This window comes from uncultured Shimia sp., from assembly GCF_913054185.1.
Taxonomy (GTDB): Bacteria; Pseudomonadota; Alphaproteobacteria; order Rhodobacterales; family Rhodobacteraceae; genus Shimia.
The window spans coordinates 1-45,234 of the sequence record NZ_CAJXIV010000021.1; the positions used below are offsets into that span (position 1 = coordinate 1).

General features: G+C 56.8%; 35 protein-coding genes. 15 read left to right on the forward strand and 20 right to left on the reverse strand.

Going from position 1 to position 45,234, the window contains the following annotated elements:
- Positions 1–82 precede the first annotated feature (82 nt).
- The 4 genes from flgK to QZ517_RS06645 all read right to left on the reverse strand — a co-directional run bounded on the left by flgK (position 83) and on the right by QZ517_RS06645 (position 4,583).
- Positions 83–1,537, reverse strand: coding sequence for a flagellar hook-associated protein FlgK (flgK, locus tag QZ517_RS06630; protein ID WP_294224026.1), 1,455 nt, complete (start codon positions 1,535–1,537; stop codon positions 83–85).
- Between the two features lie 41 nt (positions 1,538–1,578).
- Positions 1,579–2,886: a flagellar hook protein FlgE gene (locus tag QZ517_RS06635; RefSeq protein ID WP_283424677.1), complete on the reverse strand. Its 1,308-nt coding sequence runs from the start codon at positions 2,884–2,886 to the stop codon at positions 1,579–1,581.
- Positions 2,887–2,984: 98 nt separating this feature from the next.
- Entirely contained in the window at positions 2,985–3,815 is an 831-nt protein-coding gene (locus tag QZ517_RS06640) for a flagellar motor protein MotB (RefSeq protein WP_294224033.1), read from the reverse strand.
- Positions 3,816–3,899: 84 nt separating this feature from the next.
- Complete coding sequence (locus tag QZ517_RS06645; protein ID WP_294224035.1) at positions 3,900–4,583, reverse strand: lysophospholipid acyltransferase family protein; 684 nt, start codon at positions 4,581–4,583, stop codon at positions 3,900–3,902.
- 234 nt (positions 4,584–4,817) lie between these two features.
- Between QZ517_RS06645 and QZ517_RS06650 the strand changes: the two genes are divergently transcribed.
- Together QZ517_RS06650 and QZ517_RS06655 are read left to right on the forward strand one after the other, a co-directional pair.
- Complete coding sequence (locus QZ517_RS06650) at positions 4,818–6,641, forward strand: BamA/TamA family outer membrane protein (protein ID WP_294224038.1); 1,824 nt, start codon at positions 4,818–4,820, stop codon at positions 6,639–6,641.
- Positions 6,641–10,069, forward strand: a complete 3,429-nt coding sequence (locus tag QZ517_RS06655; protein WP_294224041.1) for a translocation/assembly module TamB domain-containing protein — start codon at positions 6,641–6,643, stop codon at positions 10,067–10,069. Before QZ517_RS06650 ends, QZ517_RS06655 begins: the two co-directional genes overlap by 1 nt.
- A gap of 6 nt (positions 10,070–10,075) precedes the next feature.
- Here QZ517_RS06655 and QZ517_RS06660 read toward each other — a convergent pair whose 3' ends face one another.
- The 3 genes from QZ517_RS06660 to QZ517_RS06670 form a co-directional block, all read right to left on the reverse strand.
- Positions 10,076–10,633, reverse strand: coding sequence for a TetR/AcrR family transcriptional regulator (locus QZ517_RS06660; protein ID WP_294224044.1), 558 nt, complete (start codon positions 10,631–10,633; stop codon positions 10,076–10,078).
- A gap of 168 nt (positions 10,634–10,801) precedes the next feature.
- The gene (locus tag QZ517_RS06665; RefSeq protein ID WP_294224049.1) at positions 10,802–11,419 is read right to left on the reverse strand and encodes a GNAT family N-acetyltransferase; all 618 of its coding nucleotides are present in this window, start codon (positions 11,417–11,419) and stop codon (positions 10,802–10,804) included.
- A 60-nt stretch (positions 11,420–11,479) separates the two neighbouring features.
- Positions 11,480–11,755: a hypothetical protein gene (locus QZ517_RS06670; protein WP_294224052.1), complete on the reverse strand. Its 276-nt coding sequence runs from the start codon at positions 11,753–11,755 to the stop codon at positions 11,480–11,482.
- 223 nt (positions 11,756–11,978) lie between these two features.
- On the opposite strand from QZ517_RS06670, the gene QZ517_RS06675 reads away from it, so the two are divergent.
- Both QZ517_RS06675 and QZ517_RS06680 read left to right on the forward strand, forming a co-directional pair.
- Positions 11,979–13,127 (forward strand): twin-arginine translocation pathway signal protein, encoded by a 1,149-nt coding sequence (locus tag QZ517_RS06675; protein ID WP_294224055.1) that lies wholly within the window; start codon positions 11,979–11,981, stop codon positions 13,125–13,127.
- Positions 13,114–13,569 carry a MarR family winged helix-turn-helix transcriptional regulator gene (locus QZ517_RS06680; protein WP_294224058.1) on the forward strand — a complete coding sequence of 152 codons (456 nt, stop codon included), beginning with the start codon at positions 13,114–13,116 and terminating at the stop codon, positions 13,567–13,569. Before QZ517_RS06675 ends, QZ517_RS06680 begins: the two co-directional genes overlap by 14 nt.
- An 88-nt stretch (positions 13,570–13,657) precedes the next feature.
- Here the strand turns inward: QZ517_RS06680 and tdh are convergent, their stop codons facing one another.
- From tdh to QZ517_RS06695, 3 genes are all read right to left on the reverse strand, one after another.
- Positions 13,658–14,689 (reverse strand): L-threonine 3-dehydrogenase, encoded by a 1,032-nt coding sequence (gene tdh, locus QZ517_RS06685; protein ID WP_294224121.1) that lies wholly within the window; start codon positions 14,687–14,689, stop codon positions 13,658–13,660.
- A gap of 14 nt (positions 14,690–14,703) precedes the next feature.
- On the reverse strand, positions 14,704–15,891 hold the full coding sequence (locus QZ517_RS06690) for a glycine C-acetyltransferase (protein ID WP_294224060.1): 1,188 nt from the start codon (positions 15,889–15,891) through the stop codon (positions 14,704–14,706).
- A gap of 300 nt (positions 15,892–16,191) precedes the next feature.
- Complete coding sequence (locus QZ517_RS06695; RefSeq protein ID WP_294224063.1) at positions 16,192–16,749, reverse strand: XRE family transcriptional regulator; 558 nt, start codon at positions 16,747–16,749, stop codon at positions 16,192–16,194.
- 158 nt (positions 16,750–16,907) lie between these two features.
- Here QZ517_RS06695 and QZ517_RS06700 point away from each other — a divergent pair, with 158 nt between their 5' ends.
- On the forward strand, positions 16,908–18,083 hold the full coding sequence (locus QZ517_RS06700) for an acetyl-CoA C-acyltransferase family protein (protein ID WP_294224066.1): 1,176 nt from the start codon (positions 16,908–16,910) through the stop codon (positions 18,081–18,083).
- Between the two features lie 126 nt (positions 18,084–18,209).
- Here the strand turns inward: QZ517_RS06700 and pbpC are convergent, their stop codons facing one another.
- Entirely contained in the window at positions 18,210–20,249 is a 2,040-nt protein-coding gene (gene pbpC, locus QZ517_RS06705; RefSeq protein WP_294224069.1) for a penicillin-binding protein 1C, read from the reverse strand.
- Position 20,250: 1 nt separating this feature from the next.
- The gene (locus QZ517_RS06710) at positions 20,251–25,689 is read right to left on the reverse strand and encodes an alpha-2-macroglobulin family protein (RefSeq protein ID WP_294224071.1); all 5,439 of its coding nucleotides are present in this window, start codon (positions 25,687–25,689) and stop codon (positions 20,251–20,253) included.
- A gap of 157 nt (positions 25,690–25,846) precedes the next feature.
- Between QZ517_RS06710 and QZ517_RS06715 the strand changes: the two genes are divergently transcribed.
- Positions 25,847–28,036, forward strand: coding sequence for a response regulator (locus QZ517_RS06715; protein WP_294224073.1), 2,190 nt, complete (start codon positions 25,847–25,849; stop codon positions 28,034–28,036).
- Here QZ517_RS06715 and yaaA read toward each other — a convergent pair.
- From yaaA to QZ517_RS06730, 3 genes are all read right to left on the reverse strand, one after another.
- Positions 28,021–28,794, reverse strand: a complete 774-nt coding sequence (yaaA, locus tag QZ517_RS06720) for a peroxide stress protein YaaA (RefSeq protein ID WP_294224077.1) — start codon at positions 28,792–28,794, stop codon at positions 28,021–28,023. The two genes, QZ517_RS06715 and yaaA, sit on opposite strands and share 16 nt — an antisense overlap.
- Before the next feature lie 27 nt (positions 28,795–28,821).
- A complete protein-coding gene (recQ, locus tag QZ517_RS06725; protein ID WP_294224080.1) occupies positions 28,822–30,861 on the reverse strand; it encodes a DNA helicase RecQ in 2,040 nt (679 codons plus the stop codon).
- Between the two features lie 83 nt (positions 30,862–30,944).
- Complete coding sequence (locus QZ517_RS06730; protein WP_294224083.1) at positions 30,945–31,229, reverse strand: YggT family protein; 285 nt, start codon at positions 31,227–31,229, stop codon at positions 30,945–30,947.
- A gap of 125 nt (positions 31,230–31,354) precedes the next feature.
- Here QZ517_RS06730 and QZ517_RS06735 point away from each other — a divergent pair, with 125 nt between their 5' ends.
- From QZ517_RS06735 to QZ517_RS06770, 8 genes are all read left to right on the forward strand, one after another.
- The gene (locus QZ517_RS06735; protein ID WP_294224086.1) at positions 31,355–31,891 is read left to right on the forward strand and encodes an acyl-CoA thioesterase; all 537 of its coding nucleotides are present in this window, start codon (positions 31,355–31,357) and stop codon (positions 31,889–31,891) included.
- Positions 31,892–31,946: 55 nt separating this feature from the next.
- Positions 31,947–33,332 (forward strand): MFS transporter, encoded by a 1,386-nt coding sequence (locus QZ517_RS06740; RefSeq protein WP_294224089.1) that lies wholly within the window; start codon positions 31,947–31,949, stop codon positions 33,330–33,332.
- Complete coding sequence (gene mepA / locus QZ517_RS06745; RefSeq protein ID WP_294224091.1) at positions 33,314–34,231, forward strand: penicillin-insensitive murein endopeptidase; 918 nt, start codon at positions 33,314–33,316, stop codon at positions 34,229–34,231. Before QZ517_RS06740 ends, mepA begins: the two co-directional genes overlap by 19 nt.
- Positions 34,232–34,257: 26 nt before the next feature.
- Complete coding sequence (locus tag QZ517_RS06750; RefSeq protein ID WP_294224093.1) at positions 34,258–35,106, forward strand: esterase-like activity of phytase family protein; 849 nt, start codon at positions 34,258–34,260, stop codon at positions 35,104–35,106.
- A gap of 99 nt (positions 35,107–35,205) precedes the next feature.
- The gene (locus QZ517_RS06755; RefSeq protein WP_294224096.1) at positions 35,206–35,841 is read left to right on the forward strand and encodes a queuosine precursor transporter; all 636 of its coding nucleotides are present in this window, start codon (positions 35,206–35,208) and stop codon (positions 35,839–35,841) included.
- A gap of 369 nt (positions 35,842–36,210) precedes the next feature.
- Positions 36,211–36,633, forward strand: coding sequence for an alternative ribosome rescue aminoacyl-tRNA hydrolase ArfB (gene arfB / locus QZ517_RS06760; RefSeq protein ID WP_294224098.1), 423 nt, complete (start codon positions 36,211–36,213; stop codon positions 36,631–36,633).
- Positions 36,634–36,700: 67 nt separating this feature from the next.
- Positions 36,701–37,966, forward strand: coding sequence for an aminotransferase class III-fold pyridoxal phosphate-dependent enzyme (locus QZ517_RS06765; protein ID WP_294224100.1), 1,266 nt, complete (start codon positions 36,701–36,703; stop codon positions 37,964–37,966).
- The gene (locus QZ517_RS06770) at positions 37,963–38,922 is read left to right on the forward strand and encodes a phosphotransferase (protein WP_294224102.1); all 960 of its coding nucleotides are present in this window, start codon (positions 37,963–37,965) and stop codon (positions 38,920–38,922) included. The genes QZ517_RS06765 and QZ517_RS06770 overlap by 4 nt, the downstream gene beginning before the upstream one ends.
- Here the strand turns inward: QZ517_RS06770 and QZ517_RS06775 are convergent.
- Positions 38,919–39,365 (reverse strand): helix-turn-helix domain-containing protein, encoded by a 447-nt coding sequence (locus tag QZ517_RS06775; RefSeq protein WP_294224104.1) that lies wholly within the window; start codon positions 39,363–39,365, stop codon positions 38,919–38,921. The two genes, QZ517_RS06770 and QZ517_RS06775, sit on opposite strands and share 4 nt — an antisense overlap.
- A gap of 134 nt (positions 39,366–39,499) precedes the next feature.
- Between QZ517_RS06775 and QZ517_RS06780 the strand changes: the two genes are divergently transcribed.
- A complete protein-coding gene (locus tag QZ517_RS06780; protein ID WP_294224107.1) occupies positions 39,500–40,408 on the forward strand; it encodes an alpha/beta fold hydrolase in 909 nt (302 codons plus the stop codon).
- Here QZ517_RS06780 and pncB read toward each other — a convergent pair.
- From pncB to QZ517_RS06800, 4 genes are all read right to left on the reverse strand, one after another.
- A complete protein-coding gene (gene pncB / locus QZ517_RS06785; protein WP_294224109.1) occupies positions 40,405–41,697 on the reverse strand; it encodes a nicotinate phosphoribosyltransferase in 1,293 nt (430 codons plus the stop codon). The genes QZ517_RS06780 and pncB overlap by 4 nt on opposite strands.
- A gap of 74 nt (positions 41,698–41,771) precedes the next feature.
- Positions 41,772–44,015 carry a PAS domain-containing hybrid sensor histidine kinase/response regulator gene (locus QZ517_RS06790; RefSeq protein ID WP_294224112.1) on the reverse strand — a complete coding sequence of 748 codons (2,244 nt, stop codon included), beginning with the start codon at positions 44,013–44,015 and terminating at the stop codon, positions 41,772–41,774.
- Between the two features lie 73 nt (positions 44,016–44,088).
- Positions 44,089–44,685, reverse strand: coding sequence for a bifunctional nicotinamidase/pyrazinamidase (pncA, locus tag QZ517_RS06795; RefSeq protein ID WP_294224115.1), 597 nt, complete (start codon positions 44,683–44,685; stop codon positions 44,089–44,091).
- A gap of 63 nt (positions 44,686–44,748) precedes the next feature.
- Positions 44,749–45,234, reverse strand: a 486-nt coding sequence (locus QZ517_RS06800; RefSeq protein WP_294224118.1) for an N-formylglutamate amidohydrolase, incomplete at its 5' end; no start/stop codon positions are given.

The following is a 45,234-nucleotide window of genomic DNA, read 5'->3' on the forward strand; positions in this document are numbered from 1 at the left end:
TTGAGATCTTGTTTCACCGCTGTGGTGCGGCGCGTGTTCATCATATGGGACGCCATGTCCCCAATCGAAGTAATTGCCATTTTTACAACCTCAGCAGTTCCTGCATCATTTCATCAACGGCCTGAATGAGCTTTGCATTGGCCGCGTAAGACTGTTCGACAAGCATCAGCATTTGCAGCTCCTGATCAGTGTCGACACCGTCAATCAGCTCCATTTCCTCAAGCGAGGTGAGACGGGCATTAGCAAACGCCACATCCTGATCGCTCTGCACGCGCGCGCCGGAGATTCTGGACAAAAACTTGCCGCTCATCTCACTCATGGAGACCGCTTTGCTGCCATAACCGCCAGACACCGGAACAATTTGGTCCTGCATCGCATCGAGCATCCGGTTCAGGTGGGTCGCGTCACCCGCGTCCCCTGGCGCCGCGGCCCCAAGACCATCGCGCAGGCGCCAGGTCTCCCCGGCCCCGTCAATATCCACCAGATTGTTCAGCTCCAGACGGCCCGCCAGACCAACCTCATTGGCCACATTGAACGCCAATCCCGCATCAGTGAACAAACCTGCGTCGCCCGGTGCCAAAGTTGGGTCCATGGCCGGGTCTTGATACCGCTCCACAAGGTTGCGGGCTGCTGCATCCAAGTCGGCCTGCGCCTGGGTGCCAAATTCATCGCGAATGGCAAATTGTGCGCCAATCGCGCCACCGGACAGCGCGCCTTTGTCGCTATCGATTCGCATCGGGTAACCGTTGATTGAGATGCCGTTCAACAGGCCATTGGCCTCGGTCATATGAGGCTCAACCGTGCCCACTTCGGTAAATTCGATAGTGGCCGCTTTGCCGTCCAAAAGCACGGCGCCATTGGTGGTATAAAGTGCCATGCCACCACGATCTCGCGGGGTCATGCGCACCGGCACCAGCTCACCAATTTGGTCGACCAGCACCTGTCGTTGATCTTCCAACGACGCGGTTTCCTGGCCTTGGTTGATGGCGAGAGAAATCTTCCGGTTCACCTCTTCGGTCTGTTGAAGCAGCCCGTTGAGGTTTTCAATCATGTTGCCAATGTTGGAGTCTGCCTCCGTGCGCATTTTCTGAATGCCATCAGAGGCGTCGTTAAACGCATCTGCAATACGTTCCGCGTCTTGCGAGACATTGGCCAGGCGAATGTCGCTGTCCGGCGCACCGGTGGCCATCGCCAACGAGCTTTCAAAGCCCGCCATCACACCAGACAGGCTGGTTGGATCTTCCGGTGTGCCAACCACTTTTTCCAGGCGGTTGTAGAACATATTGGTCCCGGCGGCCAAAGCTGTGCCCGCATCTGCCAAACGACGTTCCGCGATGGTCACCGGGTTTACGTTGCGCGATGTGCCCTCGAGCTTAACCCCGCCCGAGTAGCCGTAAAGGGCGGCTGACTGATTCAGCGATCGCCGCCCATAACCTTCGGTCATGGCATTGGAGATGTTGGAAGACACCACCTCTGCCCGGCGCGCTGAGGCCGACAATCCAGTTAGTGCATTGGACAGAGCGCTTGAAATGCTCATGGCTTATCCTTTCCGGCCGACAACGGCCTCGGCGCGATTATTTATCGTTTAATATTGGTGGTTTCTTGCAGCATCTCATCCACGGTCTGAATGACCTTGGCGTTGGTGCTGTAAGCCCGCTGAGTCTGGATCATGTCGGTCAGCTCACCCGCTACATCGGTGGCTGATTCTTCACGAACATAGGACAGAAGTTCACCAGACGGACCGGTGCCAGCATCCCACATAAAGTAAGGACCACTTTCGTTGGACGGCACATAGGTTTGGAAATCCAGCGAGATGCCCATGCCATTGGGGTTGGGCACATCTACCAACGGAATTTGCGCGATAGTCCGGGTGATCCCGGTATCAAAATAGGCATGCACGTAGCCGTTGTTGTCCACCTCAACAGAGGTCATGGACCCCACCGGAGCGCCGTCTTTGTCGATGTTGAGTGGGGCGTAATCATCGCCGAGCTGACTCATGCCACCCTCGGTGCCTATCATGCCGATACTGAACTCCAACGGACCGCCAGCCACGTTCAGAATCGCGCTACCGGTCAGCGGGTCATAAGCGCCACCTGGAGGGTTGGACACCACGGCCTGAAGCAGACCACCGGTGGTGCGGCCGTCGTCAAAGGTCATGGTGTAGTCACCAATGATGGCACCGCCGGAAGCGGAATCACGGATGACCATCTGCCATTCGTTGGAGGCACCGGCAGCTGGAACAGTTGGGGTGAATTCGATGCTCAGAGTCTCTGCCTGGCCAAGGTTACCGTGATACTCAATGCTCAAGGTTTCCATGGTGCCCGCCGCACCGGCAACAGTGGAGGTCGCGGGCAGGTTCACACCCAGATCAACAGACGTGGTTGGAGACCCAACCAGCTGTGACGTCAAAAGCCGCACAGGGCTGAGACCTGTGTCGGTGTCACGCGGATAATTCGGAATGCTGCCGTCGGCAGAAGCAGGCCAACCCATCAAGGCCAATCCGCCTTCTGTCACCAAATACCCATCCGCATCCGGGCGGAACGAGCCGGTTGTGGCCAACATCATCGGCGGGCTTGTATCGCCAGCTTTGATGGCCGTTGCGGCGGTCACAGGAATAAAGCCCCGGCCACGCACCGCCAAATCGGTTGGGTTTGTGGTTGGCGTCAGAGAACCGCCTTCATCAATCAAACGGTAAGAGTTCGCCTGCACGCCCCCTGCGGAGTATTTACCACCCTTGGCACCGGTCACCATCGACTGGAAATCAGTCTCAACCCGACGGTAACCGTAGGTCGCAGAGTTCGCGATGTTGTCAGAGATGGTCGCCAAACGGGTGGCATTGGCATTGAGCCCGGCCACTCCGGCATTAAGCGAAGAGGAAATCGACATGGTACGCCTTTCTGCTGTATCAATTCGGTCGTCGTCTGTTTGGTTACGACAATCGGAATTAACAGCGGCCTAACGGCGTACCATATTTCCTTTTTTGCTCAGCGATCCGATCTTAGCAGAATGATCTCGATCCGGTTGTTTCGCAGGTCGCGCGGCACATTTGACACCCGTTCACGATCCGCGTGCCCGGTCACTCGCGCCACCCGTTCTGTCTCCAGACCATAGGTTTCCATCAGCTTGCGCAGCTCATCTGCGCGAATCGATGACAGTTGCCAACTGGTATTTTCCCGCACTGTAATCAAGTTACTGCGCACATGCCCTTCGACCGCCACTCGGTTGGTCACCATATTGGACACCTCCGCCAGAACCTTGGCCAGATCCACAAGGATCGGCATCGGCACCGCGCTCTTTGGCTTAAACAGACGTTCCGCTTCGGAATCAAAGATTTCGATCACCAGCCCTTCGTCGGTCAATCGTGTGACCACGTGTTTCAAGACGTTGTCAGCCAGCAGACTCTCGCCTCCGCCGCCAATCAACATGTCTTCAACCTTTGCGAAGTCGGCATCATCGCTGCCGCTGCCAGGTTGTTGAAACTCAACCGGATCCGGATTGTCCTTAAGCGCGGTTGGCAATCCGCCAACGCCTGCGTGTGACAGGATATTGTGCTCCTGCACACTATCGCCACCAAACATAGCGTTGCCACCACCGGACACTTTGTTCAGTGGCACCGTTGGGCTGAAGAATTCTGCAATCCCCAGCCGTTGTTGTTCTGTTGTCGCGTTGATCAGCCACATCAGCAAAAAGAATGCCATCATGGCGGTCACAAAATCCGCGTATGCAATTTTCCACGCCCCACCGTGGTGTCCGCCGCCTGCGATGACCTTCTTACGTTTTATGATCACCGGAGCGACGTTGGAATTACTAGCCATCGCCATCACCTTTTTCTCACCCTGACACGACACCTAATCGGCAGCTCTTACTCCCGCCTTAACATATGGAATACATGAGAAATTTTAGGGATTTTTCGAGTCTCCCGGAACGGGATCACCTACCAAAGATGCGCTCAAAATTTGCATAAAATCGCGCCGGTCCAAGCCGGCCTCAATCACCGGCCCAATCTGCACCTCTACTGTGCCCGGGAACTTCAACCAACTGCCATGCGGCCATACCGCGCCGGAGTTCAACCGGACCGGCACTGCTGGCACACCGGCCAGCTGATACAGCACCCCAACCCCGGCCTGCGGTGCATCCGCGTCCTGACGACGTGTGCCGCTGGGAAAAATCACCAAACTCCGGCCATCTTTCACCGCTGTCGCCCCCGCACGAAACCCCGCGCGCATAGCATCCGCGCTTGTCCCAGCCGTCACCGGAATATGACCAAACTTGCGCACCACCGGGCCAAACACCGGATAGGAAAAAATTGGCGCTTTGGCGTACATCACCGGATGATCAAACAGCACTTGGAAAAACAACGTCTCCCAGGTGCTTTCATGTTGGGACGCGATCAACACCGCCCCCTTTGGCAGCTGATCCTGTCCCACAACCCGATACCTGATGCCGCACACACTGCGCAGCAGCCACAACAGCACCCACAGATAGCGATCGACAATGGCGTAGACAGTCCGGCGCGGTCCACGCAACGCAGGCCAACACAACAGAAACGGCACCGCCGCAAGGCCAGCCAGAACATAAAACAAAACGCTTCGCACAAAGACGACGGGGAGAGACTGTTGCAGCCTATGCATAAGAATTCTCAAGACAATGTGTCTCTGTCATACGCTGAGACTGTTTTTTTTCAAAGCGCGGTCTCACCAATCCTGTGCGAAGTATGTGATTGCCGTATGGCCACGGAGTCACGCTTGGTCTAGTCTGCCGCTAAGGGGCAACATTCTGCCTGTTGCCCAAGCATTTTGAAGAGTTTTTTGTCGCGCATGGGGGATGCTTTGCAAACAGGCGCACGGTGGGTCCAGTTTTCGGGCAAAACGACGATTTTGGCGACAGCTCTGAGCCTGGCTTTGGCCATGCCGGTAGCCGCTTTTGACATCCAGCTGACAACACCCAACGGCGATGAAGATCTACAAGCCAGGTTGTTGGCCGCCACCCTGACCCACTCCGCCAAAGAAGAGGGCAGCTCTGATCCGCAGGACATCATTGCTGCCGCGCAATCCGACTATCGCCGAATGGTCAGCACACTGTACTCCCTTGGGTATTTCAGCCCCAAAGTGTCCATCCGCGTGGACGGCCAAGAAGCCCACAACATCTCTCCCTTTGCGAGCAAATCCTCGATCGGTCAGGTTGTTTATCAAATCGATCCCGGCCCGAGTTTCACGTTTGGCAAAACAGACATTGCCCCCATTGTGCCCGCCACAGAGCTGCCAGAAAGCTTCGCTCCACGACAGCCCGCGAGCCTGCCCGCAATCTCAGACGCGGCCCGCGCTGGCGTAGATGGCTGGCGCGACGAAGGCCACGCCAAGGCCAAAGTTGGGGATCAAAGCATCACCGCTGATCACAAAAAGGCCACGCTGGACGTCGATCTGACCATGGCCCCAGGGCCAAAATTGACTTTCGGCAAGCTGATCTACCAAGACCAATCCAAAGTGCGCCCAGAGCGCGTACATGAAATTGCCGACCTGCCGGAAGGAGAAACCTTCAGCCCTCAAACCGTGGCACAAGTCTCTGCCCGCCTGCGGCGCACCGAGACCTTTCGCACTGTGGATTTGCGCGAGGCAGAAGACCCCAACCCGGATGGCACCCTGGATATGGAACTGGCATTGGTGGACAACCCACCCCGCCGGTTTGGCTTTGGCGCCGAGTTGGAAAGCCGCGACGGCTTAAGCCTGTCGGCTTATTGGTTGCACCGAAACCTACGCGGCGGCGCAGAAAACCTGCGCTTTGATTTCGCGATTGAAAACCTCGGTGCGCAAAACAGCGGCGTGAACTACCGGCTTGGCACGCTTTACACCCGCCCCGCCACGTTTGGCTCCAACACCGCACTGACACTGGGGGCGGAACTCAAACAAGAAGACGAAGACCTTTATTGGCTGCGTCAGCTGTCTGTGGTCGCAGGTGTCAAAACCATCCACTCCGAGCGCTTTGAAACATCCGCAGGCCTGGGTCTCTTTTTCTCAGACGTGGACGACAATTACGGCAAACGTAAGCTGCATCTCTTCGGTGTGCCGGTGACCACCAAAATGGATCGTCGCGACAACATTGCCAACCCCACCCGCGGCTACTACGTCGAAGGAAACGCCTTTCCCTATTACGGTTTTGGGGAGGCCGACAGCGCCCTTTACCTGAAGGGCGACCTGCGCGGATATCGCGGATTTGGCGCGGATAACGGATTCATCGCCGCCGGGCGTTTGCAATTTGGCACCATCTTGGGGCCGGAAATCCGTAACACGCCCCCGGATCTTCTGTTTTACTCCGGCGGCGGCGGCACCGTGCGTGGTCAGCCGTATCAGTCCAACTTTGTGACGGTAAACGGCGTGGACAGCGGCGGCCTGTCCTTTTTGGGCCTCTCCGGCGAAATGCGTGTGAAGATCAGCAGCCATTTCTCTGCCGTGGCCTTTTATGATGCCGGCTTCGTCGGTGAAAAATCTGACTTCAGCGGTGACGGCAATTGGCACTCCGGTGCCGGTTTGGGTGTACGTTATAACACCGGTTTTGGCCCGCTGCGGCTTGACCTCGCCACGCCAGTCAACGGCGACACCGGCGATGGCCTGCAACTCTACATCGGGATTGGACACGCGTACTGATGCGGTATCTCGCCCTCCTTCTCTGCCTGATCTGGCCTCTGACACTTGCGGCACAAGAGGCCGAGCAGCCTGAGGCCAGCGACGAAGACAAAGGCATGCTGACCAATTTTCTGGAGGATGCGCTGTCAGGCGATGGCCGCACGGTTGAGGTCATTGGCCTCAAAGGCGCAATCAGCTCCAACGCCACCGTCGAAGAAATCCGCATGTCCGATGCCGATGGCCCCTGGCTGACCATGCGTGGCATGACGCTCAATTGGAACCGCCTCGCCGTTCTGCGCGGCAACATCAACATCAACGAGTTGAGCGCCAACGAGATCATCCTCGCCCGTGCCCCCGCGCCCAATCCCAATGCGCCACCCACGGCTGAGGCCACCCCGTTCTCGCTGCCCGAGCTGCCGGTCAGCATCAACATTCAGTCGCTAAAAGCAGATCGCATCACGCTGGGGGAGAGCTTTTTGGGAGAAGAGCTTAATCTCTCCCTCACCGCACGCCTGATCCTCGAAGGCGGCAACGGCGAAGCTCTGTTAACGGCCGCACGCCTAGATGGCCCAGCGGCTCGTTTTGCCTTGGACGGAGCCTACTCCAACGAAACCCGAAATCTGCGCGTGGATCTGCAAGTGCACGAAGACGCAGGCGGGCTGCTAGTCACCAAGGCCAAAATCCCCGGCGAGCCACCCATGGCGCTCACGGTGTTAGGCGACGGCTCCCTTGACGATTTCATCGCCGACATCCTGCTGACCAGTGATGGCGAACAGCGACTCGCAGGCTCTGTCGAATTGGCCACCGAGCCAGGGGCCACTCCGGAAAGCGCCGCAACTCAGGTGGTCCGCGCTGATCTTGGCGGCAACATGGCGCCGCTCTTTGCACCGGATTACAAAGATTTCCTGGGCGAAAACATTGGCTTCAGCACACTTCTGCGCCGCTTTGGCGATGGCCGCATCACCTTGCAACAACTCTTGCTCAGCTCCCGTTCCCTGAATTTGAACGGCGAAATGGCGATTGACGCAAACGGATTGCCAGACAGCTTTGATCTGGACATCCAACTGCGCGACGAAACCGGCAAACCAGTGTTGCTGCCGCTCAAAGGCCCCAAAAATTTCGTGCAGAGCGCCGAACTGGCTGCGAAGTTTGATCACGAAAGTGGCGATCGCTGGACCTTGAGCGGCACAGTGGACGATCTCAAAACCGACACACTCACATTGGCGCGTGTGGCACTGTTTGGCGAAGGCACATTGCAGGAAGAGCCCACGCCACGTGTGGAAGCCCAGCTTCAGATGGGCATGCGGGGACTACAGTTGTCTGATCCTGACCTTGCCACAGTTGTTGGTTCAAATGGCGGTTTCCAAGGCGATGTGGTCTGGGAAAAGGATGTTGGGCTGACGCTGTCCAACTACAGACTGCGCACCAACAGCCTTGGGTCAAACGGCACTGTGCACGTCAGCGGCAGTGGCCAAGACTTGATGGTCGACGCGGACGCCACACTCAAAGTCGACAACATCTCGCTGTTCTCCACCTTTGCCAAACGCGACCTCGCTGGCGCGCTGAACGCTCAACTCAAAGGGGCCGTTCTGCCCGTGTCACAAGGCTTTGACCTCACGCTTAGTGCCACGGGCCAAGACCTCAAAATCGCTGATCCACGCGCCGACGCGCTGCTGGCGGGGACCAGCACGGTATCCGTATCCGCCAAACGGGACAAAACTGGCATCACCCTGCGCGACGTAAACGTAAAAACTCCACAGCTCTCCGCCGCCGGGGCCGGCACACTTGCCAGCCAAAACAGCGATCTCACTTTTGAAGCGGCTCTCAACGAGTTGGCACTGGTGCTCGAAGGCATCAACGGCCCCGCCACCGCCAAAGGTCGCGCGGTGCAAACCGGCGCCGATTGGGCTTTTGATCTCTCGGCCAAGGCCCCTGCGCAAACCACCGCCACCATCCGGGCCACCCTGCCGAAATCCGGCAACGGCGCGGCTGACATTGATCTGGAAGTGGGCCAGGTGCAGGTCTTTGTGCCCGAACTGCCTGGCAAAGCGCGCATCCAAGCCTCCGCGGAGCAGGCACCCAACGGCTGGAAAGTTGATTTCAAAGGCACCGGCCCGTTTGACACCAAAGGTGCCGGCCAGGGTTTGATTGACCCCACGGGCGACGCCAATGACATCTCCGTGGCTGGAACCGTGCCGCTCGCCGCAGCCAATATCTTTTTGCAGCCCAACTCCATTCAAGGCATCGCCAACTACGACCTGCGCCTCAAAGGTGCGCTCGGACCGGAGGCGGTCACAGGAACGGTTTCACTGGGCGGCGCCCGCTTTGTTCTTCCGGATTTGCGGGTCGCCTTTGAGGACATTCGCGGCACTGTTGGCCTCAACGGTCGGGCTGCCGATCTCAACATCACGACACAATTCTCCGGCGGCGGCCAAATTAGTGTTGCCGGCAACGTGGCCCTCGCGCCACCGTTCTCCGCCAACCTGCCGGTCACCCTGACAGATATCATTATCCAACAGGGTCAACTTCTCAAAACCGAGTTGGATGGCACCATCACCCTGTCTGGCCCGCTCACTGGTGGCGGCAACATCAGCGGCAATATCTTGCTTGGCAAAACCGACATTCACGTCACACCTGCTGGGCTGTCCGGCGCCGGTCCCATTCCGGAAATCCGCCACATCAACGAACCCGCACAAGTGCGCCTCACCCGGGATCGCGCAGGGCTGATTGCGAAAAAGAAAAGCGGCTCCTCTGCGCCCTCCTTTGGCCTGGACGTGGACATTCAGACAACAGAACGCATCGCAGTGCGCGGCTTGGGTCTGAACGCCGACTTCCACGGTGGTATGAAAATTGGCGGCACCACCAATGACATCCGCCCCAACGGCGAGATTGATCTGATCCGCGGTCGCCTGTCTTTCCTGGCAAAAAACTTCGAGTTGGATGAGGGGCGCATTTCCATGCTGGGGGATCTGGTCCCCACAATGCGGGTGGTGGCAATTTCTGAGCAACCTGACGCCACCGTCTACGTGATTTTGGACGGCCGTTTGGACGACCCCAAAATTGTCTTGGAAAGTGATCCGGAACTGCCCGAAGACGAAGTGCTCTCCCAATTGCTGTTTGGCCGCGACCTGTCCAGCATCTCCGCCTTGCAAGCCGCGCAACTTGCTGCCGCTTTGGCTCAGCTTTCTGGTGGCGGCCCACAAGGCCCACGCCTTGGCGAAAACTCTGGGTTGGATGATCTGGGGCTGACCTTTGACGAATCCGGCACACCGGGTCTGCGCGCGGGCAAATACATCAACGAAAACGTCTACACCGAGGTGGGCGTGGACAGCAAAGGCCAAAGCTCGATCAGCTTGAACCTGGATGTGAACGACAACCTGACTGTGAAAGGCAAGGTTGGCTCAGACGACGACACCGGCATCGGCATCTTCTTCCAACGAGATTACTAACGCGCCTCAGCTGTCTTTGCGCAGCCCATGCAGACAAAGGTGGTGTACCTGTTCGCGCATTTCCGGCGTCAGCGTCACCCCAAGCGAGCGCTGCCATTTCAACGTGTTGCGAATGCCGCCCCCCATAAAGCCCCCAAACAACCCAACATCACCCGCGATCACCCAACCCTCAGCCTGAAGCTGGCGCAACAGCTCTGCAATAAAATCTGACGTGCGTTTGAAACTGTCGAGCACCTCCTCGCGCGGCAACAACGGCACATTGGACAGATACTCATGCAGGTCCGCGTGGTTCTCATTGAACCAGACAAAGTCAATCTGCCGATCGATAAAGGCCTTGAGCCTCTCTGGTGCCGCTTGGCTTGGGTCATCCCCTGCCACCAGCGCCTTTTCAACAATTTTACCAAGCTCTTCATACACCGCACGGATCAGCACATCTTTGTTCTCAAAGTGATTGTACAGCGAACCGGTCGCAACGCCGGCTTGCTTGGCAATCTTGCTCATCGACGCTTGTGTGCCATGTGCCACCAGCATCGCTGCGGTGGCCTCCAGTATTTTCTCGCGCATGTGGCTCAGTGTCCCGTTGGCTTGCGTTATTGGCGCGGTGAACCAATGTTCACTCAGCGCCATGCACCCTAGGATGACCGGACAGCGCAAACAAGACCCTCGTCTTGCCCCAAGAAATATTGGATCAATGTATATTGGATCCCAACTGGCATTCCACGAAACGCCCTTCTATGGGCGTCCCATCCAAACACTGGTTGTAGAAAACGTGCCATCTGGCTGCCGCAGCCGCTCAAACCCCATGGCCTGCCAAAAGGCAATGCCGCCGTCATTTTTTGGATCAGCGCCGATGTGAACCGGCCCCACGCCACGCGCCTGTGCCGCTTGCAGCCACGTGTCAAACAACCGCCGCCCAAGCCCACCGCCGCGGGCCGCTGGCATCAAATTCATGTGCATGTGCGCAGGATACGGCTGCACCACATAATCCGGCGTCGGCACGGCGTTGTGTATCCAATCTGCTCGCCGCTCATCTTCGGACCACGTGGCCCGCCGTGCGGCATCCGGCGCCGGGTATTGCGCCTGCAACGCAGGCCACCACGCGGCCTCAAGCTGCGCCTCAAACACACGGCTGTCCTCCACGCCACACACATAGCCCTCAACCTGCCCGTTTATCTCAACCACAAACGCCAAGTCCGGCGCCAAAACCACGTAAGGCGCCGTGTAGATATGTCCGAGCATTTTAGGGTCATCATAAAGAGGCGTCGCGTCATTCCCGGCTTTGCCGGTTTGGACAACCACCTCATACAGCCGCTCTTGATCAGCTTGTGTTGCCTGTCGGATCACAGCCATGCCCTACCTCCTGAAACGCAAAGCATTTCTAACACTGATACACAGCCTGCGCGAGATGTCTCAGGCGCGACGCGGCGCCCAGCGCTGGACCGCGCCAATGGCCGCACCAATCAGCACACCAAACCCGTAGGCAGCGGGACCGCCCAGATCAAACCGGAAGTTCACAATAATGCCCTCAGGAACATAAAGCCCGTAGGCAACTGCAGGAACGGCCGCCAGCAAAAGCAGCATAAACCCGGCAGTTGGATCTTCGCGATTGATGTTTTTGGCCACCAACTGCGCGCCAATGGCGGCAGGAAGAGCAATGACAAGGATGACATAGATGGCGATGAGCATTTCAGAAGTCTCCTCTACCGGAGCGGTGGCGAGGGCCTTTGCGTTGGCCTCTCGGAGGTGGGACAATAATGTCCGCTTGTCTCAATCCGTAAATGGGATCGCAGCCCGGCAGTTTCAATACTTCGCTTGTTAAATTTTTCTACGTGCACAAGTTTTCTACCGCAAGCTTGACTTTGTACGATATCGCACTAAATAGTTCGATATCGTACAAATGAGGTCCCCAATGAATATTTCCCGTAGAAAATCTCTCGCCCTGATTGGTGGCGGTGTCATCACCGCAGCGGCGGCAACCGCCGGATATTCGGTGACCCGGTCACCCACCCAAGCCATCGCGCCCTGGGAATTGGCCGGAACTTATACAGATCCGCGCAAAAAGGCGCTGTCTTACGCGCTGCTTGCGCCAAACCCACACAACCGGCAGCCCTGGATTGTTGACCTGTCGGTAGACGGAGAGGTCAGCCTATTTGCCGATTTGGATAAGTTGCTGCCAGAAACCGATCCGCTGAACCGCCAAATCACTATCGGACTGGGATGTTTCCTCGAGGTGATGCGCATGGCTGCCGCGCAGAATGGCTTTCGCGTTGATCTCACCCTGTTTCCTGAAGGAGAAGATGCCACCCGCCTGGACACCCGCGCAATTGCCCACGCAGCATTCACCAAAGACCCAACACAAACACCTGATCCATTGTTCCAACACGTGATGACCAGGCGTTCCAACAAAGAGCCGTTTGACACCTCTCGTGTTGTGATGCCTGAGACACTGGCGCAACTGACCAACTCGACCGGTGAAGGTGTTCAATTTGGTGGGTCTGTGGATGCTCAGGACATAGCGGAACTGCGGGAGCTGACCCACACCGCCCTTCAGATCGAAGTCGAAACACCAAACACCTATCAGGAAAGTGTGGACCTGTTCCGCATCGGCCACCGCGAAGTCAACGCCAACCCCGATGGCATCGACTTCTCCGGCCCCCTGTTTGAATCGCTGCACCTCACCGGCATGTTCACCCGTGAAACCGCAACCGTCACCTCCTCAACGGCTTATAAAGCTGGTTTGGATGCCGTCTTTGCCAACACCGACACAGCCATGGGGCATATCTGGCTACTCACAGAGACCAACACGCGGGTGGACCAAATCATCGCCGGTCAAAACTGGGTACGGGTCAATCTGGCCACAACATCCCTTGGCCTTGGCCTGCAACCGCTGAGCCAGGTGCTGCAAGAATACCCGGAAATGGACAGCGCATATCACACCATTCACAACCGGCTTGCGCCAAACGGCGGAACAGTTCAAATGCTGGGACGTATCGGATACGGTCCCCAGGTGGCGCCGAGTCCACGCTGGCCTTTGGAGGCAAAGATTGCCCAAACCTGAGCAGACAATCCCAACCATTTTTCGCTTCTTCAATGAAGTGGGGATTATCAATCAGCTTTCGAGCCGCCTGTTTGAAACCCGTCTGCCAGACGGGTTTCTAGTATCCCATTTCACCGTGCTCAATCACCTGACTCGTCTGGGCGACGGCCGCACGCCAATGGACATCGCCACCGCACTTCAAGTGCCCAAAACCTCGTTGACACATACCCTGTCGGGCCTGAGCAAAGCCGGGTTGATCACGCTGGAACCCAACCCCAAAGATGCGCGGTCCAAATGTGTCATGCTGACCGATGCCGGACGTCAATTCCGCGAAGATGCCATTGCCGCGCTGGGTCCGGACATGATGGATGTCGCGGAACATTTCCCGCCAGACCGCATTGCCGAAGCTTTGCCGCTGCTGGAAGAAATCCGCGCCTTTTTGGACAAACGTCGGGACCGGTGAAGTTAACCTCCGGCCCCAGAGCTTTCCCTTTCCCTAACTAAATACCTTGGGGGAGGCCCATCGCCGATGGGACGGAGGCAACGCCGCGTTAGGCGGTCCAATCCAGCACAACCTTGCCCGACTTGCCGCTTTTCATCGCCGCAAAGCCCTCTTTGAAGTCGCCAACTGGCATCTGGTGGGTGATCACCCGGCTGACATCCAAGCCGTTCTGCAACATCGCAATCATCTTGTACCAGGTCTCAAACATCTCGCGGCCGTAGACGCCTTTGATCGTGATTGCCTTGAACACAATGCGCGACCAATCCACCGGTGACTTGCCCGGCGGAATGCCCAGCAAGGCAATCTTGCCACCCATCACCAACGCCTCAACCATCTGATCCAGCGCCGCTTGCGAGCCGCTCATCTCCAGCCCAACATCAAAGCCCTCTTTCAGGCCCAGCTCATGCATCACGTCGTTGAGGTCGTCCGTGGCCACATTCACCGCCCGCGCATTCGGCACCACATGCTCTGCCAGGGCCAGCCGGTCCGGATTGATGTCAGTGATCACCACATGCCGCGCACCGGCATGTTTCACCACCGCCGCCGCCATGATCCCAATCGGCCCTGCCCCAGTGATCAGCACATCCTCGCCCAGCAAATCAAAGCTCAAGGCGGTGTGCACCGCGTTGCCCAGCGGGTCCAAAATCGCCCCAATCTCGTCAGGTATGTCATCCGGCAAAGGCACCACATTGAACGCAGGCAGGCGCAAATACTGCGCAAAGGCCCCCTGAATGTTCACCCCAATGCCACGTGTGCCGGGGTCCAGATGGAAATTCCCCGCCCGTGCCTGACGGCTGTCATGGCCCACCACATGCCCCTCGCCGGAGCACCGCTGACCTATTCTGAGCCCATCAACATTGCGGCCCATCTCGACAATCTCACCGGCAAACTCATGGCCCGTGATCATCGGCACCGGCACTGTTGCACTGGCCCAGTCATCCCAGTTCCAGATGTGAATGTCTGTGCCACAAATCCCGGTCTTGTTGACCTTGATCAGCACCTCATCCGGCCCAATCTCCGGCACCGGCGCCTGCACCATCCACAGCCCTTCCTCAGGCTTGGATTTCTCCAGCGCGGACATGGTGTTAAGTTTTGTCATGAGAGGATCCCCAACGCCTTGCCCACCTTGCCAAAGGCCGCCAACGCCCGGTCCAGCTCATCCCGCGTCAAAGCCGCATTCATCTGCGTGCGAATCCGCGCTTGCCCGCGGGGCACCACTGGGAAGAAGAAGCCGGACACATAGACGCCTTCCTCAAACAGTTTTGCTGCCATATCCTGCGCCAACTGCGCCTCGCCCAGCATCACCGGAATGATTGGATGCTCGCCCGGCAAGATCTCAAAGCCCAGCTTTTCCAATCCAGCGCGCCAATACTGCGCATTCTCCCGCAAGCGCGTCCGGTCCTCAGCACCTTCCTCAACCAACCGGATCGCTTCCAATCCCGCCGCCACAATGCTCGGCGGCAGAGAGTTGGAAAATAAATACGGCCGCGCCCGTTGGCGCAGCAGGTCAATCACCGGCTGCGGCCCGGCGATATAGCCGCCAATCGCCCCGCCCAGCGCCTTGCCTAAAGTGCCGGTCAGAATATCCACGTCGACGCCAAAGTGATCCGGTGTCCCCGCGCCGTTTGGTCCCATAAACCCGGTGGCGTGACAGTCATCCACCATCACCACCGCGCCGTACTCTTTGGCCAAACGTGTGATCTCCGGCAGGTTCGCCAGATAGCCATCCATGGAAAACACACCATCCGTGGCGATCATAATGTGCCGCGCACCTTCATTGCGCGCGTGCTGCAACATCGCCTCCAAGTCACCCATGTCGTTGTTGGCATAGCGATAGCGCTTGGCTTTACACAGGCGGATGCCATCAATGATCGACGCATGGTTCAGACTGTCCGAAATGATCGCATCATCTTTGGTCAACAGGGGCTCAAACAACCCGCCATTGGCATCAAAACAAGCGGCAAACAGGATCGAATCGTCTTTGCCCAGAAAACTTGCCAGTTTCTGTTCCAGCTCGCGGTGAATGTCCTGAGTCCCGCAAATGAACCGCACCGAGGCCATGCCAAACCCACGCGGGTCCATCGCGTCTTTGGCGGCTTCAATCAGCGCCGGATTGTCCGCCAATCCCAAATAGTTGTTGGCGCAAAGGTTGATGACCTCCCGATCTCCCACCTGAATTTCCCCACCCTGTGGCGAGGTGATCATGCGCTCCTTTTTCATCAGCCCTTCGGCCTCAATAGTGGTGAGCGTGTCGCGGATGTCGGTCAGAAAAGCGTCGGACATGGGGTTCTCCATAATGATGGACAATCATCTACCATAACGGATTTACATCCGGGAAGAGGGAAATTCACTATAACGGACAAAAATCCGCGATTGAGGAGTTGAGCTTGGTAGATTTGGTGGAAGTGTAGCACGCCCCTTGCCACGGGCAGCAAGCCCGGGGCGCGCACGACCCTCCCCACGGGAGGGCGCTTTGCTACGTTTCCACAGGCGGCTAGGTTTCGGGTTTCGTGAGTTGCCTGCCAAGATCTAGCGCAGTGAAAGCGCCCACCCAGGGTCAGGCGCGCCCCTAATCGCCATTCCTCAGGCGTTCTTCACAATCAGAAACACCCGCGCGGGCTCTGTGGCTTCAATCGCATGCGCCACATCCGCTGCATACCGCGCAGTGTCACCCTCGCCCAATTCCTGCACAGCTGCGCCGCTGGTGACTCGCACCGCACCTTCCAGCACAGTCAGCTGCTCCGTCGCCCCTCGGGTATGCGGCGCACTTTTCAGGCCGCCGCCCGCCTCAAAGGTGATGTCATAGACCTCATGGCCCCCGACATCTTCCGGTGGCGACAGGATGCGTATGAGACAAAGGTGCCCCATATTGTCAAACCGCGGCACATCAGACGCGCGCAGCACATCCACTTTGTCGCCCGCCTGCGCATCCAACAGGCCAGCAAAATCCACCTGCAAGGCGCGCGTCAGGTTCCACAGCGTCGCAATTGTCGGGCTGCTTTCACCGCGCTCAATCTGGCTCACCATAGACCGGCTCACTCCGGACAACTTGGCCACCGCATCCAGCGATAGCCCCTGCGCACGGCGCGCTTCCCGCAACCGCGCCGGCAAAAGTTCCAAGATAGGCAGATCGTTACTCATGCCCCCAAATGCGGGAATCCGCTGCCTTTTGTCAATCAAGGCGTGAACACCACCTCCGTAAGACTACGGGCGATAAAACTGTGACGCACCGTTCCACCTGACTCGCAGATGCTGCGCCTGCATACTGTGGTCAACACGATTTCATGAGGAGACGACAGATGTCGGACATCGTAATTCTCGGCGGCGCGCGTACCGCCATTGGCACCTTTGGTGGGTCCCTTGCCAACACCGCCCCCATCGATCTTGGCGCCACCGTCACCAAAGCCGCAATGGAAAGCGCGGGCGTGGAAGGTGGTCAAATTGGCCACGTGGTCTTTGGTCACGTGATCAATACCGAACCACGCGACATGTACCTGTCCCGCGTGGCCGCCATGCAGGCCGGCATCCCAGACACCACGCCCGCGATGAACGTGAATCGCCTCTGCGGCTCAGGTGCACAGGCCATTGTCTCCGCCACACAGTCCCTGATGCTGGGCGACGCAGACTTTGCCGTCGCAGGCGGCGCGGAAAACATGTCGCGCAGCCCCTACATCATGCAGTCCCAGCGCTGGGGCCAGAAAATGGGTGACGTGAAAACTCTCGATATGATGCTCGGTGCGCTGAACTGCCCATTTGGCACCGGACACATGGGCATCACTGCCGAAAACGTCGCGGATGAACACAATGTCTCCCGCGCAGACATGGATGCCTTTGCGTTGGCGTCTCAGCAACGCGCTGCTGCCGCCATCGAGGCCGGATACTTCGACGATCAGATTGTGCCAATCGACGTCAAAGTGCGCCGCGACATGGTGCCATTTGCGCGCGATGAACATCCCACCGCCTCCACCATGGAAAGCCTCGGAAAACTGCGCACCGTGTTCAAGAAAGATGGCCGCGTCACCGCTGGCAACGCCTCTGGCATCAACGATGGCGCTGGCGCAATTGTATTGGCCCGTGCCGAAGCCGCCGAGAAAGCTGGCCTGACACCTCGGTTCCGCGTGCTGGGCTATGCCCACGCCGGTGTGCGTCCTGAGGTCATGGGCATTGGCCCGGTCCCAGCGGTGGAAAACTTGCTTGCCAAAACCGGTCTCTCGATCACCGACTTTGACGTGATTGAAAGTAACGAGGCTTTCGCCGCCCAAGCGATTGCCGTGAACAAAGGTCTTGGCCTTGATCCCGCCAAAGTGAACCCAAATGGCGGCGCGATTGCCTTAGGTCACCCGGTCGGTGCGACAGGTGCAATCATCACAGTGAAAGCCATGTATGAGCTGGACCGCACCGGCGGTTCCAAAGGCCTGATCACCATGTGCATCGGCGGCGGTCAGGGCATCGCCATTGCCATCGAGCGCATCTGATAGAGTCAGCCAAACAGCGCGTGGGGCCAAAGGTTAATGCCTTTGGCCCCGCCACATTTCGCACAGTCGCAAAACAGCTGCAAAACAGTCGTGATACCGACGCTATACCGACGTGCCAAATCTTGGTTAATCCACCCAGAACGTGACCCGATCTGATGCGCCTTTGGCGTCAATCACCGTCACAGTTGCACTGCCTTTTCCGGTCATCGGCACCACCATTTCCCGCATCCGACTTTGCCGCACAACCGGCGCCCCATTGGCCAAAACGGTGAAAGGCAAAGCACCGTTTTTGACCTTTAGAATGACCTCGCTGTTACCCCCTTCCAAGGTCGCTCCATCCGGGGGAAACGCCACCGCGAGAGCATCGTCCGGTTTCTCAAACAAAGCATTGCGGCCCCGAAATTTCCGAAGTGGTTCAGGCAGTTGGCCGGTGCTGACAATCAATGTCTCCGGCGGCGGTGGCCCCAAGGGAGTCAGCTCCGGCGCAACGCGCTGAAACACCTCAAACAACACCGGCGCGGCCACCTCAGCACCAAATGCGCCGGGCACCGGCGTCCCATCCGGGCGACCAATCCACACCCCGGCCACATGCTGTCCGTCAAAACCAATCGCCCAGGTATCGCGATGCCCATAAGACGTCCCGGTTTTATAGGCCATCCCATTGCGCGACGCCCCATTTGGGGGCGCAATCCCGGACAGGATATCCCCCAAATGCCACGCCGCCGTACGGCTGATAACCCGTTGTCTCGGATCAGATTTTTCGCCAAACTGCCAACGTAAATTTTGCGCCAACCCGCCTTGTGGGATGACGGCATAAAGCTGCACCAACTCTTCAAGTGAAAGCCCAACCCCGCCCAGCGCAACCGCCAACCCAGCCACCCCTCCGGGCACCTCAGGCGCTGTTCCCGCCTTGCGCATCGCCGCCATCAAATTGGCCGGGCCAATCTCATCCGTCAGCAAAACAACCGGAAGGTTCAACGACTGCGCCAAAGCCTCCCGCACCCGCAATTCACCGCGAAACCGCCCGTCAAAGTTCTGCGGCGCATAAGTGCCAAATCGTACTGGCGTGTCGCTGATGAGCGTCTCCGGATGCACAAGCCCTTGATCAAAAGAAAGCCCGTACACCAATGGCTTAAGCGTGGACCCCGGCGAGCGCTTGGCCAGCGTCATGTCTACAAATCCCTGCCGGTGATCGCCGCTCGAAAACCCAGCTGACCCCACAGACGCCAAGATCTCCCCGCTGTGATGATCTGCCACCACTATCGCGATCGACACGCGATCCTCCAACCCACGCAAGGCTTTTGCGGCAAGCCCTTCCAGCGACAATTGCAGCTCCCGAGACAAGGTGACCTGATGCACCCCCGCTTCCGGTCGCTCAGCCACCACCCGATCCGCCATATGCGGCGCGATTGTTGGGAACTTCCGCCTTCGATTTGGAACCGGCGTCATCAACGCGGCAGAGGCAGCCCCTTCAGACAAACCCCCTGCAACAACAGCACGTTGCAGAACCCGTTCGCGCGCCTCTGTTGCCTCGCTGGAATGCCGATCGGGCCGCCGGCCATTGGGACTTTGCGGTAAGGCGACTAGGAGCGCAGACTGGGCTGGTGTCAACCGAAGCGGCTCTTTCCCAAACCACGCCAAAGTCGCCGCGCGCACCCCTTCCAAGTTTCCCCCAAACGGCGCATGTGACAGGTATAGCTCGAGAATTTTCTCTTTGCTCAGCTTCCGTTCCAACGCCAATGCCAAACGCACTTGCCGCAACTTACCTTCCCAAGCCCCAGTGCCGGAGTCCTCCAACAGCCGCGCGACCTGCATCGTCAACGTTGATCCACCGGAAACCACTTCACCATTCAAAATGGCTTGACTAACAGCACGCATCACGGCCCAAGGATCGACCCCGGTATGAGACCAAAACCGTCGATCCTCGTAGGCAACCAACATATCAATATAGCCGGGATCTACGGCGTCCAACTGACTGCCCATGCGCCAAAGCCCATCATCAACAGTATAGGCCCGCAGTAGTTTCCCATCCCGATCAACCACTTGCACCGACGTGTCCGTGAGCAGGCTGGGTAATTTGGTGTCCGCAACCCATTGGTCCACACTATCCCGCACTGCAGCTGCCAAAAGCAGCGCAGCAACAAGGACAAAGGGCGCAAACCGCATCTTACTTGGTCACAACAAGGCGGGTCGCATCAGTGTTGGCGCGGTATTGCGGACGATACATATCCTCCACAGACGCGGCGGGATGATGATAACTGCCCGGCGACACGGCGCGCACGACATAGGCCAGTCTAAAGGTTTTATCCGACTGCCAATCCACGGCCGCCAGGAAGCGATCCGAGCGGAACTCGCTATGCTCAGCATAGGTTGGCTGTAGCCATTCGAGCGCCCGCACGTCCCCGCTGGCCAAGAGGTTGGGGTTGTCGATCTCAAACCCCGCAGGCAGCGGATCATTGATCATCAGACGCGCGCCAACTTTGCTGGATGGCGTGACTGTTAGAACCGTGACAAACCGATCACCTGACATGACCTCGGCACCAGTGACTTCGGCACCCTCCATAGTGAAATATTGGCGCGTGATCTGATAGCCATAGCCGCCACTTTGGATTGGATAGGTCGGAACACCAACAGTGGTGACGGTCACCGATTGTGCGCTATCTCCCTCATTCTTTAGGACAATATCAGAAGAGGTATCACTGTCAGACAAGCGCTCCAGCAATGGCCCTTTCAGCGCAACCCCATCCAAGCTCAAGGTGTTAGACGCCTCATCCTCAATGAGCGCATGCGCCGCCATCAATGACCAGACGGACTCCTGTGTGGACAAGTCATGCTCCGGTGCAGACACCAATGTGAGAAGCGCATTGCTGTCAATCGCTGCGCTCCCTGCTTCCACGGCCAAGGTTAGCGCCCCGGCAGCATCACGCAGGTGGGTGCCATAGTCCACACGCCACAGCGGGCTCTCTGCCTTTTGCGCCTGCCCTTCAATCAATTGTGCCGAGCGACGGAACATATAATCAGCCCGGGTTTGATCTCCATAAGAGGCAAGGGCTGCACCCAATTGCGCCGCCGCAAGCGGGGTGGCAAAGGCATTCCCTTTGACATCTGCGTAGTAACGCAAATCTCCCATATTTGCGGCGCCCTCCCGTGCCAAAACCAACAACGCATAGGCGAGGTCTTCGCCCCCATTGTCAAAATCCGGCGCATAATTCACGCGATTGCGCAGGTTGTTCATGGCTTGCGTGAAAGCCATATCCGGCACTGTGTGTCCCTGAGCTTTGGCACGAGACAGGAAATCACTGACATAGGCATCCAGCCAGAAGTCTCCAGAAGCAGGCCGCCATAGGCCAAATGCGCCGTTACTAGATTGACGGGTGAGCACCAGTTCGATGGCATCGGCAATGCGGGTGTCCAAGGTTTCGCTTGCCACCAGCCCCAGTGCATCCGCCACATCTTCAAAATACAAAAGTGGCAGAGTTTGAGACGCCACTTGTTCGGTACAACCGTATGGGTATCGGTCCAAGGCACGCATCAAACCCGGCGCATCAAACCGGGCCAACGCACCGGAGGACAAAACAGCCTCCCCTGTGCCTGCTCGTAACTCTGTAAACAGGTCGCCACCAATTGTTAGCGTTTCACCGCTGGCCAGAACAACCTGACGTGTCTCACTGATCTCCGGATCATTGTCCCGAACCGGCAGCGTCAATGTTTTGGTGAGCAATTTGCCATCTGGCGTGGTCAACGCAACGTTGATCACGTGATCTCCGACGGTTTGCGCGACAAGAGGCACGGACAATCTTGCAGATCCCTTTGTTTCCAAAGCCAACCCGGAAGGAATCTCTCCGGTGTCCAAAACAATGCCCCCGCTTGCAACAACATCCAGTCCCATGCGGCCAGATGGTCCTTCGGCGTGCACAAACTCCAACAACAGACGACTTTCATCCCCGGGTGCGAGGAACCGCGGCAAGCTCGCGGTGACCACAACAGGATCACGCACAAGAACATCTTTCTCTGCCTGTCCAACGCCAGTGGACGACCAAGCAACCGCCATCAGACGAACAGCGCCGTTGAATTGCGGAATGTCAAATTGCACCCGTGCCAAGCCATCAGCCCCAACTTCGACCGGACCTTTAAAGTAGGCGACCAGTTCTTCGGTTGGCGGCGGTGAGTCGAAAGTGGATCCTGCATTGGCATCACCACCAGACCGCAACGCCCCCATTGATCCGGACATTCCATTGATAAGACGGCCATAAATGTCGCGGATTTCCATACCTAAGCGACGCTGGCCAAAGTAGTGCTCAGACGGGTCTGGACTCGCAAAACCGGTCAGGTTGAGTATGCCAACATCAACTGCCGCCAACGTCACATAAGCGGTTTCTCCTGTCGCGATACCCGCGACCTTGAGAGACACATCAAGTGTTCCACGAGGCGAAATGTGCTCTGGCACATTCACTTCCACCGACAACTGTTTTGTACCTGGATCAACTTTTGCATAGCTCAAGCCTAACGCCCGCGCTGGGTTCTTTCCGGCCGGCACATCTGCGGGACGGATAACCGACGCGGTCACATAGGCACCCGCGCCCCATTCATCCGTTACCGGCAGCGGAATAACGTTTTCGCCTTCGCTTACCTCTACCGCATGCATCGAAATCAACCGATTAGACATCACTGATACCAGCGCCGTTCCGGCGAACCGGGGCACTAGACGGAGTTGCGCGGTTTCGCCACTACGGAACATGTCTTTGTCGAGCGACAATTCCAAAGTGTCGGGTGTTTCAGTGGCATCCACAGGCGCGTACCAACCAGCGTAGAACTCAACGGCACTGGAGACAAAATCGCCGCCCTCTTGTTCCACAACGATTTCATAGCGTCCCCAATCGACATCCGCGCCGACCTCAATAACACTGCTTCCCAACGTTGCGGCACCGCTTGCCACGGCCGTGCGACGGGTGGTTGGCTCCCATTCCCAACTGCCGCCAAGCTGATACCACTGATAACGTGTCTCAACGCGGTTCACTGTCCACTGGATGGGCATCTCGGTCCGTGTCAAATCTGGTGACAAAGCCAGCAAGTCAAACCGTGCGGTGCCGCCCTCAGGCACAACATCGCCTTCGAACTTAGGCTTGATGCCAATCAGAGATGTTTGCGCGGCCACCGGATGAGACAGTCTGCGTTCCACAGGACGGCCGGAGCCCTCGAGCACACGTACAGAAATCTCAGCCGACAAGACGCGCCCTGCGGCCTCTTGAGCTGGTAGAGGCAGGAAGAGATCAACCTTACCCTCAGCATCAGTGACATCGCCGTAGAAGTACTCTGTTTGGCCATAGAAAGGCGTATCGTAACGCCCAAATTGGTACCCTTCAAACCCGTCAACCTCTGACTGTGTCCGCAGAGTTAGTTGGCCTTCAACATCCAAATCCGCCGCAGGTGCGCCAAACAGATACCGCGCTTCGAGTTTGAGCGGCTCCGGATTATCCTCAATCAACGGCCCGTCTGGCGGGATCATGTCAAAATCGATGCGTTCTGGCAGAAAATCTTCGACTAAAACCTTCGCCGTCGCCAGAGCAGGCGCATCCAGGTCAGATTTCAACTCTAGCGTCCAACGTCCCCGCGGGACTGTTGTACCCAATGGCATGTCAAACACGTGCCCGCCCGCCAGACCCTCTGCGGATACCTTCCGGCTGTACTCTACGCCATCAGGACGCGAAAGGAGCGCCGTGACAGGCAAAGCAGGTAGCGCCTCAGCCAATGGCCCACGCGCCAGCGCGGTCACATGGATGGTTTCACCTGCACGATATGCCCCCCGGTCGGTCGCGACAAATAGATCAATCGGAGGTGCCGCCGGCCGACCCTCGACCCCACGATCTGACAGATCAAAAGCTGGATCGGTCAATGAGAGGAAAGAGAAATCCTCACCACTTTCCACCATCAGCAACGCGGGCGCCTGCGCACCCGTTCCCCGTGTGAGGCCTGCGTCAAAACGGACATAACCCTCTGCATCACTGGCCCCTGTTCCAAGCACGCGATTGGCGCGAGAAATCAAGGATACTTTCACGTCTTGCATTGCTGTCGCATCCGAAAGACGGCGGACAAAGGCGTGCAATCCGTCAGTCCCGTTCAGGCTGGTCAGTCCAATGTCGGACAGCAAAAACCACTGCGTCGCAGAGGTCTCATCGTATTTATCGGCCCCCGGAAGATCTGCCGTCAGCGCGTAAACCCCGGCAGGTTGCCCGGCCACAAGATCCGCCATAGGCAGGCGCGTTGTCACCGTTTGGTTGAGCGCGTTCTGCACGTCACCAGTGCCGGTCCAAATTGTCTCAGCCACATCACGGGCAAAGTCATCCACTTGCCAATAGCTCAAGGGCTGACCGAAATAGCTGTCCTGAATCGCGCGCAGGATGTTTCGGTCATTCACCCGTTGCAGGGTCAACTCAACCTCGTCCAAATTGACAGTTTCGATTGGCAATCCCGCCTCCGGACCTCGGGGGAGCACATAGGCGCGACCGCCAAAACCCACTTTGGGGCTACGGTCGCGGACATAGGCATTTAGGATGATATCTTTGATCAGTGTCTCGCCGTTTTGCGCCGGCAATCCTTCGCGGAAGGTAACTTCCAAACGTTGGCCATGAGTGAGGCCTTCCACACAAATCCGCTGCTCTTCGATGTGCAAAGCCATACGGGCGTCAGGTAGCTTCACAAAAGGTGCATAATCCTGACCAACTTTGATCAATGGCTCATTAAATTCCGCACAGACGCGCGGATCTTGCAGGTCACTTTCCACCACATGTTCAGAAACACGGAACCCGTATTTGCCAATCGCGGCTTCAAGTCGGCGGCCAACATCGGCACGCGGTTGAAGGGTTTCCGCCAAGCGCAGACTACGCAGCACGGATTTTCCACGTTCTTGATTATCAAACTGATCCGCCATCAAAATCAAGGCGTTAACTTGCTGCGCGCGATCCTTCGCCCGCAAGAAGGCGTTGATACTGCCCAAAAATGCCCGCTCGCGATAGGTACGTGTCTCCGACGACTTGTTGCTTTTCAGGTTCGCATTCAGATGCGCGTATTCATACCAAAGATCACTTCGGTCTGCCTTGGCCAAAGCCCCCCCTGTCCAGCGCATCGCACTCAGGGAATTGCCTTCCGCACGACGGTCTCTTGCGGCATCCAACATCTCCTGCACAGCCCAAGGACCACCGGCGTGATAGCGGCCAATATTGGCGGCCAAATCTTTGGCGCGCTCAAAATCTGTTTCCCTGAGAAACGACAGCTCGGCAGCGCGATCTTCCGCCAACAAATGGGTGCCGCGCGGTGTATCAAAAACTTCTGCAGAGAGTGCGCCTTCGTATGGCTGTCGATCGCTGACTGCTGATTTTGGAAAGCAGGCGTTGGACTTTTTGTTGAAGGTAAAAGCGACACACTCTGAATTGGCCAGGCACGTTCGAACGCACGCGTCGTAAGTGGTATCAAAAATGTTTTGCAAGTCCGATCCGTAGAAATCCACATCGCGACTCACAACAACACGTCGATCTGGGACAAACGTATCCTCAGCAAAAACCGAACCAGAACTCACAGTCAAAAATGCAGCCAAAAGAAAACGAAACATCAAGCTTCTCCATCAATCAATGATGCAATGGTGCCACGCGCCCCGTTGACTTGGCAACGGAAAGAAAAGCCTCGGTCAAGCCGTTCCCGATTAAGCAGATGTTCATGGACATTTGAGAGAACACCAACAACGGAATGGACGATTTAGGGATCGGCGTATGTCGCTGGCGCAAAAACTCGCTGACGAAAGACGGGCACGTTTGGCGGCCGAACGCTTGCTGGAGCTGAAGAAGCGCGAGCTTTATGCAGCCAACCGCAAGCTCGGCAAGCATGCTGCGCAGCTGTCTAACGAGATTGTCGAGACCCGCGCGGAATACCAAACCGTCGTCAACGAAAACAAAAAAGTTCGAAATGATCTCGAAACTGCCAAAGAACGCGCGGATCAAGCGGAACGCCGGCTTTGGCATTCAATTGCCACGATCCGCGACGGATTTGCCTTCTTTGACGCAAAGGGTAAAATGATCGCTGCAAATCCCGCCTATTTGGCGATTTTTGAAGGTGCGGATCACATCAAGCCTGGCATCAGTTACCAAGAAATCATGACATTCGCCGCCCATGAAGGGCTGTTTATTTTGGAAGACACTTCTCCGGACGACTGGTGTAACATGATGGAACAGCGCTGGCACGATAACGAGCCAGAGCCAGTGATCGTACGCCTTTGGAACGAAGAGTTCCTGAAGCTGATTGATCAACGTGATCACGGCGACGACCGCGCCAGCCTTGCACTCAACATCACAGACTCCGTCCGAAAAGAAGCGGAGTTACAACACGCACGGCACGAAGCCGAAGCTGCCAGCCAAGCAAAATCTGCCTTTCTCGCCAATATGAGCCACGAACTCCGCACCCCAATGAACGGGGTTGTTGGGATGGCCAGCTTGCTGATGGACACATCGCTGAGCGAAGAGCAAAAACTGTTTGCGTCAACGATCAAAAACTCTGGTGAGGCACTGCTGTCGATCATCAATGACGTGCTCGACTATTCCAAACTGGGAGCCGAGAACGTCGGCCTACGCACAGAGCCGTTTGATCTGGAGCGCTGCATCCACGAAGTTATGACACTGCATCAAGGATCCGCCCGCGAAAAAGGGTTGGAGCTGTTAGTGGATTACGACCTTTTCCTGCCCACAAAGTTTGTGGGCGACATTAGCCGGATGCGCCAAATTCTGACCCATCTGGTTGGCAATGGTGTCAAATTCTCACACCATGGGCACGTGCAAGTGCAAGTTGTTGGTGTCATTACCAATGACGGTTCCGAAGCAGTGATTCATGTCACCATTCAAGACACCGGAATTGGCATTCCAGAAGAAAAGCTGGAGCACATCTTTGGTGAATTCAATCAGGTCGACACCAGCCAGAACCGCGAATTTGAGGGCACCGGGCTTGGCCTGGCGCTCACGAAACAATTGGTCAGTCTGATGTCCGGGGAAATCTGGGTTGATTCTGTCGTGGATGAGGGCACGTCTTTTGGCTTCCGACTCTCGATGCCAATCGAAGAAGATTGTGACCAACTCCCGATTCCGCTGCCAGACAATGTTCAGCATGTTTTGGTGGCATCGGATATGGAAGTAAACAGCGACCTACTGCACAAGCAACTTGAACAAATGGGAGCAACCGTCACGATCTGTACAGACCAGACACAGGTTGTTCTTCTGGCGCCTCATGTAGACTTGATCCTTGCTGATCACACGCCATCCGGCATCAACGCACGTGAACTGGGGGCCGAACTGCAGAAGATGGAGATCACCACACCCATTTTGGCGCTCACGGGTGATCTGAAAGCTTTTGCTGGAATGGAAAAAGACTCCCTTGTGAAGGCGATTTTGCAGAAACCCGGATCGCGGGCGGAGCTGAACTTGGGGATTACCAAGGCGGCGAGTGCTGCACGCTCTCACTCATCTCTTCAGCCCCGGCCTGCCAAACGCCGGATGCGGGTCTTGTCCGCGGAGGACAATAAAACCAACCGGTTGGTACTTGAGAAGCTCCTTAAGTCGTTGGACATTGAATTGGAGTTTGCGCACGACGGCGTCGAGGCTGTCGAGAAATTCCAAACCTACGCACCCGACCTCATCTTCATGGACATTTCCATGCCCCGCATGGACGGAACAGCGGCGACTCAAAAAATACGTGAGTTGGAAGGGGCTTCCAACAAACGCACGCCGATTATTGCGCTTACTGCTTTGGCCAACGAAGGCGACGAGGAGCACATTCTGTCACACGGGCTGGACAAGTACCTGACCAAGCCGCTGCGAAAGAATGAAATCTTCAGTGTGATTGCAGAAATCTATACTGGGGAAACAGCAGATCCGTTCCCCGAACCAGAAGATTTGCCGCGTCAGGCCTCTGGATAGTCTCGTAAAAACACCCACCGATCGCCTTCTGACATGTCTGGCTGGTAGCGATACCCGCCGTAGTCAAAGTCTTTGAGGCCTTCAGCATCCTGCAACCGATTGTGGATGATGTAACGCGCCATGCTGCCCCGCGCCTTTTTGGCGAAAAATGATACGATTTTTGCCGTGCCGTTGCGGGCTTCCATGAAGACAGGCGTGATTACACGCAACTTCAATGCTGAAAGATCGACCGCGCCAAAGTATTCTTGGCTTGCGCAATTAATCAACGTATCGGCCTTGATGTCACCCGCTTGTGCCCGCAGAGCTTTTGCTGGAGCCTGTCGCCAGTAGTCGTAAAGGGATTTGCCACGCCGCGTCTTTAGACGACTGCCCATTTCGAGGCGGTAAGGCTGCATGGCGTCCAGCGGACGCAGCACGCCATAAAGACCCGACAATATGCGCAAATGATCCTGCGCCCAATTCATTTCGTCCTGTTCAAGGCTTGCTGCATCCAAACCAACATAAGTATCGCCCGCAAAGGCGTGGACTGCAGGCCGGGTGACTTCAATACCGGGGACCTCTTCGAACGCCTTGAAACGGGCTCGATTCAACTTGGCGAGATCCGGACTTAGATCCATCAGCTTGCGCAGCTCGGTCAGCGTGAGGTTGCGGGCAGTTTTTGCCAAACGCACCGCGTCTTCCTGAAACTCGGGTTTCGTTGTCGGCCCCTCCACGGGATCCCAATTCAATCGTTTGGCAGGGGAAATCACAACAAGCATCGAGCGCTCCTCATCTCTTGGATATGTTTAGGTGGCATCGCGCAACACGTCCAGGAACGCATCCCCAAATCGGCCGGCTCGACGATCGCCCAAAAGGCGCTCCATCGATTGAGTGTCGCGGGGCTTGGCGCTTGCGATCTTTGCCAACAGGCCAGCGGAACAGCTCATCGGTTTATCGATCCCATCGGGACCTCGAAGCAACTTGGTTTGTGCTTCCAGAAGCAAATCGTATAGGTCCGCATCCTGTCGGCCCGCTATCTTGCGCCGACTCGGGTGCATTTGCTCTGCCTCGCCGTTGATCACTTCTAGAAACGCATCGCCGTAATTGGCCAGCTTTTTGGCCCCAACCCCGTTTACACGTGCCATCTCGTCCAAATTTGTCGGCCGCACTTCTGACATTTCAGCCAAAGTTCGGTCCGGAAAGATTACATAAGCTGGGACTTTGGCGGCTTCAGCCAAGGCGCGGCGTTTGGCCTTTAGCGCCGACATCAACGGCGCGTTTTCCTCACTCACCAGCGTTTTAGCCGCGGGTCTGCGCGAGGTAGCACGAATGGTATCCCGGCGAAGCTTCACTGTTTCTTCATCCCGCAACACGGGACGTGCGCGGTCTGTCATGGTCAATGCACCGTGGCGTTCGGGATTGGGGCGCACAAGATCATGGCCCATCATCTGACGGAACACCGCCTGCCATTGGCGTTTATCGTACTCCGTGCCAACACCGTAGGTTGGCAAAACGTCATGTCCACGCTCGCGCACTTTTTCGGTGTCATTGCCGAGCAGAATATCGATCAGATGACCGGTGCCAAACCATTCCCCTGTACGCAAAATGGCGGACAAAGCTTTGCGCACTGCAACTGTTCCATCAAACACTTCGGGCGGGGTGTCACAAAGGTCGCACTTGCCGCACGTGACTTCGGTTTCGCCAAAGTATTGCAACAGATTCGCGCGGCGGCACTCCAAAGCTTCCGCCAAACCCAGTAGTGCATTCAGGCGCGCATGATCTGCCGCACGTCGTTCAGGAGGCGCGAGGCCTTCGTCGATTTGCGACCGCCGCAACCGAATATCATCTGGGCCAAACAATGTCAGCGTTTCGGCCGGAGCCCCATCCCGTCCGGCACGACCGATTTCTTGGTAATAGGCCTCAATCGACTTGGGCAAATCTGCGTGCGCAACCCATCGGATATCAGGCTTATCAACCCCCATGCCAAACGCCACAGTGGCGACAACAATCAGACCATCTTCCCGTTGAAATCGGACTTCGGTATCACGTCGTTCCTGTGGGTCCATGCCACCGTGGTAGTGCAGCGACAGATGGCCTTCCTCCCGCAACGCTTTGGCCAGGGTTTCGGTTTTGGCGCGGGTGCCGCAATAGACAATGCCAGACTGCCCCTTACGGGCCGCAGCAAATTGCAAGATTTGCTTTCGTGGATTGTCTTTGGCCGCGAAGGCCAGATGCAAATTGGGCCGATCAAACCCATGCAAGAAAGTTTGCGGCGCTGCGCCACCAAACAGACGTTCAACAATTTCGTCACGGGTTTCGGCGTCAGCTGTGGCTGTGAAGGCGGCAATTGGAACATCCAAGGCGTGTTGCAACTCGCCAATGCGCAGATAATCAGGCCGGAAATCATGGCCCCACTGGCTCACACAGTGCGCTTCATCCACCGCAATGAGACCAACACCAATTTGGCGCAACATGCCCAACGCCGCGCCCGAGGCCAAACGTTCGGGCGCGATATAGAGAAGTTTGAGACGGCCAGCATCAAGAGCCTCCCAAACCTGCGCGGTTTCTTCTTCAGTATTGCCAGAGGTCAGCGCTCCCGCCTCAACCCCTGCCTCACGCAGTGCTCGCACCTGATCCCGCATCAGCGCAATCAAAGGTGAGATCACAACAGTGACGCCACTGCGAATAAGGGCAGGAAGTTGATAACACAGAGATTTTCCACCGCCAGTTGGCATGATGGCAAGCACATTGTCACCACGGGTGACAGCGTCCACGATCTCTTCTTGTCCCGGGCGGAAGGCATCAAAGCCAAAAACATCGCTCAGAACCGTGGTTGCGGCCTGCATTCCACACCTTTTTTATTGGGACAATCTGCGTTTTGCGCGACTGTCCCATAGGCAGGCGGTCGCCTCAAGCCCGAAGGCACAGGTTATCCGAGAAGAACCGCCGGCAGGATGTAGTCACGCAACGAAATGATTATGACAAATACCACCAAAGGCGCGAGATCAAGCGGACGGGTGTCCGGCATCACACGCCGCACCGGTTCGTAGATCGGCTCCAACAGGCGGTTTAGGCCAGCCCAAATTTGCGAAACCAGTGGTTGGCGTAGATTCAACACCTGAAAATTGATCAACCAGCTCATGATGATATGTGCCAGCATAAAGAAGAAGGCGATATCCAAGATCAGCCGCAGTGGGCCATAAATTGCCATCATGAGAGGTTCCTTTGCTCCGATTGGGGCACAGTTAAGCACCGTTGCGTCAAAGCACAAGGCTGTGCTGGAATCTCGGTTGACGATGTGTTGCTGAGTGCATTGAAAGGCAAGCAAAGGAGAGCCTTATGTATCCCATCATGCGCATGGTCAAAGAGCTGATCAAATTTCGAAACGCCACGCCGCTGCCGTTGACCGGCTCTCATGTGTCTGAGCACAGATGCTGGCCCTCTGACATTGACCTGTGGATGGAGCTCAACAATGGACGCACACTGACCCTGTTTGATCTTGGCCGCATTCCGCTGGCGCAAAGGATCGGTTTGGTTGCGGTGCTGCGCCGCAAAAAGTGGAGCATGACCATGGCGGGCGCAACTGTGCGATATCGTCGCCGCATCCGCACATTTGAAAAGGTCGAAATGCGCAGCCGAGCGGTGTTTTGGGACAAGCGCTTCATCTATCTGGAACAATCCATGTGGAAGCAAAACGGCGAATGCGCCAACCATGCGCTGTACCGTGCCGCTGTTACTGACAAGGCCGGGATTGTAACGCCTGACAAAGTTTTGGCAGCGATGGGAAACACTGAAGATGCCCCTGACGCACCGGAATGGGTGGCCAAGTGGGTTGCCGCAGAATCCACCAGACCGTGGCCTCCGATGCAGGATTAACTTGCTAAGGTTGTGGCATCCTGTCTAAGTGTAAACAAAGTCCGGGGGGATGCGGATGTCAGATGTTTCTGCGCGCAAGCGCATTTGGGGTTGGTTCTTCTTTGATTGGGCGAGCCAGCCATATCACACGCTTCTTGTGACCTTTATTTTTGGCCCGTTTTTTGCAGCGGTGGCCTCCGAGTTCTTCATGAATGCCGGCCAGAGCGAGGACGCCGCAAAGGCAAGTGCTCAGACACTTTGGGCCTGGAATATGGGGCTGGCGGGCCTTGTGATTGGGATTGGCGCGCCATTTCTTGGCGCTCTGGCTGACACACGAGGCCGCAAGCGTCCATGGATCATCGGCTTCTCATTCATGTACGTAATCGGTGCAGCGGCCTTGTGGTTTACGGCACCAGACGGCTCCAATATGTATTGGATGCTGCTTGTGTTTTCGATTGGATTTATCGGCGCGGAATACGCCCTCATCTTTACCAATTCGCAGTTGCCGGACTTAGGCACCGAAGAAGAGATTGGAAAAATTTCCGGCTCCGGATTTGCTTTTGGATATTTCGGCGGCTTGTTGGCGTTGATTGTGGTTTTGGTTTTCTTTGCGGAGCAAGGCGATGGAGTGACCATTGTTGGCTTGGCTCCCGGACTTGGGCTTCTCGATCCGGAAGCACGTGAAGGCACGCGCGCTGTTGGTCCATTCACGGCAATTTGGTTCCTTGTCTTTATGATCCCATATTTCCGGTGGGTGCATGATCCGTTGATTGCAAAAGTGCGCGGTACTGTGGGGGATGCTCTCGGAACTCTAAAAGCGTCCATTGGAAACCTCAAAACCCGTCGCAGCCTACTCCACCTCCTCATTGGGTCTATGCTGTATCGCGATGCGCTGAACGGAATTTATGCATTTGGTGGCATCTATGCGTTCAACGTTTTGGATTGGACCGTCCCACAAGTTGGCATATTTGGCATCATCGGGGCAGCCTCCGCCACCCTGTTTTGTTACATCGGCGGCAAAGTCGACAGCCGCATTGGTCCCAAACCTGTGGTGATTTTTGCGATTTGGGTGCTCATTCTGCTGTGCTTCGTACTGGTCAACATGTCCCGTGACGCACTGTTTGGGATCCCACTGGCTGAGGGCAGCAATCTGCCTGATATCATTATGCTGGCGGCGGGCGCGTTGATTGGGGGCATGGGCGGCATTTTGCAAGCGTCGAGCCGTTCGTTGATGGTGCGTCACACTGATCCCGCGGTGCCGACCGAGAGCTTTGGCTTATACGGTTTGTCAGGGCGTGCTACTGCGTTCATCGCCCCCATTCTCATCGGATTGGCGACCACAATTACCGGATCCGCGCGTTTGGGCGTTTCCCCTGTGATCTTGCTTTTCTTGTTGGGTCTGATCCTGCTACGCTGGGTCAATCCACAGGGAGATAGAGAAACATGGGGTACCGCCTCTTAACAATTCTCGCCCTAATCGGGCTCGCGGCATGCAAAAACGAAGCACCGGAGCGCACGGTTGCGGTGTCGACGCAGCAACAGGTTCCCGTGAGCATGCAAGGTGTCCAGGCCAAGCAACTCTTTGGGGCGAAACCAGCGGCCTCGCAACAATCAAGCGCACCGTTTGGAGGCTATTCCAAAGGGTGCTTGGCAGGTGGTGATAGGTTGGCGGAAACCGGGCCAACATGGCAGGCCATGCGGCTGTCACGCAATCGGAACTGGGGCCACCCCGAGACAATTTCCTACATCAAAGACCTATCCGCCAAAGCGGCACAGCAACCTGGGTGGAACGGGCTCTATATCGGCGATATCAGCCAACCTCGCGGCGGACCCATGTTGACGGGGCACCGCTCTCACCAATTGGGTCTGGATATTGATATCTGGATGCGACCCACGGACCGGCTTAACCTCACAGCCACCGAGCGTGAGGGTATCTCGTCGATCTCCATGCGTCGTGACAAAGGCGCTTATGTGAACAACAGTTGGTCCAAACAGCATCATGAAATTCTGAAGGCCGCGGCAAGTGATCCAAGGGTTGCTCGGATTTTTGTCTTCCCAGGTGCAAAAGTGCAGATGTGTAATGACGAAAAAGGTGACCGGTCTTGGCTGCGTAAGATCCGGCCCTGGTGGGGGCATCACTATCATTTCCATGTGCGGCTCAAGTGCCCAAGTGGTACGGCGGGGTGTGTGAACCAAGACCCGCCACCTGCAGGAGATGGGTGTGACGACGCGGAAAAGTGGGTCCAGGATATTTTGTTTCCACCTCCACCCGACCCAAATGCACCAAAGCGAGAGCCAAGACGTGAACTTCAAATGACGGACCTGCCTCAACAATGCGTCACAGTTTTACAATCGCCGTAACGGCGTGTTTGCTCAGTGCAGGATTATTGGCCGGACGCAGCCTTAGCGGGGACGCGTCCGGGGAACTTGCAGAGCATGTTTCCACCTACACTTGGCGCCTGCATGAAGGATGGTTTGGCGGCTTCTCCGGGTTGGAGCTTTCGGCCGACGGGTCACGAATGGTTGCGCTCTCTGATCGTGGAACCTTTGTGACCGGTGACGTGCGGCGCAATGCGGACACCATTGTCAGCATTGACAACTTGGAACCCTATCGGGTGCTGAACACGGCGGGAAAGTTCCCTGCCAAAGCAGGATTGCGAGACAGTGAGGGGCTGGTTTTGCAAAAGGATGGCAAACTGATCGTGTCCTTCGAAGGCAATCACAGGCTTAACAAGTTTGCTGCTCCCGGTGCAAAAGCCAACCAAATGCCGTGGCCCAAAGAGCTGAACCAAATGAAGTTGAACGGCGGGTTTGAAGCTTTGGCCATCAACAACCAAGGTGATATTTTTGCGATTCCGGAGCAGCCACTTGGCAGCAAAGATACCGCACAGGTTTACGCCTTGAAGAAAGGCACCTGGACAACAGCTTTTACCTTGCCGCGCGAGAAACAGTTTCAGCCTGTAGGCGCAGACTTCGGCCCCGACGGGAGATTGTACTTGCTTGAACGTGGGTTCAATGGGCTGGGATTTCGCATTCGAGTGCGCAGTTTCACTATCGACAAGAACACCGTGGGTGACGAAAAGCTGTTGCTTCGCAAAGGTGTAGGCGCTCACGACAACCTTGAGGGGCTTGCGGTTTGGCGCGATGATCAAAATCGCATACGTCTCACCATGATCTCAGACGACAACTTTCGTTTGGTGCAGCGGACAGAAATCGTCGAATATATGATCCCGTAATTATACTTGCTTTGTAGAACCCTGCACGGTAGGAGCGCCCCGTCCCGCGGCGGTCGCGGGGCCAAGTCGCCGCTACCTTGACAAAACGGGCTCAGACAAATGAAAACGACCTATCTTCCCGGCATTATTGCCATGGCTGCTATTGTTGTAGCCTCTAATATTCTTGTGCAATTCCTCTTTGGTCAGTGGCTGACCTGGGGTGCATTCACCTACCCTCTCGCTTTTCTTGTGACCGACGTCATGAACCGCGTTTACGGGGCACCCGCCGCGCGAAAAGTGGTTTTTGCTGGTTTCATCGTGGGTGTAATCTGTTCCTTCATTGGAACAAAGATCATGCTGCAGGGCGACGGCTTCACCTATCCAGCCGTGACTTTGCGTATTGCAATCGGCTCTGGATTCGCCTTCCTGACGGCGCAACTGCTTGATGTTGCTATCTTTGATCGGCTGCGCGAGGGCGCTTGGTGGCGGGCACCATTGGCGTCTACGCTGATCGGATCCTCTTTGGACACTGCGATCTTCTTCACTGTCGCCTTCAGTGGCACGCTGAACATCCTTGAACCAAGCAACGACGTGAGCTGGGCAGGTGAGATGCTGCCTTTGCTGGGCGTTGGACCTGTGGTGCCGCTTTGGGTGAGCCTTGGCTTTGCTGACTGGTGCGTAAAGCTCTCGCTTGCGCTGATCGCTCTTGTGCCGTTCCGCATGATCGTGGGGTTTTTGACGGCACGCACCACATGATTTTGTTTGACATATCTCCATCCTGTGGCAGGCTGGAGATACGCGAAACAAATTGAAGGGAGGTGCCCATTGTCTAGAGAAGCTATGGAGAACGAGGTCGGAACAGTTTGGGGGGAGCGCAGCTGAGGCAGCCCTTGGCTGACGTAAAGTCCGAATTGGTGTGATCCTAACCGATGCACCTCCAATCATCTCGAAGGGCTGCCTCCAACGCGGGAGGCGGCCCTTTTTGTTGCCGCGTTAACCCCTCAAAGTCACCCAAAAACCACGTCGGTATCACGTCAGTATTACGACTGTATTGCGGAGGTGCGTATGTTGAGCGCATACCAAGGCGTAAATCTTAATGGTAGGCCGCGCAACGCGGAAAGAGACATGCTGCGGATCAGCGACGAGATCACAATTGAAGACTGGGAGCTGACGGAACAGTTCATGCGCGCCAGCGGACCTGGCGGGCAGAATGTGAACAAAGTTGCCACCGCTGTGGAGCTGCGTTTTGAAGCGGCGCGTGCGCCTGCGCTTACTCCGCAGGTGAAGGCACGCCTCAAGAGATTGGCCGGACGACGCTGGACCAAAGACGGTGCCATCATCATTCAATGTGACGAAACCCGTAGCCAAGCCCGCAACCGCGACATTGCTCGGGAGCGCTTAGCCGAACTGATCCGCAAATCCCTGGTGGCGCCAAAGCGGCGGATCAAAACCAAACCCACCTACGGCAGCCAGCAACGTCGCCTGAAATCCAAAAAGGTCCGTGGTGACGTTAAGGCGATGCGGGGCAAGGTCTCCCGCGACGACTGATTGTGGGGTTGCAGCCCCCCTGCTTCGAGCGCAGTAATGGCGCGGGAGCAAATTGAGGGAGCAATCCATGTCGGATGCATTGGCGCGGCGCAAGCGGCTGTTGGGGCCACATGTCACTACCTTTTACAAAGAGCCGGTGCACCTTGCACGTGGCGAGGGGGTTTGGCTGTGGGACACGGACGGACGCAAATATTTGGACTGCTACAACAACGTGCCACATGTCGGGCATTGCCATCCCCGTGTGGTGGAGGCGATCGCTACACAAGCCGCGACGCTGAACACCCATACACGTTATGTACATGACGGCATTTTGGATTACGGCGAGGCGCTTACTGCGAAGTTTGACCATGACCTGACCAGCATGGTGATGGTTTGCTCCGGCTCTGAGGCCAACGACGTGGCGTTGCGCATGGCGCAGGCGATGACCGGCAAGACCGGTGTGATCACCACAGACAACACCTATCACGGCAACACCTCTGCGGTGAGCCAGCTTAACAGCTCCAAAACCCCGATTGGTGGGTTTAAAGACCATGTGAAGCGTGTGCCTGCACCGGACAATATGGCTCCGGTTGGCGGCACGCGCGAGGGTCAGGCGGCGGCGTTTGCCGCAGCCGTGAAAGACGCAATTGCAGAGCTTGCGGCGTCAGAGCACGGGCTGTCTGCGCTGATCATTTGTCCGTACTTTGCCAACGAAGGTTTCCCCACACTGGAGAAAGGCTTCCTCGATGAGGCCGTTGCAGCGGTGAAGGCGGCGGGCGGCATTGTGATTGCCGATGAGGTGCAACCGGGGTTTGGCCGGATTGGCAGCCATTGGTGGGGGCATCAGAAACTGGGCTTTGCGCCGGATATCGTGACGCTGGGCAAACCGATGGCAAACGGACATCCGGTGGCAGCGACGATCACACGTCCGGAAATCCTGACTGCGTTTCAGGAAGGCTTCAAATATTTTAACACCTTTGGCGGCAACCCGGTGAGCGCGGCGGCGGCGCATGCGGTGCTCAATGTGATCGAGGACGAAGGCTTGGTCGCCAATGCGGCGGACGTGGGTTCCTACGCGGTAGCGCAGTTGAAAGAACTGCAGACACGGTATGACGTGATTGCCGATGTGCGCGGCTCGGGCTTGTTCCTTGGCGTGGAACTCTGGCGCGACGGGAAACCGGCCACAGAAATTTGCACAGCGATGATTGACGAGATGCGCGACCGTGGCGTGCTGCTGCACAGCGAAGGGCGTTACGACAACACGCTCAAAATTCGCCCGCCCTGTGCGTTTGACCGTAGCAATGCAGACCTGTTGGTGGAGACCCTAAATTCGGCGTTTGAGGCGGTGCTATGAACAATCAAGAGGCCATTGTGGCCGCGCAGGAGGCGCTGAAGGCTTGGGGTGTGGAGATGACTCCTCGGTTGATCAAAAACCGTGAGAACATCGTGCTGGAAGCGGCTGGGCCGGATGGACAGCGCGCCGCACTGAGGCTGCACCGGCCAGGCTATCAAAGTGATGATGCGATCCGCTCTGAGCTTTGGTGGTCTGAAGCTTTGGTTGCATCTGGAATGGTAGTGCCACAGCCAATCCGCACGTTAGCTGGCGAAGTGTTGGCAACGGGCGGTGAACGCGTTGCTTCTTTGGTGACTTGGCTGGACGGTGAGCCACTGGGCGAAGGTGGCGTACAATTGGCCATGCCTGAGGCGGAGCAGGAACGTCTGCATGAGGCCCTGGGGGCAGAATTGGCGCGGTTGCATGTGGCAAGTGATGCCATGACCCGACCAGAAGCGTTTGAGCGTGAGGTTCTGGATTTGGAGGCTTTGCTCGGAGAGACCCCATCTTGGGGGCAGTTCTGGGAGAATACCAGCCTTTCAGAAGAGGAAGCAGCGCTGCTGCTGTCGTGCCGTGAGAAGCTGCGGGCTGTGATTTCGGCGCATGCGGAGGCGGGGGGCGACTTTGGCCTGATCCATGCGGACGCGTTGCGGGAAAACGTTTTGGTTCAGGCGAGTGATGCGCGTTTGATCGATTTTGACGACGGTGTGTTTGGCTTCCGCATGTATGAGCTGGGCGTGGCCATGTCGCAGAATTGGGATCAGGCCAATGAGTCGGCCTTGGGCACAGCCTTGTTGCGGGGGTATGCGTCTGTGCGGGCCTTGCCGGAGGGCGCGGCGCAGCTTCTTGAGGCCTTTACCGTGATGCGGGCGATGGCGTCTTGCGGCTGGGTCATTGGCCGCTATGCCGATGACCATCCGGCGGTGCGGGACTATGCCGAACGCGCAATTGCCATGGCAGAGCGCTATTTGGCTTAATCGCGGTTGGCCTCAACCCAGATAGATGTCGATGTAATTTCGGTGCCCGTATTAGTGTCGATCACTTTGGGCGCCGTGGGTTGGCGCGTTTCTCGGTCCAGAAAACGGTAGGGTTCCGGCTTGTCCGTCGGCAAGTGGGCTTGCGCCCAACCTGTCATGGCTTGCATCACCGGCACAAAATCCTTGGCGGATTGCGTGGGATGATACTCATGTCGCAGCGGGCGCTGCTGATACGGTTTGCGCTCCAATAGGCCGTGGGCCTCCAACCGCTTGAGGCGGTCGGAGAGCACATGGCGGGTGATTCCCAACCGTTTCTGAATGTCGTCAAAGCGACGAATGCCAAACAGCGTGTCGCGCAGGATCAGCAGCGTCCAGCGGTCGCCAAGCACTGACATGGTGCGGGCCACGGAGCAGCCTTCGTTGGGGAGATCGGTCCATTTCATGTCTGACACCTAACATCTCTGGTTGGTTTTCCCAATAGGTTCCAAAAACAGACCTTGACTCAGTTCTGTTTTGGAACCTATCTATATAGTGAGTTCTATTTTGGAACCCTATGAATTGATTTCGGGAGGTCCTCATGACCGACAGCAGTGTTCCTTCAGTTGTGCGACGGCGGCGTAAGTTGCCTCAGATCCAAAAGTTGGCGCAGTTGGCGGCGCTGCGTAGCCAGATGTGGGTTCTGTCGCGCACATCACCGGACAAGGCAGCCACACGGTTGGCAGACCTGTTCACCACCCCTTCCCGCCCCACTGTCCGCCACTGGGAACATCGCGCCATGACGCAGGCCCACTACGCGCGGCGGCGGTTTGGCAATCTTGGTTTCTTGTCCGTGTACCGATGGCGACCTGACAATGTCGCGCCCAAAGGTAAGGTCCTGCTGATGCACGGATTTGGCGGGCGTGTGAGCCAGCTCAGCGGCTTTGCAGAGGCTTTGGTGGCGGCTGGTTATGAGGTTGTAGGATTTGATGCCCCGGCGCATGGGATGTCTCCCAACAACCGTGCCGCTTTGCCTGATTTTGTCGACGCGCTCGAGATGTTTGCCACGCAGGAAGGACCGTTTCACACGGTGATTGGGCACTCCATGGGGGGCGCGGCTTTGGCCACGGCGCTGCGGCTTGGCATGGGCGCACAGCGGGCGGTGTTGATTGCGCCGCCGGTGTATCCGGGTACCTATTTGGCGCAGGCCGGGCGTATGTTGGGTGCTACAGAGAAGGTCACAGGTCGTGCACAAGCGTTGATAGAATCGCAGTATGGGCGGGCGTTTGATGAGTTTCGCACGCCGCTCAATGCGTCGGTGCTCACACAAAATGCCCTGATCCTGCATGATCGCAGCGACCGGCAGGTGCCTTTGGCGGAGGGGCAATTGGTAGCTGCAGCGTGGCAGGATGCCAAACTGGAGGTCACCGAAGGCCTGGGACACACGCGCATTTTGCGGGACCCCAGCACAGTGGCCTTGGTGCAGAAGTTCCTGATGGAAACTGTTTAGACAATCACGTCCATTTCTTCCTGCTGACCCACGCCAAACACACGCTTGTAGCGCTCGATTTCGCTGGCGGGGCCCATGGCTTTGTTCGGGTTGTCCGACAGTTTGACCGTCGGCTTGTCGTTGGCTTTGATGGCTTTGCATACCATGGAGAATGGCGCGAGGCCTTCGCTTTGGGTCAAGCCACGGAAGTCATTGGTGAGCAATGTGCCCCAGCCAAAGGACACGCGCACGCGGCCAGCAAATTGCATGTGCAATTCGGCAATTTTGGCGGTGTCCAGACCATCGGAGAAGATCACCAGCTTCTTGGTGGGGTCTTCGCCGCGCTCTTTCCACCAACGAATGGCGATTTCCGCGCCTGTGGCGGGATCACCACTGTCGATGCGAATGCCGGTCCAGCCTGCAAGCCAATCCGGTGCGCCTTTCAAAAAGCCTTCGGTGCCATAGGTGTCCGGTAGAATGATGCGCAGGTTGCCTTCGTGCTCTTCATGCCAGTCCGCGAGAACTTGGTAAGGCGCTTGGCGCAACTCTTCATCATTTTTCGCCAGTGCGGAGAACACCATCGGTAATTCATGTGCGTTGGTGCCAATCGCTTCCAGATCGCGTTTCATCGCAATCAGACAGTTGGAGGTGCCAACAAATTTGTCACCCAAGCCTTCCACCATGGCCTGCACACACCAGTCTTGCCACAGATAGGAATGACGACGGCGGGTGCCAAAGTCCGCAATCCGCAGATCTGGCAGGGTGCGCAGATGGTCAATTTTTTCCCACAGCTTGGTCATGGCGCGGGCATAGAGCACTTGCAGCTCAAACTTGCGCATATCGTGCAGAACGGCGCGGCCGCGCAGCTCCATCAACACCGCCAAAGCCGGAATTTCCCACAGCATGACCTCGTGCCATTTGCCTTCAAACGTCAGCTCATATTGGCCGTCGCGCTTTTCCAGATGGTAGTCCGGCAGGCGCATGTTTTCGAACCACTCCATAAAGTCAGAACGGAACATCTGCCGCTTGCCGTAAAACGTGTTGCCGCGCAGGAACGTGCTTTCGCCACGGGAGAGCGACAGTGACTGGATATGGTCGAGCTGTTCACGCAACTCGCCTTCGTCGATCAACTCTGCCAAACGGATGTTGGAGGATCGGTTGATCAGGCTAAAGGTGACATGCGCGTCAGGGCGATTGCGGAAAATCGACTGACACATCAGCAACTTATAAAAGTCGTTGTCGATGAGTGACCGCACAATGGGGTCAATCTTCCATTTATGGTTCCAGACGCGGGTGGCGATATCGACCATAATTTCTGGTCCTCACAGTCTTGTTTCGCCGTTAATACCCAGAAAATCAAAGGCCTGAAAGCCTTTATGGCGCATCACCCCATACGTGCGGCTGATGTGCGACTTTCAAGCCCATGTGCAATGGCTCGCAACAACTCGGCACGCCGCACTGGCTTGGGCAGGAAACCGTTCATGCCAGCCTCCAAACAGGCCTGACGGTCGCTGCGGTATGCGTTGGCGGTCAGAGCGATGATATGGGGTTGGGTCGGCATCTGCTTGCGAATGAAGCGGGTGGCATCAAGCCCATCCATGACCGGCATTGACATGTCCATGAGCACAATCTCCGGCTCGTGCTGCTTCACCATCTCAACTGCCTCTTCGCCGTTTACCGCAGTTACCAAGGTGAGCGGCAGATCCTTCAACAGCTTTTGAACAAGGAACCGATTGGTTCGGTTGTCTTCCGCCAGCAGGACAGTTGTGCCTTCAAACACGGCTGAGTCCGGCAATACATCTGGGTCCGCCACGCGCTTTGCAGGCAGATTGACTGACGGAAAGTCCACTTGGACAACAAAACAAGAGCCAACATTCACAGCGCTGGTTGCGACAACATCGCCGCCCATCATGCGGGCCAATTGGCGGGAAATTGCGAGACCCAAACCGGTGCCGCCAAACCGGCGCGTGGTGGCGGCGTCAGCCTGCGCAAATTGGTCAAACACGTGCTCAATTCGATCCGGCGCGATGCCGATTCCGGTGTCGGTCACGGAAATTTCCAGCCCGTGATCCGGGCCTTCTTTCACGGTGCCAACCTGGACGGTCACGTTGCCGGTTTCGGTGAACTTGATGGCATTGCCAATCACATTCACCAAAATTTGACGCAACCGACCGTCATCCCCCCACACGGTGCGCGGGAGATTGTCAGCTGTTTCAATGATAAGGGGAATGCCCTTTGCGGCTGCCTGTGGGCGCATCAGATTGACCACTTCGTCCAGACAAGGCTTTAACTCAAAAGCGATGGAGCTGATCTTGAGATGACCGTCCTGCAATTTTGAGAAGTCGAGAATGTCGTTGATGATGGTCAGAAGTGCCTCAGATGAATGGCGAATGGTTTGCACATAAAGCGCTTCTTCTGAGCTGAGTTTCGCGTCACTTAGCAGGTCTGACATGCCAATAATGCCATTCATGGGTGTGCGGATTTCGTGACTCATTGTCGCCAAGAAAGCGGTTTTGGCGCGCTCGCCCATTTCTGCGGCCCGTTTTGCCTCCGCCAATTCCGCCTCACGCTGCTTTTTGAGGGTGATATCGCGATCCACTGAGACGACCATCTCCAAATTTCCGCGATCATCAAACACTGGGGACAGATTGGTCTCCACCCAAAAAGCCGCACCGATTTTGGTGTAATTGACGTTTTCACCGTGGGCCGGCACGCCATCTTTGATCGCCTGAGTGAAGCGCCGCAGGGTTGCGGGATCAGACCTGGGACCATGAAGGTATTGAGTGGGATGTTTTCCAACAACCTCGGACAGCTTGTATCCGGTTTTACGGGTAAACGCCGGGTTGACCCATAAGGTATTGGCTTGCGCATCCAGCATAATGATACTGTCGACGGCATTTTCGGCAATTGAGCTGAGCCTGCGCCCTTCGCGTTGACGCTCCTGCAAAGAGGCGTTGGCTTTGGCCAGCTCAAGCCCCTGTTCAATTTGTCGACGTTGTTGGCGCAACTCCCGAAGGCGACCAGTTGTGACGTAGCTGACAAACGGCAGCATCGTGTAGGCCACCATCATGGTGGCAACGATGTTGTAAAAAAGCTGCTCCCGCTGGTACTGCAGGGCGTAAAAATCAGCGACAAACAACCCGACCACTGTAGCTCCATACACCAGAAGGCGTGCAATGGCCGCTCTTTGATGGAAGGCCAGTGCCATAATCGCATTGACGGCACCTGAACCCATGTAGGCCAAACAAAGTAGCAACGCCGCGTCCCGTGGAATGGCGGACCACAGGATGGTGACAAAGGCTGACAAACCCAGAGCCTGAGCAAAAGCGGTGACGGTGGTTTTAAATTGGATCTGTTTGACCGACACACCGCGATTGAGCTGCTTCTCCACGCCGCGCAGTAGCGTGGTATCCAGCATCTCGCCAAACAAGGAGACACCAAACGCCATCAAGCCAGTCACAGGCGACACCGTGAAGGCGAGAAGCAGTGCCCCAAAAAGCGACAGCGACTGGCGCGTATAGAAATGGCGCAGTCGACCACGCGCATAACGCACCAACAAACCTTCAGGCGTATTGCGCTTGTCAAAAGCCTCTAGAGCCCGGTTAAGTTCGTGAATTTCCGCAGCCATTTCCCAGTCTTCACAACCTACTAATGATGGGTAAATGACCGAACTTTGGTTAACAAACCAAGAAGATTATGCCTCAAATGCGAGAAATACCTGCGTCATCCATGGCTTTTTCAGCAGTCGCAAGGGAGCCATCCAAGTCAATCGCGCGGCAGAGACCTTGGCGTAAATTGACGTTGAAGCCAAGCCGTGCCGCATCCAAGGCGGAAAACTGAACACAGAAATCTGTTGCCAGGCCAACCATGGTGAGTTCCGACACGCCGAGGCCTTTGAGGTAACCATGCAAGCCTGTTGGAGTTTTCTGGTCGTTCTCAAAAAACGCGGAGTAGCTATCAATCTCTGGGTTCATGCCTTTGCGGATGATCATGTTGGCGCGGGTCACATTGAGATCGACATGAAGGGCCGCGCCGTTGCTGCCCTGCACACAGTGGTCTGGCCACAACACCTGAGGGCCGTACGGCATATCGATCAGCTCATAGGCAGATTTGCCGTTGTGGCTGCTGGCAAAAGACGAATGGCCTGCCGGGTGCCAGTCTTGGGTCAGGACAACCGTGTCGAACTCCGCGATAAGCGCGTTGATGCCGGGGACAATCTGATCGCCTTCGGGCACGGCCAGCGCACCGCCGGGGCAAAAGTCGTTTTGCACATCAATCACAATCAAGGCGTTGGACATTTTGGTCTCCTCAAGTTGCGCAGAGCCTTATCAACTGCGGCGCGCAGGTCAACGTTTCTCCGCCTATTCGGCGGCCAGGCTGTTGGTCTCCGGCTGGCCCAAACGGGCAATTTGGGCGACCACCTGCGTTAGTCGTTCGCGGAAGCTGTCAAAATCGGAATTTGGCCGAATGCTGGCCTCATCCATGTAGAGCGACCGGTCGATTTCAACCTGAACCGCATGTTGCGCCTTAAGCGGACGGCCATAGTGCTGTGTGACATAAGCCCCGGCAAAAGGTGTGTTGCGGGAGACAACAAAACCCGCCTTTAGAAAGGCCGCTTCGATTTGGTCCACCAGTTCCACATCTGCTGCGGCACCAAAGCGGTCTCCAAGTACTACTTCGGGACGCGGCACGCCGCGACGTGTTGCGCTTTCCACGGCCTCTCGGGGCATGGAGTGGCAATCCACCAAAATGGCCTCGCCAAATTTTTCACGGGCGGCCTCCAGCAGCGCCTGGAGTTCGGCATGGTACGGACGCCAATACGCATCAATTCTGGCGTCCGCCTCAGC

Excerpts from the sequence above, each read along its gene's own strand:
- QZ517_RS06780 (WP_294224107.1), top strand. The coding sequence starts at position 39,500 with ATGACCGACAGCAGTGTTCCTTCAGTTGTGCGACGGCGGCGTAAGTTG.
- flgK (WP_294224026.1), bottom strand. The coding sequence starts at position 1,537 with ATGAGCATTTCAAGCGCTCTGTCCAATGCACTAACTGGATTGTCGGCC.
- pncA (WP_294224115.1), bottom strand. The coding sequence starts at position 44,685 with ATGTCCAACGCCTTGATTGTGATTGATGTGCAAAACGACTTTTGCCCC.
- QZ517_RS06675 (WP_294224055.1), top strand. The coding sequence starts at position 11,979 with ATGAATATTTCCCGTAGAAAATCTCTCGCCCTGATTGGTGGCGGTGTC.
- QZ517_RS06790 (WP_294224112.1), bottom strand. The coding sequence starts at position 44,015 with ATGGCTGCGGAAATTCACGAACTTAACCGGGCTCTAGAGGCTTTTGAC.
- arfB (WP_294224098.1), top strand. The coding sequence starts at position 36,211 with ATGCTGCGGATCAGCGACGAGATCACAATTGAAGACTGGGAGCTGACG.
- QZ517_RS06755 (WP_294224096.1), top strand. The coding sequence starts at position 35,206 with ATGAAAACGACCTATCTTCCCGGCATTATTGCCATGGCTGCTATTGTT.
- QZ517_RS06700 (WP_294224066.1), top strand. The coding sequence starts at position 16,908 with ATGTCGGACATCGTAATTCTCGGCGGCGCGCGTACCGCCATTGGCACC.
- QZ517_RS06655 (WP_294224041.1), top strand. The coding sequence starts at position 6,641 with ATGCGGTATCTCGCCCTCCTTCTCTGCCTGATCTGGCCTCTGACACTT.
- QZ517_RS06740 (WP_294224089.1), top strand. The coding sequence starts at position 31,947 with ATGTCAGATGTTTCTGCGCGCAAGCGCATTTGGGGTTGGTTCTTCTTT.
- yaaA (WP_294224077.1), bottom strand. The coding sequence starts at position 28,794 with ATGCTTGTTGTGATTTCCCCTGCCAAACGATTGAATTGGGATCCCGTG.
- QZ517_RS06735 (WP_294224086.1), top strand. The coding sequence starts at position 31,355 with ATGTATCCCATCATGCGCATGGTCAAAGAGCTGATCAAATTTCGAAAC.
- QZ517_RS06770 (WP_294224102.1), top strand. The coding sequence starts at position 37,963 with ATGAACAATCAAGAGGCCATTGTGGCCGCGCAGGAGGCGCTGAAGGCT.
- QZ517_RS06670 (WP_294224052.1), bottom strand. The coding sequence starts at position 11,755 with ATGCTCATCGCCATCTATGTCATCCTTGTCATTGCTCTTCCTGCCGCC.
- QZ517_RS06665 (WP_294224049.1), bottom strand. The coding sequence starts at position 11,419 with ATGGCTGTGATCCGACAGGCAACACAAGCTGATCAAGAGCGGCTGTAT.
- QZ517_RS06765 (WP_294224100.1), top strand. The coding sequence starts at position 36,701 with ATGTCGGATGCATTGGCGCGGCGCAAGCGGCTGTTGGGGCCACATGTC.
- mepA (WP_294224091.1), top strand. The coding sequence starts at position 33,314 with ATGGGGTACCGCCTCTTAACAATTCTCGCCCTAATCGGGCTCGCGGCA.
- QZ517_RS06730 (WP_294224083.1), bottom strand. The coding sequence starts at position 31,229 with ATGATGGCAATTTATGGCCCACTGCGGCTGATCTTGGATATCGCCTTC.
- tdh (WP_294224121.1), bottom strand. The coding sequence starts at position 14,689 with ATGTCCGCGCTGGAGAAATCCAAGCCTGAGGAAGGGCTGTGGATGGTG.
- pncB (WP_294224109.1), bottom strand. The coding sequence starts at position 41,697 with ATGGTCGATATCGCCACCCGCGTCTGGAACCATAAATGGAAGATTGAC.
- QZ517_RS06640 (WP_294224033.1), bottom strand. The coding sequence starts at position 3,815 with ATGGCTAGTAATTCCAACGTCGCTCCGGTGATCATAAAACGTAAGAAG.
- QZ517_RS06650 (WP_294224038.1), top strand. The coding sequence starts at position 4,818 with ATGGGGGATGCTTTGCAAACAGGCGCACGGTGGGTCCAGTTTTCGGGC.
- QZ517_RS06715 (WP_294224073.1), top strand. The coding sequence starts at position 25,847 with ATGTCGCTGGCGCAAAAACTCGCTGACGAAAGACGGGCACGTTTGGCG.
- QZ517_RS06775 (WP_294224104.1), bottom strand. The coding sequence starts at position 39,365 with ATGAAATGGACCGATCTCCCCAACGAAGGCTGCTCCGTGGCCCGCACC.
- QZ517_RS06660 (WP_294224044.1), bottom strand. The coding sequence starts at position 10,633 with ATGCGCGAGAAAATACTGGAGGCCACCGCAGCGATGCTGGTGGCACAT.
- pbpC (WP_294224069.1), bottom strand. The coding sequence starts at position 20,249 with ATGCGGTTTGCGCCCTTTGTCCTTGTTGCTGCGCTGCTTTTGGCAGCT.
- QZ517_RS06690 (WP_294224060.1), bottom strand. The coding sequence starts at position 15,891 with ATGTCCGACGCTTTTCTGACCGACATCCGCGACACGCTCACCACTATT.
- QZ517_RS06695 (WP_294224063.1), bottom strand. The coding sequence starts at position 16,749 with ATGAGTAACGATCTGCCTATCTTGGAACTTTTGCCGGCGCGGTTGCGG.
- QZ517_RS06635 (WP_283424677.1), bottom strand. The coding sequence starts at position 2,886 with ATGTCGATTTCCTCTTCGCTTAATGCCGGAGTGGCCGGGCTCAATGCC.
- recQ (WP_294224080.1), bottom strand. The coding sequence starts at position 30,861 with ATGCAGGCCGCAACCACGGTTCTGAGCGATGTTTTTGGCTTTGATGCC.
- QZ517_RS06710 (WP_294224071.1), bottom strand. The coding sequence starts at position 25,689 with ATGTTTCGTTTTCTTTTGGCTGCATTTTTGACTGTGAGTTCTGGTTCG.